This window comes from Streptomyces wuyuanensis (assembly GCF_900103455.1).
GTDB lineage: Bacteria > Actinomycetota > Actinomycetes > Streptomycetales > Streptomycetaceae > Streptomyces > Streptomyces wuyuanensis.
The window spans coordinates 512,456-555,841 of the sequence record NZ_FNHI01000002.1 but is presented as its reverse complement, the minus strand read 5'-3'; the positions used below and the strand labels follow the sequence as shown (position 1 = coordinate 555,841).

Annotated in this window: 38 protein-coding genes (1 of these 38 running past the window's edge); 21 read left to right on the top strand and 17 right to left on the bottom strand. The window is 73.2% G+C overall.

The window, feature by feature from the left end; translation table 11 throughout:
- The 3 genes from BLT82_RS05540 to sbnA all read left to right on the top strand — a co-directional run.
- The coding region (locus BLT82_RS05540; RefSeq protein WP_093652705.1) for a TauD/TfdA family dioxygenase at positions 1-657 on the top strand (657 nt) is incomplete at its 5' end.
- Positions 658-689: 32 nt separating this feature from the next.
- Positions 690-1,808: a 2,3-diaminopropionate biosynthesis protein SbnB gene (sbnB, locus tag BLT82_RS05535; protein WP_093652654.1), complete on the top strand. Its 1,119-nt coding sequence runs from the start codon at positions 690-692 to the stop codon at positions 1,806-1,808.
- A gap of 125 nt (positions 1,809-1,933) precedes the next feature.
- A complete protein-coding gene (gene sbnA, locus BLT82_RS05530) occupies positions 1,934-3,028 on the top strand; it encodes a 2,3-diaminopropionate biosynthesis protein SbnA (protein ID WP_093652653.1) in 1,095 nt (364 codons plus the stop codon).
- 143 nt (positions 3,029-3,171) lie between these two features.
- On the opposite strand, the gene BLT82_RS05525 is transcribed toward sbnA, so the two are convergent.
- Both BLT82_RS05525 and BLT82_RS05520 read right to left on the bottom strand, forming a co-directional pair.
- On the bottom strand, positions 3,172-4,257 hold the full coding sequence (locus BLT82_RS05525) for a mandelate racemase/muconate lactonizing enzyme family protein (RefSeq protein ID WP_093652652.1): 1,086 nt from the start codon (positions 4,255-4,257) through the stop codon (positions 3,172-3,174).
- Positions 4,258-4,435: 178 nt separating this feature from the next.
- Positions 4,436-5,668 carry a response regulator gene (locus BLT82_RS05520; protein ID WP_093652651.1) on the bottom strand — a complete coding sequence of 411 codons (1,233 nt, stop codon included), beginning with the start codon at positions 5,666-5,668 and terminating at the stop codon, positions 4,436-4,438.
- 182 nt (positions 5,669-5,850) lie between these two features.
- Here BLT82_RS05520 and BLT82_RS05515 point away from each other — a divergent pair, with 182 nt between their 5' ends.
- From BLT82_RS05515 to BLT82_RS05505, 3 genes are read left to right on the top strand one after another with little or no spacing between them, the layout of a single operon-like run.
- Positions 5,851-6,984, top strand: a complete 1,134-nt coding sequence (locus BLT82_RS05515) for a DegT/DnrJ/EryC1/StrS family aminotransferase (RefSeq protein WP_244291839.1) — start codon at positions 5,851-5,853, stop codon at positions 6,982-6,984.
- On the top strand, positions 6,981-7,757 hold the full coding sequence (locus BLT82_RS05510; RefSeq protein ID WP_093652649.1) for a hypothetical protein: 777 nt from the start codon (positions 6,981-6,983) through the stop codon (positions 7,755-7,757). The genes BLT82_RS05515 and BLT82_RS05510 overlap by 4 nt, the downstream gene beginning before the upstream one ends.
- Entirely contained in the window at positions 7,757-8,497 is a 741-nt protein-coding gene (locus BLT82_RS05505) for an amidohydrolase family protein (RefSeq protein ID WP_093652648.1), read from the top strand. The genes BLT82_RS05510 and BLT82_RS05505 overlap by 1 nt, the downstream gene beginning before the upstream one ends.
- A 40-nt stretch (positions 8,498-8,537) precedes the next feature.
- Here the strand turns inward: BLT82_RS05505 and BLT82_RS05500 are convergent, their stop codons facing one another.
- Entirely contained in the window at positions 8,538-9,506 is a 969-nt protein-coding gene (locus BLT82_RS05500) for a dihydrodipicolinate synthase family protein (RefSeq protein ID WP_093652647.1), read from the bottom strand.
- An 83-nt stretch (positions 9,507-9,589) separates the two neighbouring features.
- Between BLT82_RS05500 and BLT82_RS05495 the strand changes: the two genes are divergently transcribed.
- Positions 9,590-10,558 carry an LLM class flavin-dependent oxidoreductase gene (locus tag BLT82_RS05495; RefSeq protein WP_093652646.1) on the top strand — a complete coding sequence of 323 codons (969 nt, stop codon included), beginning with the start codon at positions 9,590-9,592 and terminating at the stop codon, positions 10,556-10,558.
- A gap of 116 nt (positions 10,559-10,674) precedes the next feature.
- Here BLT82_RS05495 and BLT82_RS05490 read toward each other — a convergent pair whose 3' ends face one another.
- The 6 genes from BLT82_RS05490 to ku form a co-directional block, all read right to left on the bottom strand.
- Positions 10,675-11,502 (bottom strand): amidohydrolase family protein, encoded by an 828-nt coding sequence (locus BLT82_RS05490; protein ID WP_093652645.1) that lies wholly within the window; start codon positions 11,500-11,502, stop codon positions 10,675-10,677.
- A complete protein-coding gene (locus tag BLT82_RS05485; protein WP_093652644.1) occupies positions 11,499-12,221 on the bottom strand; it encodes an amidohydrolase family protein in 723 nt (240 codons plus the stop codon). The genes BLT82_RS05490 and BLT82_RS05485 overlap by 4 nt, the downstream gene beginning before the upstream one ends.
- Positions 12,218-13,120 (bottom strand): carbohydrate ABC transporter permease, encoded by a 903-nt coding sequence (locus BLT82_RS05480; protein ID WP_093652643.1) that lies wholly within the window; start codon positions 13,118-13,120, stop codon positions 12,218-12,220. Before BLT82_RS05480 ends, BLT82_RS05485 begins: the two co-directional genes overlap by 4 nt.
- Entirely contained in the window at positions 13,120-14,139 is a 1,020-nt protein-coding gene (locus BLT82_RS05475) for a carbohydrate ABC transporter permease (protein ID WP_093652642.1), read from the bottom strand. The genes BLT82_RS05480 and BLT82_RS05475 overlap by 1 nt, the downstream gene beginning before the upstream one ends.
- Entirely contained in the window at positions 14,136-15,398 is a 1,263-nt protein-coding gene (locus tag BLT82_RS05470; protein ID WP_093652641.1) for an ABC transporter substrate-binding protein, read from the bottom strand. The genes BLT82_RS05475 and BLT82_RS05470 overlap by 4 nt, the downstream gene beginning before the upstream one ends.
- 506 nt (positions 15,399-15,904) lie before the next feature.
- Complete coding sequence (ku, locus tag BLT82_RS05465) at positions 15,905-16,912, bottom strand: non-homologous end joining protein Ku (RefSeq protein WP_093652640.1); 1,008 nt, start codon at positions 16,910-16,912, stop codon at positions 15,905-15,907.
- A gap of 50 nt (positions 16,913-16,962) precedes the next feature.
- On the opposite strand from ku, the gene ligD reads away from it, so the two are divergent.
- The 8 genes from ligD (at position 16,963) to BLT82_RS05425 (ending at position 27,188) form a co-directional block, all read left to right on the top strand.
- Complete coding sequence (gene ligD, locus BLT82_RS05460; protein WP_093652639.1) at positions 16,963-17,847, top strand: non-homologous end-joining DNA ligase; 885 nt, start codon at positions 16,963-16,965, stop codon at positions 17,845-17,847.
- A gap of 32 nt (positions 17,848-17,879) precedes the next feature.
- Complete coding sequence (locus BLT82_RS05455) at positions 17,880-18,779, top strand: ATP-dependent DNA ligase (RefSeq protein WP_093652638.1); 900 nt, start codon at positions 17,880-17,882, stop codon at positions 18,777-18,779.
- A 67-nt stretch (positions 18,780-18,846) separates the two neighbouring features.
- Positions 18,847-19,278 carry a nuclear transport factor 2 family protein gene (locus BLT82_RS05450; protein ID WP_093652637.1) on the top strand — a complete coding sequence of 144 codons (432 nt, stop codon included), beginning with the start codon at positions 18,847-18,849 and terminating at the stop codon, positions 19,276-19,278.
- Positions 19,279-19,690: 412 nt separating this feature from the next.
- On the top strand, positions 19,691-21,736 hold the full coding sequence (locus tag BLT82_RS05445) for a HEAT repeat domain-containing protein (RefSeq protein ID WP_093652636.1): 2,046 nt from the start codon (positions 19,691-19,693) through the stop codon (positions 21,734-21,736).
- Positions 21,737-22,106: 370 nt separating this feature from the next.
- Positions 22,107-22,814 (top strand): hypothetical protein, encoded by a 708-nt coding sequence (locus BLT82_RS05440; protein ID WP_093652635.1) that lies wholly within the window; start codon positions 22,107-22,109, stop codon positions 22,812-22,814.
- On the top strand, positions 22,811-24,211 hold the full coding sequence (locus BLT82_RS05435; protein WP_093652634.1) for a sensor histidine kinase: 1,401 nt from the start codon (positions 22,811-22,813) through the stop codon (positions 24,209-24,211). The genes BLT82_RS05440 and BLT82_RS05435 overlap by 4 nt, the downstream gene beginning before the upstream one ends.
- Positions 24,212-24,237: 26 nt before the next feature.
- Entirely contained in the window at positions 24,238-25,725 is a 1,488-nt protein-coding gene (locus BLT82_RS05430; RefSeq protein WP_244291838.1) for an FtsW/RodA/SpoVE family cell cycle protein, read from the top strand.
- Positions 25,722-27,188 carry a penicillin-binding transpeptidase domain-containing protein gene (locus BLT82_RS05425; RefSeq protein WP_093652633.1) on the top strand — a complete coding sequence of 489 codons (1,467 nt, stop codon included), beginning with the start codon at positions 25,722-25,724 and terminating at the stop codon, positions 27,186-27,188. Before BLT82_RS05430 ends, BLT82_RS05425 begins: the two co-directional genes overlap by 4 nt.
- 41 nt (positions 27,189-27,229) lie before the next feature.
- On the opposite strand, the gene BLT82_RS05420 is transcribed toward BLT82_RS05425, so the two are convergent.
- Positions 27,230-27,718 carry a Uma2 family endonuclease gene (locus BLT82_RS05420; RefSeq protein WP_404203021.1) on the bottom strand — a complete coding sequence of 163 codons (489 nt, stop codon included), beginning with the start codon at positions 27,716-27,718 and terminating at the stop codon, positions 27,230-27,232.
- 227 nt (positions 27,719-27,945) lie between these two features.
- The gene (locus tag BLT82_RS05415) at positions 27,946-29,049 is read right to left on the bottom strand and encodes a ferritin-like domain-containing protein (RefSeq protein ID WP_093652632.1); all 1,104 of its coding nucleotides are present in this window, start codon (positions 29,047-29,049) and stop codon (positions 27,946-27,948) included.
- A 129-nt stretch (positions 29,050-29,178) separates the two neighbouring features.
- Here BLT82_RS05415 and BLT82_RS05410 point away from each other — a divergent pair, with 129 nt between their 5' ends.
- From BLT82_RS05410 to BLT82_RS05390, 5 genes are all read left to right on the top strand, one after another.
- Entirely contained in the window at positions 29,179-30,111 is a 933-nt protein-coding gene (locus BLT82_RS05410) for an AurF N-oxygenase family protein (RefSeq protein ID WP_093652631.1), read from the top strand.
- A gap of 201 nt (positions 30,112-30,312) precedes the next feature.
- On the top strand, positions 30,313-31,041 hold the full coding sequence (locus BLT82_RS05405) for a TetR/AcrR family transcriptional regulator (RefSeq protein ID WP_093652630.1): 729 nt from the start codon (positions 30,313-30,315) through the stop codon (positions 31,039-31,041).
- 121 nt (positions 31,042-31,162) lie between these two features.
- Positions 31,163-31,438 (top strand): hypothetical protein, encoded by a 276-nt coding sequence (locus BLT82_RS05400; protein ID WP_093652629.1) that lies wholly within the window; start codon positions 31,163-31,165, stop codon positions 31,436-31,438.
- 39 nt (positions 31,439-31,477) lie between these two features.
- Positions 31,478-34,246: an outer membrane protein assembly factor BamB family protein gene (locus BLT82_RS05395; protein WP_093652628.1), complete on the top strand. Its 2,769-nt coding sequence runs from the start codon at positions 31,478-31,480 to the stop codon at positions 34,244-34,246.
- Between the two features lie 168 nt (positions 34,247-34,414).
- Entirely contained in the window at positions 34,415-35,239 is an 825-nt protein-coding gene (locus BLT82_RS05390) for a coiled-coil domain-containing protein (protein WP_143041470.1), read from the top strand.
- Between the two features lie 261 nt (positions 35,240-35,500).
- Here the strand turns inward: BLT82_RS05390 and BLT82_RS05385 are convergent, their stop codons facing one another.
- The 5 genes from BLT82_RS05385 to BLT82_RS05365 form a co-directional block, all read right to left on the bottom strand.
- Positions 35,501-36,742: a styrene monooxygenase/indole monooxygenase family protein gene (locus BLT82_RS05385; RefSeq protein ID WP_093652626.1), complete on the bottom strand. Its 1,242-nt coding sequence runs from the start codon at positions 36,740-36,742 to the stop codon at positions 35,501-35,503.
- A gap of 62 nt (positions 36,743-36,804) precedes the next feature.
- A complete protein-coding gene (locus BLT82_RS05380; protein WP_093652625.1) occupies positions 36,805-37,428 on the bottom strand; it encodes a GTP-binding protein in 624 nt (207 codons plus the stop codon).
- Complete coding sequence (locus tag BLT82_RS05375; RefSeq protein WP_093652624.1) at positions 37,409-37,849, bottom strand: DUF742 domain-containing protein; 441 nt, start codon at positions 37,847-37,849, stop codon at positions 37,409-37,411. The genes BLT82_RS05380 and BLT82_RS05375 overlap by 20 nt, the downstream gene beginning before the upstream one ends.
- On the bottom strand, positions 37,846-38,328 hold the full coding sequence (locus BLT82_RS05370; RefSeq protein WP_093652623.1) for a roadblock/LC7 domain-containing protein: 483 nt from the start codon (positions 38,326-38,328) through the stop codon (positions 37,846-37,848). The genes BLT82_RS05375 and BLT82_RS05370 overlap by 4 nt, the downstream gene beginning before the upstream one ends.
- Entirely contained in the window at positions 38,325-41,621 is a 3,297-nt protein-coding gene (locus BLT82_RS05365) for a nitrate- and nitrite sensing domain-containing protein (protein WP_404203018.1), read from the bottom strand. Before BLT82_RS05365 ends, BLT82_RS05370 begins: the two co-directional genes overlap by 4 nt.
- Before the next feature lie 372 nt (positions 41,622-41,993).
- Here BLT82_RS05365 and BLT82_RS05360 point away from each other — a divergent pair, with 372 nt between their 5' ends.
- Positions 41,994-42,809 carry a protein phosphatase 2C domain-containing protein gene (locus BLT82_RS05360; RefSeq protein WP_093652622.1) on the top strand — a complete coding sequence of 272 codons (816 nt, stop codon included), beginning with the start codon at positions 41,994-41,996 and terminating at the stop codon, positions 42,807-42,809.
- 111 nt (positions 42,810-42,920) lie between these two features.
- On the opposite strand, the gene BLT82_RS05355 is transcribed toward BLT82_RS05360, so the two are convergent.
- Positions 42,921-43,386, bottom strand: partial view of a MarR family winged helix-turn-helix transcriptional regulator gene (locus BLT82_RS05355; protein WP_093652621.1) — the 3' portion only. Its footprint extends 29 nt past the window's final position; only the last 466 of its 495 coding nucleotides appear in the window; its start codon lies beyond the right edge, outside the window — the gene reads right to left on this strand; the stop codon is at positions 42,921-42,923.

Here is a 43,386-nt window from a genome sequence, read left to right as displayed (position 1 = left end):
CCCGGCACGATGATGTTCGCGTGTCTGACCGCGCCGGCGTCCGGCGGGGTCACGGGCGTTGCGGACGCGTCCACCGTGCTGGAGGCGCTGCCGGCGGCGCTGGTGGAACGGTTCGAGCGGGAGGGCTGGCTGCTCACCCGCAGCTACAACGACGAGATCGGCGCCTCCTGGGCCGAGGCCTTCGGCACCGAGGACCGCACCGCCGTCGAGGAGTACTGCCGCGCCAACGCCATCGAACTCGACTGGCAGAGCGACGGCGGACTGCGCACCCGCCAGCACCGCAGCGCGGTCGTGCGCCACCCGGTCACCGGAGCGCGCTGCTGGTTCAACCAGATCGCGTTCCTCAACGAATGGACCCTCGCCCCCGAGGTCCGCGAATACCTGATCGACGTCTACGGCGAGGACGGCCTGCCCTTCAACACCCGCTACGGCAACGGCGACCCCGTCGGCGAGGACGTCGTCCAGACCCTCAACGAGGTCTACGAGGCCCACACGGCACGCGAACCCTGGCAGCCCGGCGACCTGATGCTCGTCGACAACATCCGCACCGCCCACAGCCGCGAGCCCTACGACGGCCCCCGCGAGATCCTCGTCGGGATGGCCGAACCGGTGCCCCTGGCCGACTGCTCTCCGACCGTCGAGGTGAGGGCGCTGTGACAGCCATCCGATCCAGCGGGACGGAGCCCGCCATGGAATCCGCGAATCCGCGGTCGAACAACCCGCGCGGCCCTGACGGCCCCGAGGCCGCCGCGCCGTCGTTCGCGGTGATCCCGGGCGAGCAGGTCCAGCGAGCGCTGCGGGGCCACGAGAAGCGGATCGTCGAACTCGTCGAGGCCACGTACCGGCTGCACGGCGAGGGGCGTACGGTCAATCCGCCCTCGTACTTCCTGCGCTTCCCCGACCGCCCCGCGTCGCGGATCATCGCGCTGCCGGCTTCGCTCGGCGGGCGGGCCGGCGTGGACGGCATCAAATGGATCTCCAGCTTCCCCGCGAACGTGGAGGCCGGTTTTCCCCGCGCGTCGGCGGTCCTGATCCTCAACGACCACGACACCGGCTATCCGTTCGCCTGCCTGGAGAGCTCGATCATCAGCGCGACCAGGACGGCCGCCTCCGCGGCGCTGGCGGCGGACCGGCTCAGCCGCGGACGGTCGGCCGGGCGCCCGGCGCGGGTCGGGTTCTTCGGTACGGGCCTGATCGCCCGCTACATCCACACCTTCCTCGCCGGCACCGGCTGGTCGTTCGACGAGATCGGGGTGCACGACGTGGCGCCGGAGAGCGCGGCCGGGTTCCGCTGCTACCTCGAGCAGTCGCGCACGGCGGGACGGATCAGTGTGCACGAGGACCCGGAGGAGCTGATCCGCTTCAGCGACCTGGTGGTCTTCGCGACGATCGCCGCGAAGCCGCACGTCACCGATCCGTCGTGGTTCGCGCACAACCCGCTGGTGCTGCACGTCTCCCTGCGCGATCTCGCCCCGGAGGTCCTGCTCGCCTCGGCCAATGTCGTGGACGACGTCGAGCACTGCCTCAAGGCCGAAACCTCCCCGCACCTGGCGGAGCGGCTGACGGGCGGCCGGTCCTTCCTGGACGGCACGCTCGACGACGTGATCACGGGCCGTCTGTCGCTCCCGGCGGACCGGCCGGTGGTCTTCTCGCCGTTCGGCCTCGGAGTGCTGGACCTCGCGGTCGGCAAATGGGTCTACGACGAGGTGGCGCGCTCCGGTGGGCTGCACGTCGTCGACGGCTTCTTCCACGAACTGCACCGGTACGGGAACCGCCCCGGTGCGGCCGAGCCGCCCGGAAGCCAGTGAGGAGGCGCCCGTTGCAGAACCGGTCCCAGGAGAGATCAAGTGTCAAGTCTCCGTAGCACCTACGGACGCCACCACGGCCGCTGACGCAGGGGCCCCGCGGGTCCGCTGCAGATGAGGAGGCCATCGTGCCTGTCATATCCGTTCCCCAAGACTTCAACGAAGACGATCTCTACATCGACCTCGAGTCGATCTTCGGGCGCTCGCTCTTCCTGAAGTGCGAGGGCTTCAACTTCGCCGGCTCGATCAAGCTGAAGGCCGCGATCGAGATGGTGGAGGGCGCCGAGCGGGACGGAGTCCTGACGCCGGATTCGATCCTCGTAGAGTCCTCCTCGGGCAACCTGGGCGTGGCGCTGAGCATGATCGCGGCGAGCAAGGGCTACAAGTTCCTGTGCGTCACCGACTCCCGCTGCAATCTGACGACCCGGCTGATGATGGAGGCCCTGGGCAGCCAGGTGCACATCATCGCCAGCCAGGAGGCCAACGGCAGCTTCCTGGGAGCGCGGATCGACTACCTCCGTGCGCTGTGCGCCTCCGACAGCCGGTACGTGTGGCTCAGCCAGTACACGAACCCGGGCAACTGGAAGGCGCACTACCGCAGGACGGCGCCGGAGATCGCACGTCAGTTCCCCGAGCTGGACACGCTGTTCGTCGGCGCCGGGACCACCGGCACGCTGATGGGCTGCGCCCGCTTCTTCCGCGAGTGGCACCGGCCGGTGCGGATCATCGCGGTGGACAGCGTGGGCTCCGTGTCCTTCGGCGGCGAGGCGGGGCGCAGGATGATCCCCGGGCTGGGGATGAGCATCCGCCCTCCGCTGCTCGACGAGTCCTACGTGGACGAGGTCATCCGCGTCGAGGAACGGGACACCATCCGGGCCTGCCACCGGCTGGCCCGCAGGGGGTTCCTGTTCGGCGGCTCCACCGGCACGGTCGTCAGCGGAGCGATGGGCTGGCTCGCCGAGCACGGCGGCGACGGGCGCACGGCGGTGGCCATCGCGCCGGACCTGGGCGAGCGCTACCTCGACACCGTCTACCAGACCAACTGGCTGCACGGTCTCTACGGCGACGACGTGCTCGAGCCCGAATCGGCCAACGCCGAGTCCTGGGTCCTGCCCACCGCTCCCCCGCCGGCACCGTCACCGGGCGGACGCCGTCCGCACCTCCGGTCGGGCGACCGCGCCGGCCGCCGGCGCCACCGCCGCCGCAGCGGCGGGGAGCCGTGAGGACGGGGGAACGTCCGAGGACGGGAACGGAGTGACGGCCGGGCGGCCGGGCCGGTACACGGGCCCGGCCGGCCGGCCGGACGCGTGTACCTGCGGGACCCGGGACGCCTGCCTCCCCGCGGTGCGCCGGCCGCCCGGCGCGGTCAGAGGGGCGCCAGCCGGTGTCCCAGCCCGGGCAGGTCCGGGAGCTGGACATGGCCCGTGCCGGCAGTCGCCGCGAAGGTCTCCGGGGCGAGCGGCTCCTGCTCGACGAGCAGGGGGCCGACGAGGTCGGGCGGGACCGTGGCGTGCGGGAGGGCCGCGGAGAGGTGGGCCGCCGCGAGCGTCGCGACGCCGAGCTCCGGCATCGTGCCGATCTTCACGGCGAGCCCCGCGGCCTCGGCGACGGCGGCGATCTGGCGGGCCCGGTGGAGTCCGCCGACCTTGAGGATCTTGATGTTGAGCACGTCGGCGGCGCCGCGGCGCACGATCTCCAGCGCGTCGTGGAGGGACTGGAGCGACTCGTCGGCCATCACCCGTGCGCCGCCCTGCGCGCGCAGGGCGGCGAGCCCGGCCAGGTCCCAGCGGGGCAGTGGCTGTTCGATGAGGTCGAGCCCGGCGTCGGCGAGGCGCGCGACGGTGCGGAGCGCGCTGCCGGGTGCGTATCCCTCGTTGGCGTCGAGGGAGAGGGAAACGGAGTCGGGGACGGACTTCCTTACGGCGGCCACGAGTTCGACGTCCCGCTCGGGGTCCTCGCCGCCCTTGAGCTTGATGTGGGGGAAGCCGTACCCGGCGTACTGCGCGGCCTCCTCGACGCTCTCCGCGATGCTGCCGAGTCCGACGACCCAGGTGGTGGGCACGCGATGGGTGACGGCGCCGCCGAGGAGGAAATGCGCGGGCCAGCCGGCGGCGCGGGCCGCCAGGTCGTGGAGGGCGAGGTCGAGTGCGGCCTTGGCCAGGTGCTGGCCGCGGATCGCGGCGTCCATGGCCGCGTGCGCCCCGGCGAGATCGCGCGGGTCACGGCCGATGAGGGCGGGCGCGGCGTGCTCGGTGAGCGCGGCCCGCAGCCCGGCCAGGGTCTCCCCCGTGTACGCGGTCATCGGTGAGGCCTCGCCGAAACCCGACGCCCCGTCGGTGGTGCGCACCTCGACGAGCAGGCTGACGAGTTCGGGGCTGGTCCCGCTGCTGATCGCGAACGGGCGTCGGTAGGGGGCGCGGACCACTCGGGTGTGGAACGAGGCGATCTTCAAGCCGGCTCAGCTCCTTCGCAGGACGTCGTTTCGGTCCGGACCGTAACTTCCCTCGCGGCGGCCGTACGCAAACGAACGGCAGCCGGGGCCGCGGGCGGCGGCGGCGGCGGAAGGAGAGTGGCGTAGGCATGCGGAGGGGACGCCCGCCCCGCGGCCCCGACCGGAGCCGCCCACCCGGTTACAGCCGCACCCGGTACACGATCGGCGGCCGGCCCGTCTGACCCTCCTGGCGGATTCCGGTGGGGACGGCCACACCCGCGCGCTCCAGTCGCTTGAGTATCCGGCGCGCCGTGCGCTGCTGCACGGACAGGTGCTCGGCGACCGCGTGTGCCGTGAGCCCCTCCCCACGGTCCTCCGAGGCCAGTTCGCGCAGCCGGTCGAGGGTCTGCGGGCTGATGCCGGTCCGCCGCGCCAGCAGAGCCGCTCCCCCGGGCGGGGCCGGCTCGCCGTCGGCGTCCCCGGCGGTGCCGTCGATGACGATGTCGACGTCGTCGGTCATCGATACGACGCCCGCGGCCGCACCGACGGACCGGGCGCGGTTCACCGCGCGGCGGGCGAGGGCCTCGGCCTCCGCGGCGGTACGGCCGAGTCCGAAGCCCACGTGGGCGGTGCCGTGCCGGGCGGCGAGGCCGTCGAGGAAGGGGATGCGGGTGAACTGGTCGGTCGCCTTCTCGAGCACGCCCCGGGTGGTGACGACGAGCCGCCGGCCGTCGGGCAGGGCGGCGAGGCTTCCGCCGAGGATGCGTACGTCGTCGGCCAGCCGGTCGTCCGCCCCGGGCAGGTCGATGACGCCGAGGGCCACCTGGGCGTCGCCGCTGTGCCGTTCCGCGGTGGCGAGGGCGAGGGCCTGGAGGGTCGCGAGGATCGAGTGCCGCGAGGGGGCGAGCCGTACCGCGTGGGTCCGGTGCTCCAGGACGTGGAACGCCGAGCCGAGGCAGGTGATCGCGACTCTCGACTTCCTGGTGTCGCGCGCGCCGAGGTGGAAGTCGACGAGGTCCTGGGAGGTGAGGCCGGGCCGGTAGGGCAGGACCTGTATGTGCTCGGTGGGCAGCTTCGCCTCCGTGAGCGTCTCCAGGACCTCGTCGCGGCGGAGGGTGTCGATGGACACGCGGGAGACGTCGTGGCCGAGGCGGAGCAGCTCGACGAGGGCGCGCAGCAGGGTGGCGCCGCTGTAGGGCACGTACATCGCGGGGCGGTCGAGGACCCCGGCCGCCGCCGCGAGGCTGTGCGGGACGACCCCCGTGAACAGCAGGGCGTCAGCGGCGGCGCCGGCACCGGTGACGACGTCCGTCGTCTCGTCCTCGTGGCGGTACGGGAGCGGCAGCAGCCGGCCCGGGCCCGCCTGGCCGCCGACGGCGACGACCTTGCGGACCAGGTCCTCGGGGCCTATCACGCCGACCGTGAGCGGCATGGCCCGGTCTCCGTTCTGCTGAGGTCGCGGCGCGGCGGCCTGCGAGGGGGGTGGTGACGCACGTACCGACGGGGCCGGGGACGCGTTCCGCGGGGCGGCTCGCGCGTGATTGACGGCCGACCACGGGAGTTCTAGTTTCGGCCCAGGCCATAATCGTGTGCTGCCGAGAGGATAATCCCCCGATGCCGCAACGGGAAATGCCACTGCCCACAGTTCTCGAACCGCGCGGCAGGACCTTCGGCGAGGAGGAGCGCGCCGCGGTGCTGCGGGTCCTCGACTCGGCGGTCCTGTGCGGGGCGTTCGGCCGGGAGACCCGGGCGCTGGAGGCGGAGATGGCGGAGCTGTACGGGCGCGCCGAGGCCGTCTCGTCCAGTTCCGGCACGGCCGCGGTCCATCTCGCGGTCGCCGCCGCCGGCGTGGGCCCCGGCGACGAGGTCGTCACCACCCCGATCTCGGACTTCGGCACGGTGGCCCCGGTCCTCGCCCAGGGCGGCAGGGTGGTGTTCGCGGACGTACGGGCGGACGACGGCAACCTGGACCCGGACGCGGTGGAGGCGGCGATCACCCCCCGCACCCGGGCGGTCGTCGCGGTCCATCTCTTCGGCGGCGCCGCGGACGTGGTCCGGCTGCGGGAGATCTGCGACCGGCACGGGCTGCTGCTGATCGAGGACTGCGCGCAGGCGTGGCTGGGCGAGGACGAGGACGGCCGGCTGCTCGGCACCGTCGGCGACATCGCCTGCTTCAGCCTCCAGCAGTACAAGCACATCACGGCGGGCGACGGCGGTCTGAGCATCACGGACGATCCGGAACTGGCCCGCAGGATGCGCTTGTTCATGGACAAGGGCTGGGACCGCGCGGAGGGCCGCATCCACCGCACGATGGGCCTGAACTACCGGATGACGGAGCTCGTCGCGGCGGTCGCCCGCACCCAGCTGACCCGGGTCGCCGAGGTCGTACGGGTACGGCGGGAGCGGGCCGCCCGGTTCGCGGCCGCCGTCGAGGGCTCCGCCGCGTCCGCCGAGGTCCGGCTCCCCTCGCGGCGGGCCGGACACGCCTGGTGGGTGATGCCGCTGCTGGTGGACGACAACTCCCGCTGGGCGAAGGGCCTTCAGGCGGCGGGGGTGCCGGCGCTGCCGGGCTATCTGGAGCGGCCGCTGTACGCCAATCCGGCACTGTCCGGCCATCCGCCGGGCCCGTGTCCCCGGGCGGAGACGCTGATCGACCGTACGCTGCTGGTGCTTCAGTGGAACGAGGCGTACACCGAGGACGACGTCGACCGTATCGCCCGGGCACTGGGCGAGGTGGGAGCGCGATGAGCACGAGCACGACGACGGCGCACGACCGGCCCCCCGCGTACGAATGGCTGACACCGTCCCCGCGGGAGCAGATCGGCTGGGACGTGGACGTGCTGTACGGGCCGTGGCCCCGGCACCACCGGGACATCCCGCTCGCGGAGGTGCGCCGGCGCCTCGACCGCTCCCCCGTGTGCGGGGCGCTGGCCCTGTCCACGCGCGGACCGCTGTTCGACGACCGGGCGGGCAACGAGGAGACGCTGCGCGACCTCGCGGACTGCCCGGAGCTGCTGCCGGTGGGCACCGTGGACGTCCGGGACGCGCTGACCGCCGAGAACCGGCTGGACGAGCTGGCGGCGGCCGGGGTGCGCTTCCTGCGGCTGTTCACCGTCGAGCAGGCCGCCGATCCCGGCTTCCCCGGCTACCGGCGGGTCGTCGATCTGGCCCTGGCCCGCGGGATGGTGCTGCTCCACGACGGCGACCCGCGACGCTACGGTCCTCCCCTGATGGACCGGGACGCCGATGTGGTCTTCCTGGACCTGCACGCGTATCTGCTGGCGGACTTCCTGCTGATGGCGCGTGAGGAGCCGGGGTTCCGGGTGACGACGCGGATGCTGTCGGGCCCCGACTCCGTCGAGCGGGTCGTGCACTCGGTGGGGGCGCGCCATCTCGTCTTCGGCTCGCGCACCCCGTTCATGGACATCTCTCCGCTGACCCTGCGACTGCGCTACGCGGCCATCTCCGACGAGGAGCGCGACGCCGTCGCCACGAGGAACATCGAGGAGCTGCTGAGCTGATGCCGATCATCGACGTGCACGCCCATGTGGGGCACTGGCAGTTCCACCTCACCTGCGGCGACGCGGACGACAACCTGCGTCTGATGGACCGCTACGGCATCGACCTCCAGCTGGTGTCGGCGTCCGAGGCCGTGGTGTACGACGCGGTCGCCGGGAACGCGGCGCTGATGAAGGAGCTGGCGTCCCGGCCGCGCCTGTACGGCTACGCCGTGGTGAACCCGAACCGGATCGAGGAGAGCGCCGCGGACCTGCGCCGCTGCCTGGACTCCGGGCGGTTCGTCGGAGCGAAGATCCACACGCACTATCCGGGGCGGCTGCCCGGTTCGCGGGAGATGGCCGAGGCTTTCGACGTGGTCGCCGAGGCGGGCGTCCCGCTGCTGCTCCACACCTGGGGGCGCGAGGTCACCCAGCTGCCCGACATGGTGGCCTCGCGACCGGGACTCCGGGTGATCATGGGTCACGCGGGCGGGGACGCGTGGCGTGAGGCTGCGCACGCGGCCGCCTCGTGCGAGGGCCTGTACCTGGAGCACTGCCGTACCGCCGCCGACGCGGGCCGGGTCGCGTACGCGCGCGAGGCCGGGGTGCCGGTGGAGCGGATGCTGTTCGGCACGGACGCGACGCTCATCGACCCCTGCTGGTCTCTGGGTGTGCTGCGGGACGCCGGCTTCACCCCCGCGGAGCTGGACCGGGTGCTGTGGCGGAACGCGGCCGCGCTGTTCGGCCTCGAAGTCCCCGCCTGAAGCTCCAGGGCACCGGGGAACCGCCGGGGCCTCCCGCCCGTCAGCGGGGTGTGTCCGGCTCTTTCGCGAGCCTCTCCAGGCAGTCGACCACGGCCCGGCGCTCCGCGTCCGGCAGGTCCGGACCGTACGGATCGTGCGCCGCGGCCTCCGGGACGGCGCCCTCCCAGACCGCGGCCCACAGCATGCGCTGCACATAGCCCTCGATCGGGTCGAGGAACGTGACCTCGGCGAAGGCGTCGAGCCGCGCCGAGGCCCGGACGAACGCCGTGTGGTCACCCGCGCTCCAGGCGTCCAGCACCGCGGTCGTCAGCGGTACGCGGGCCGCGGCGATGCCGACGAGCGCCGAGTCGGCGCCCCACATCAGCGAGGGCCCGAACATCCGGTCCTCGCCGGTGACGACGAGCTTCCCGGTGGGCTGCGCCGCCCGGATGGCGTCCTGGCAGGCCATCGCCCGGTCCAGGGTGGCGAGTTTGAGGCCGGCCGCCGACGGCAGGCCGAGGAGCCTTCCGACGAGCCTCGGCGGGTAGGGGTATCCGCCCGCCTCGCCGTGCAGGAAGAAGCCGAGCACGGGCAGCCCGCTCGCGGCGGCCGCCTCCTCGTGCAGGGCGACCGCGGCGTCCTCGTCGCCGGCCAGCAGGGCCGACGGATAGACCATGACGGCGTCCGCGCCGCCCTCGGCCGCCCGCACCGCCATCGCGACCGTGGCGTCCACCGCGTCGCGCGGCCGCCCGGCCCGTACGGACCGCGGCACGCCGACGCCGGCCACGATCGGCCCGTCCACCGCCGACCGCCACACCGCGAGGACCCGGCCGCGGTCCTCCTCGGACAGGTACAGCCCGCGGCCGGTGTGCGCCCAGACGGCGACGCCGCCGACCGGTTGGCCGGCGATGTGGGCGGCGTAGCCGCGGAGCGCCGCGAAGTCGACGACTCCCCGCCCGTCCATGGGGGTTGCGACCGCGGGCAGCACGGTGCCTCGGAGCCGGCGCACCAGCAGGTCCGTCGCAGACATGGGCGTTCTCTCCCGTCTGTTGCGGTCGTCGCCGCTACGCTAGCCTTTACGGTCCGGACCGTAAAGGAAGGGATTCCGCTCCGATGCGCCTCGGCCTCTACGTCAACCTCTTCGCGGACAAGGCCGACCGGCCCCGGCTCGCCGACGCGGTGGAGCAGGTGCGGCTCGCCGAACAGGCCGGGTTCTCCTGGGTCGTGCTGGGCGAGCGCCATCTGCACCGGCCGGGCTATCACGAGGCGCTCACCTCCCTGGCCTATCTCGCCGCGCACACCGAGCGGATCGGGCTGGCGACGGCCGGGCTCATCGCGCCGGTCTACCAGCCGGTGTGGCTCGCCGAGACGCTGGCGCACATCGACGTCCTCTCGGGCGGCCGGCTCACCGCCGGGTTCGTCCTCGGCTACCGGCCGGAGGAGTTCACGCTGTTCGGCACCCGGCCCGAGGAGCGCGTGCCGCGCTTCGAGGAGTGCCTGGAGCTGCTCACCCGGCTGTGGACCGAGGACGAGGTGGCCTTCGAGGGCCGTTGGACCCGGGTCGAGGGGGCGTACCTGTCGCCGCGGCCCGTGCAGGACCCGCGGCCCCGGATCTGGAACGGCGGCCGGGTCCCCGCCGCGCTGGAGCGCACCGCCCGGATGTGCGACGGCTGGACCACGTCCTTCAACGAGACGGATGAGGAACTGCCGGAGAAGATCCGCGCCTACCGGTCGTACCCGCAGGGTCCGGCCTCGCTGGGCGCCGAGGTCATCGTCTGCCGCGAGGGGTACGCGGCCGCCACCACCCAGCGGGCGCGGGCGGCGCTGGAGCGGCCGCTGCGGGGGCTGTACGACGCGTACGGCGACTGGAAGCGCACGTCGGCGGACGCGGCTCGCTATGCCCAGCAGTGGGACGACATCGCGGCACGTTCCGTGATCGGCTCGCCCGACGAGTGCCGGGAACGGATCGGCCGGTACGCGGAGATGGGCGCGGACGGACTGGTCCTGCGCGTACAGCCGCCCGGGATGCCGCAGGCGGACGCGCTGCGGGCCATCGAGGCGTTCGGGGAGCTCGGCGCCTGACCGGCGGGGCCGGGTCACGCACCCGGAAGCAGAGCCGTGCGGGGGGCGGCGGGCGCTGCTCGTCCGGCCGGGCGGCGGCGGCCGGGACGGCCGGACGACGGGTCTTCCCGGCGTGCTCACGGGCGGGAGCGGGCCAGCAGGGCGTCCATGGTGCCGTGCAGGATCTGCTCGCGGTCCGGTTCGTCGAGGTCGGCCAGCAGCACGCGGCCCAGCCCCGTGCGCAGATCGAGGAAGACGGCGTCCGAACCGAAGGCGATGCGGTGCGCCCCCGTCTCGGCGACGAGACGCACGAGATGACGTGCGGTCATCCGGGAGCCGCAGGTCTCCAGTACGAGGCTGGGGCAGCGGGCGGCGGCTTCGGCGGCCGGGGCGTAGCCCGCCGGGACCAGCCCCGAGTGCCCCATGAGCAGCGGCACCTCCGGGTGGCGCGGTGCCACGGAAGTGAAGTGACGGACGCCGGAGTAGGGGCAGCCGTGCCGGCTGTGCGCCAGGACGACGCGGCCGTGGTCGGCGGCGGCCTCGAAGGCCGGCGTGTAGGCGGGGTGGTCCAGGGCGAGTTCGTGGACCTCGGGGTGGAGCTTGACCCCCACGACGCCGGGCACTTCGAGCAGGTCCCGCAGCCGGGGCGCGGCCTCGGGGTCGTGCGGGTTGTAGACCGCGTAGCCGAGGAGCCGTCCGGGGTGCGCGGCGAGTTCGTCCAGCAGGAGGGCGTTGCCCGCGCGGGCGTCGGGGCCGACGGCGAGCAGGTGGGAGACGCAGGCGGTGGCGACGCCGCACCGGTCCATCATGGCGATCAGCCCGGCGGCGGAGCCGTCGGGTATGGCGAAGGCGTGCCAGCGCCCGAGGTGGCCGTGTGCGTCGACGATGCGCGGCCGGTGGCCCCCGGCGGGTCCGGCGGGCGTGGGTCCGGCGGCGTGGCCGGGTCCCGCGTCGCCCGCGGTCATGCCGTGCCGCCGAGGAGCCGCAGGGCGTTGCCGCCGGCGATGAGGGCGGTGTCCTCGTCGGGCAGGTCCAGGGTGTCCAGGAGATGGCGCGGGCCCGCGTCGTCCGTGACGGGCGCGCCGGTGCCGAACAGCACGCGGTGGGCCCCGTGGCGCTCGGCGAACCACTCCACCTGGCGGTGTCCGGCGAGCGTGGAGGTGTCCACGTGCAGCTGCTCGTGGGTGTCGAGGAGTTCGGTGAGCTCGTGCAGGCTGCGGTAGCCCGTTCCGGTGAGGACGATCCTCAGGCGGGGCCTGCTGCCGGCGAGCAGGTCGACGTCGGTGGCGGAGACGGCGTCCCAGTCGAGCAGCACCGTGACGCCGGCCCGGGACAGTGCCGCGGTCAGGCCGAGGGCGCCCGGCCCGGTGACGGCCCAGCCGTGGACGTCGGGGCAGAGCCGTACGAGCGGGGCGCCGCCGCCCGTCCAGTCGCCGGTTCCCAGCGGGCCGGGGACGAGGACGGGTACGGGCCGCAGCCGCTCGTCGGCCGTGCGGGCCAGCCGGGCGTTGCCGTCGCGCGGGTCTCCGTACACGGCGTGGGAGTGCACGACGCAGGCCGAGTCGATCCGCAGCCGCTCAAGCTCCTTGACCAGTCCGCTCTCGTCGCGGCTGGGCACGTCGTCGTGGGGCAGCGGGCCGAGGACCCGGTTGACGTCGATCACGGCCGGTGCGGCGAGGGTCACGACTTGAGCCCCGAGGTGGCGATCGAGTCGGTGAGGTAGCGCTGGAGCAGCCCGAAGACGAGCAGGCAGGGGATGACGGTGATGGTCGCTCCGGCCATGATCTGGTTGATCGCCACGTTCTCCCCCTCCAGGGTCGCGAGCCCGACGGTGAGCGTGCGCATCTCCTCCGACTGGCCGATGACCAGCGGCCAGAGGAAGTCGTTCCAGTGCCACAGGAAGACGAACACGCCCAGCGTGGCGAGCACGGGCCGGATCAGAGGCAGCACGACCGTCGTGTAGATGCGCCATTCCGAGGCGCCGTCGATCTTGGCCGCCTCGAACAGCTCGTCGGGCAGCTGCACGATGAACTGGCGCATCAGGAACACGGCCTGCGAGTTCGCGAGCGTCGGCACGATGAGGCCCCAGTACGTGTCCACGCCGCCCAGTTCCGAGACGAGGATGTAGTACGGGATGAGGGTGGCCTGGAACGGCACCATCAGCGTCGCCAGGAACGACCAGAACAGGATCTCCCTGCCGGGAAAGCGCTTCTTGGCGAAGGCGTAGCCGGCCATGGACGAGAACAGCAGGATGAGCAGTACCGACACCAGCGAGTAGATGAGCGAGTTGACGGCCCAGCGGGTGATGTCGGCGTTCTCGAGGACGTCCGTGAAGTTCGCGAGCGTGGCACGGGTGACGTCCAGGGCGCCCGGGAGGGTCTGGCCGCCGGCGGGCGCGAACGCCACCAGCACCATGACGGCGAAGGGCGTGACGGTCACCACGGCGACCAGGACGAGCAGCACGGGCAGGCCCAGCCGGGCGGCCGCCCGCCGCGGGTGCCGGGCGGTCCCGGCCGGAGGCGCGGACGAGGACCCTGGGGCGGCGGACACGGGCCGCTCGGCGGACGTGGAGGAGGTCGCCATCAGTCCGCGTCCCTTCCGATGAGCCTGCGCTGGATCAGCGAGAAGACGAGGACGACGAGGAACAGGACCAGGCCGACCGCGCTGGCGTAGCCGAAGTCGAAGAACTTGAAGCCGGAGTCGTACAGGAAGTACACGAGCGAGTAGCTGGCGCGGACGGGGCCGCCGGCCGTCATCACGTACATCGCGTCGAAGACCTGGAAGCCGAGGATGGCCTCGATCACGAGGACGAAGAACAGCACCGGCCGCAGAAGGGGCAGGGTCACCCAGCGGAAGCGCTGCCAGCCGCTCGCGCCGTCGATGGTGGCGGCCTCGGTCACCTCGCGGGGGATGGACTGCAGTCCGGCCAGCAGGATGAGCATGGAGTAGCCGAAGCCCTTCCACGCGGAGGCGGCGGCGATGGACGGCAGGACGAGGGACTCGCTGCCGAGGAAGTCGACGGGTCCGATGCCGAGGACGCCGAGGGAGGCGTTGAGCAGCCCGTCCTGGACCTCGTAGATCCACTTCCAGATGACGGCGGCCAGCACGATGCTGGTGACGTACGGGAGGAAGAACAGCCCGCGGAAGAAGCCGCGCATCCACAGCGTGCGGTGGAGCAGGACGGCGGTGCCGAGGGCGAGGGCGACGGTCATCGGCACGTACAGAACCGTGTAGACGGCGGTGACGCCGAGGCTCTCCCAGAACAGGTCGTCGCCGAGGAGCCGGGTGTAGTTCCCGGCGCCGATGAACGTCCACTCCCCGCTGAGGCGGTAGTCGGTGACGGAGAGGAACGCCGCGCCGAGCGTGGGCCCGAAGCGGAACACGATGAACAGCAGCAGCATCGGCGCGACGAACGCGAGACCGGCGAGTGCCTCGCGCCGCCGCATGATCCGGCTCCGCGTCCCGGCCGCCCCGGTGACGGGGCGGCCCCGGCCGTCCCTGCCTCCGGGCCCCGTGTCCTTCGCGCCGGGCGGCGGGCCGCTCGCTCCGGGCAGCCCGCCGCCCTCGTCCGGGGCGACCTCGTCGGTGGCGGCCTTCCTCAACGCTGACGCGCCAGCAGCTCGTCGGCCTCGGCGGCGGCCGCGTCCAGGGCCGCCTTGGGGCTCTTCTTCCCGGTCAGCGCGGCCTGGATCTCCGGGCTGATCAGTGCCATCAGCTGACGGGCCGCCGGATTCGGCTCACCGGGGTAGGTGTGGTTCAGGGCCTCCTGGTACTCCTTGGCGTAGGTGCTGTCGTTCGGAACGGTCACGTCGGTCCGCGGGGAGAAGAAGCCGCCCGCCTTGCCCATGGACTCGATCTGCGCGGGCTGGACCATGTAGGCGATGAACTTCTCGGCGCCCGCCACGTTCTTGGACCTGGCATTGATACCGAGCCCGCCGGGCATGCCGAAGCAGACCTGCTTGCCGGGTCCGGTGAGGGCGGGGCCCACGATCACGTTGCCCTTGCCCCAGGCCTTCTCGGCCAGCACGGCGTCGGCGGGGGTGTTGGTGTACCCCATGGCGACCTGCTGCTTGCCGAGCGCCTGGTCGGTGAAGAGGTTGGCGTTGTTCATGGCGGACTTCGGCACTGCCCCGCTCTTGTAGAGGTCGACGAGGAAGGTGAGCGCCTCGACGCCCTCCGGGCCGTTGAAGGCCGCCTTCCGCCCGCCGTCGTCGAACACCTTTCCGCCCGCCTGCCACAGCAGCGGATAGAAGCTCATGTTGAGCGAGGCCTCGTTGCTGGCGGAGTAGTCGAGCGTGGACGCGCCGGCCTGCTTCAGCTTCGGGGCGGCGGCCCTGATGGCGTCCCAGGTCGAGGGCGGCTCGGTGATCCCCGCCTTCTCCAGCAGCTTCTTGTTGTAGAGGGTGCTGGTGACGGTGTGGTAGATCGGGGCGGCGTAGACCTTGCCGTCCTGGCTCATGGCCTCCAGCGCGTTCGGCCGGAAGGCGTCGCGGGCCTCCCCGATGGCCCGGTCGACCGGCTGGATCGCCCCGTTGGCCTGGTACTGCGGGATCTGGTCGGGTCCCAGCAGGACCACGTCCGGGCCCTTGCCGCTGCCGAAGGCGGTCGCGAGCTTCTGGTCCCGGTTCTCCCAGGGCAGCTGCTCGATGCTGAGGTCGACGCCCTTCTCCTTCGCTTCGAACCCTTTCTCGATCCCGTCCCAGTACGCGGCGTTGGCCTTCGGGTCCATGATCACCGGGTACATCCACACGGTGACCTTCTTGGACTCGGCGCCGCTGTCGCCGCCGCAGCCGGCGGCCGTGAGCGTGGTGAGCGTGAGCAGTGCGAGAGGAACGGTGGCGCGCTTGAACCCTGTCTTCATGGGGGCCTCCGGAAGCCCTGGGGACCTGGGGAAACGAGCGAAGAGCCCGGCACTTTCGGCCTGGGCCGAAAGTAGCCGGGCAGTTTTGGGCTGTCAATGCTCCCTCAACACCTGCTCCTTGTCGGGGTGTTACGGCATCGGCCGAAAGGCGTAGTACGGCTCCGGGGCGAACGGCGCGGCGGGCCCGCCCCGGCCGGTACGCCCGTGGTCTCGTTGTACGCCATGCTCTGCCGGCACGCATCGCGGCAGGGGCGGCGGCGGGCGTGGCGCGGCGGCTCAGGGCGCACGGCCCGGTGGCCGCGGCCGGATCGCCCGGCACCCGGACGGAGGGCATCCGGACGGAGGGCATCGGGCGAAGGGCATCCGGACGAAGTGACCCTGCCGGGAAATCCGGAGGAAGGGGTAGGTCCAGGGCACCCGGACGGAGGGCGTCGGGCGAAGGGACCGGGCCTGGGCACCCGCAGGAGGAACCCGGGTGTCCGGATTCCTCCTCCGGTACGGGGCTCTCAGGACGCTCGTTTGCGGGCGGGGGCCTTCTTCGCGGTCGTCTTCTTGGCCGCGGACTTCGAGGACGCCGCCTTCGACGACTTGGCTGCGGCGGTCTTCTTCGCCGCGGCCTTCTTCGCCGCCGGCTTGGCGGCCGTCTTCGCCGTCCCCTTCGACGCGGTCTTCTTCGCCGCCGCCTTCTTGCGCGGCTTCAGCTCCGTGACCGGCGCCGACACTTCCGCCACCTCGTCACCGCGGGCCTCCTTCGCCGCCCGCACACTGCTCTCCAGAGCGGCCATCAGGTCGATGACCTTGCCGCCGCCCGCCGGTGCGGGCTGGGGCTCCAGCTCGACACCCTCCGCCTTCGCGGCGATCAGCTCCTCCACCGCCTGCCGGTAGTCGTCGTGCAGCGAGTCGAGGTCGACGTCGCCGAGCGTGTCCATCAGCGCGTCCGCCAGATCGAGTTCCGCGTCGCGGATCGTGACGTCCGCGTCCGGCGCGACCCCCTCCGGCCGGCGCACCTCGTCCGGCCAGAGCAGCCCGTGCATGGCGATGACGTCGTCGACGACGCGGAGCATGCCCAGCCGCTCGCGCCCCCGCAGGGCGAACTTGGCCACCCCGACCTTTTTGCTCCGTTTGAGGGCCTCCCGCAGCAGCGTGTACGGCTTGGCCGCGGGCACGCCGTTCGCCGCGAGGTAGTAGGCGCCTTCGATCTGGAGCGGATCGATCTCCGAGGCCGGCACGAAGGCGACGATGTCGATCGTCTTCGTGGTCGGCAGCGGCAGCGAGGCGAGGTCCTCGTCGGTGATCGGGATCATCGTCCCGTCCGCGTCCTCGTACGCCTTGCCGATCTCCGCCTGCGACACTTCCTGGTCGTCGAGCTCACACACCTTGCGGTACCGGATGCGCCCGCCGTCCTGGGTGTGGATCTGGCGGAAGGAGACCGAGCGGCTCTCCGTGGCGTTCACGAGCTTGATCGGGATACTGACCAGCCCGAAGGAGATCGCACCGTTCCAGATGGATCGCAACGTTTCATCCCTTTCATCCGATTCGTAGGGATTCATGGGATTCTCATCGTATGACGCCCATCACCGAGGTGGAGGGGCGGCGTCTGGCCCTCAGCAATCTGGAGAAGGTCCTCCATCCGGCCACCGGGACCACCAAGGGCGAGGTGCTGCACTACTACGCCACCGTCGCGGACGCGATCCTCACGCATCTGCGGGACCGGCCGCTGTCCTTCCTCCGCTATCCCGACGGCCCTGACGGCCAGCTGTTCTTCACCAAGAACCCGCCCCCCGGCACGCCCGACTGGGTGGAGGTCGCCGAAGTGCCGCGCTCCTCCCGCGAGACCGGCGAGCAGGTCGTCGTCCAGGACCTGGCGTCCCTGATGTGGGCGGCGAACCTGGTCGTGGAGTTCCACACCCCCCAGTGGAAGACCATCCGGCCGGCCTGGGCCGACCGGATGGTCTTCGACCTCGACCCCGGAGCACCCGCCACCGTCGTGGAGTGCTGCGACGTGGCGCTGTGGCTGCGGGAGCGGCTGGCTGCCGACGGCCTGGACGCCTACGCGAAGACCTCCGGCTCGAAGGGCCTCCACCTGCTGGTGCCGTTGGAGCCGACCCCGTCGGAGGACGTGTCGGCCTACGCGAAGGGGCTGGCCGTGGAGGCCGAGGCGGAGCTCGGAGAGCTGGTGGTGCACCGGATGGCGCGCGCCCTGCGACCGGGGAAGGTCTTCGTCGACCACAGCCAGAACGCCGCGGCCAAGACCACCGCCACCCCCTACACCCTGCGCGCCCGCGCCGAGCCGACCGTGTCCGCGCCCGTCACCTGGGACGAGGTGGAGGGCTGCGAGTCGCCGGACGACCTGGTCCTCCGTCTGGGCGACATCGCGGGGAGGATCGAACTGTACGGGGATCTGCTCGCGCCACTGGCCGACCCCTCGGCGGCGGGCACACTGCCGTGAGTCCTCGCGCCACGGGCGCGCTGCGGCCCCCGGTGAAGCCGGCGCTCGCCGAGCCGGTGGCGACGCTGCCGCGCGGGGAGGGGCTGGCGTACGAGCCGAAGTTCGACGGCCACCGCATGCTGATCTTCAAGATCGACGGTGGGGCCGTGCTGCAGGCCCGCTCGGGACGCATCGTGACCTCCGCTTTCCCCGAGCTCGCGCAGGCCGCGCTCGCCCTGCCGGACGACACCGTCGTGGACGGCGAGGTGGTCGTCTGGAGCGGGGGCCGGGTGGACTTCGCCGCCGTGCAGCGCCGGGCGGCCGCCACCGCGGCGCGGGCCGGGACACTCGCACGCCGGATGCCCGCCTCCTACGCCGCCTTCGACCTGCTCGGGGAGGGCGGTGAGGATCTGCGGTCCGCACCCTACGAACGGCGCAGGCAACGGCTGACCGCACTCCTCGAACCCCTCGGGCCGCCCCTCCAGCCGGTACCGATGACCACGGACCCCGAACTCGCCGCCACCTGGTTCGAGACGCTGCCCGCGGCGGGGATCGAGGGGCTGGTGGTGAAGCACCTGGGCCGGCCGTACCGGCCCGGCGCGCGCGACTGGCGCAAGCTCCGCCACACGGATGTGCACGACGCGGCGGTGACCGGCTTCACCGGGCCGCCGGCCCGCCCGGTCGCACTGGTCCTGGTGCTCCCCGACGACGACTCCCCGGTGGTCTCCAGCCCGCTGCCGCCCGCCCTGCGCCCCAGGGCGGGACAGCTGCTCGCGGGCCGCACGGCGGAGCACCCGGAAGGGGTGCCCAGGACGGCCATGGCGATCGGCATCGGCGAGGTGCCGTACCGCGCGGTGGAGCCCGGACTGGTGGCGGAGGTCGAGCGGGGCACCACCCGCCACTCCGTCGTGACGGTCCACCGGATCCGCGACGATCTCATTAATCAAGTTTGACTAGTCTGAGGATCGGGGATACGGTCCTCACCGATCACGTTTGACGACCCCTTACGAAGGAGCGTGTGTGCCCCTGCTTCCCGACACCGGATACGTCCCGACCGCAGACGAACTCGCCTCGATCGAGGCGTGGTTCACCGACTACGACGCGGCCGCCGCGCGCCGCGACATCGAGCGGATGGCGGATCTGGCCGTCTTCCCGCTCAATCTGGTCAGCGACGACTCAGCCGGCAGCGGCGCTTCCGCCCAGTGGGACCGCGAGCAGTTCGTCAGGACCATGACCCAGGTCATGGGGGACGGTTCGGAGGACATGTCCTTCGAGTCGGTGCGCACGCCCGTCTTCCTCGGCCCGGCGATGGCGGTCGTCTTCACGGACTCCACCATGACGGCGGACGGCACCACCCAGCAGCTGCGGTACGCCGACGTCCTGATCAAGCGGGACGGGCAATGGGCGTTCCAGACCATGCTGCAGAGCGGCTGGGGCGACAACCTGCGCTGAGCCGGCGAGCCCCGTGTCGTACGGCCTCGCCCGCGGTTGCCCAGGCGGCAGCGGGCGAGGCCGTACGGCACTCGCGGCCGCGGGCGGAGCCCTGGCCCTGCGCCGCGCAGCGGCAGCGGCAGCGGCAGCGGCAGCGGCAGCGGCAGCGGCAGCGGCGCGTTCTCCCGGCGGTCGGTTCGGCGCCGGTGAACTCCCTTGTGCACCACGCAATGTGACGCCCCGTCCGGCATCCCACCGGCGCCCCGCCGGCCGTCCCGGCAGTCGCCGGATCTCTCGTGCAGGCCCCGTAACGGGCGCGCCCCGCCGCAGTTCACCCGAGGGCCTCCGTTCATCCGGCTCACTTGCGCGGGGTGGGTTGCCGCCGTCCTGGTGCACACTCTCCCCAGGCATCCGGCTCACGGAAGGGAACGGCGTGTTCACGGGGATGGACGAGGTCGACTGGGCCTCGATGGGACATGCGTACGGTCCGGCTGACGACGTACCGGGGCTGTTGAGGGGGCTCGCCTCAGCGGATCCGGCCGAGCGGGAGGCCGCGCTCGACGGCATGTACACCGCGGTGCACCACCAGGGCGACGTGTACGACTCCACGCTGGCCTGCATCCCCTTCCTCCTGGAACTCGTCGCCAGCCCCGACGTGCAGGACCGTGGCGCCATCGTGGAGTTGCTGACCAGCATCGGCGGCATCGACCTCGACGACGACGAACTCGACCCGGAGGACGAGGAGTTCGAGGACGCCGCGAACTATGCGATGGCCGCCGCCGCGGTGGCCGCCGGGGCCGATGTCTTCGTCGGGCTGCTGGACGACCCCGACGCGGGGGTCCGGCTCGCGGCACCGTGCGCCCTGGCGATGCTCCACGGCGACCCGGCGCGGGTGCTGGCCCTCCTCAGGGGCCGGCTGGGGGGAGAACAGGACACGGAGGTGCGGCTCGCGCTCGTCGAGGCGGTGGGGCGGATCGCGCTGCGGCACGAGGCGCTGCGCGCCGAGTCGGTGACCTGGCTGACCACACTGCTCGCCCCGGACCGGCCGCCCGGGCTGCGGCTGTCCGCCCTGACCCAGTTGGCTCGCTGCGCGCCCGGCCTCCTGCCCGACGACGTGGCGTCGACGGCGACCGCGCTCCTGCGGGCCACGGACGGGGCCGGGCCGGGGACGGGCGGCTCCGGGAACGCGGCCGGACCCGCCGGGCCGGGTTCCGGGTCCGAAGCGGCGGGAGGCGACGGCGGAGGGCCGGGCGCGCCGTGGGCGGACGACCTGCTGCGTACGCTCCACTCCGCGCTCGGCGACCGCGTCGACGACCGGATCGCGCTGCTCACCGGCCAGCTGACCAGCGCCGATCCGGCGCAGCGCACGGACGCCGTCTGGATGTGCCACGGGCTGATCCGGGCCTGGCGGGGGCCGTACGACGAGGTCGTACGGCTCGTCGGGGCACAGCTCGACGACCCCGATCCGCTGCTGCACGGCGCGGCGGTCAGCCTCCTGGAGAGCCTCTTCGGGCTGGCGCTGCCCGCGGCCGACGCGCTCGCGGAGCGAGTCGGGGCCGCCGGCGGGGACCGGCCGGCCGACCGCCGCGCGCTCGTCGCGCTCGCCCGGCTCGGCGACCCGCGCGCCGTCCCGGCGCTCGCCCGCGCGCTGGAGCAGCCGGATCTGCCGCGCGACGTGGCGTTCGCCGTGCCGTACCTCGGCGACCGGGCCGCGCCCCTCGTGCCGGTGCTGCGGCGTCGGCTCGGGGAGGTGGCCCTGGACGAGCAGCTCTACGACCGCGCGGCCCCGCTGCTGACCGGGCTCGCCGGCGTACGCGCGGCCGAGGCGCTGCCCGAGGTGCTGCGGGTGCTGCGCGGCGCGCCGGCGCGGGGCGGCGAATGGGTGACCGAGGCTGCCCTGCGCGCCCTGACCTCCTTCGGGGCCGGTGCCCTGCCGGCCGCTCCGGAGCTCCGTGCGCTGCTCGGTGGTGCGACCTCGCGCCCCTCCTCGTCGGTCGTAGCGGCAGCGGCGCGGGCGCTGTGGGCGGCGACGGGGGATGTCGCCGGGGTGCTGCCGGTACTCCGCGAGCTGCTCACGGCGGACGGTCCCGACGAACGCCGCGCTGCCGCGGCCGCGCTCGGCGCGGTCGGCAGCGCGGCGGCCGACGCGGCGCCGACGCTGCGTGAACTGCTCACGTCGCCGGAACGCTGGCTCCGGATGGACGCGGCCGTGGCGCTGTGGCGGGTCACCGGCGAGGCCCGGGAGTCCCTGCCGGTGCTGCGGACCGCGTGGGAGGAGAACCGCTACGGGCGGGTCGAGATCGCCGAGTGCCTCGCCGAGATGGGCCCCTCGGCGGGTCCGGCGGCGCCGCTGCTGCGCGCGGAGCTCGCGCGGCCGCGGCGGCACAACGTGCTGGACGGAGGGTCCGGGAGCCACGACATCGAACAGGACGAACGCCTGCTCACCCTCTGCCGCACGGCACTCCGCGGCCATGTGTGACACCGCACCTGCGGCGTGACGCCACGGCCCGGTGCGCGGCGGTGCGGGCGCTGCGCGGCGCGCGGCTTCGGCTTCGGCTTCGGCTTCGGCTTCGGCTTCGGCTTCGGCTTCGGCTTCGCAGGAGAGTGCGGGCGCCGCACTCGGGCGACGGCGAGGGGGTACGCCGGGTCGAGGGAGGCGCGACGCGGCGCCGCCGCCGGGCCGGGGCCGGGATCTGCGCCGAGAAGAGGACTCCGGCCGCCCGGCCCCGCATGCCGACGCCGGCCCCATGTCTTCGCAAACCACCCAGAGGCCCCCCGCAGGGTGCAAAAAGGACTTCCGTACCCTGGGGGACGGCCCTCATTCGAATCGACGCCTCCCAGGAAGCCTCTTGCCCCGCCACCACGCCCCTCGTCCCGCGCTCGCCGCCGTCGCCGTCACCGCCGCCGCGCTGCTGCTCGCCGGCTGCAACGACGCGGGCGGGCTGGAGAGCGCCGGCGCGACGCCGACCGCCGTCGGGCCGGTGGAGCTGTGGCCGGAGCTGCCGGAGATATCCGCACCCCCGGTCGACTACGGCGAGAGCGACACGGAACGCGTACGCGGCATCGAGGTCCCCGGCGGCGACGTCCGCACCGTGGACCCGGTGGCCGTCGTCCAGGCGGAGGTGGCGGCCCACCCCGGCCAGGTCACCGGCCCGGACGGGCTCTACGAGCAGACGGCGCGGCAGATCCGCGAGTGCCGCACGAAGCCGGCGAAGTGCCCGGTGCTCAAGCCGTACTACCGGGATCTCACCGGTGACGGGAAGGACGAGCTGATCGTCGGCATCACGATGCCCGAGCAGCAGACGGCGATCCGGGTGTACATGCCGGAGAAGGGCGGACTGACGCGCATCATGTCCGACGCCGAGGCCATCGTCAGCGTCGAGCTCGCCGGCCGGGACCTGATCCTGCGTGCCGTGTCGGCCGGCATTCCGGGCTACGAGTACCGCACGGCCTGGTCCTGGGACGAGCAGCAGCGGGCGATGCTCCCCGCGCGCGACGAGATCGTCCGGGTCAAGCCGTCCCGGCCCGCGCCCGAGTCGTCGGCGGACGCACGATGACCCGTGCCACGCCGGAGCGCCGCGGACGGCGGTCACGCCGTGGGCGGCGGCTGCGCAGGCCCGCCTGGACCGCCACGCTCACCTGGAAGGCCGCGCTCTTCATCACCGTGATGTGCTGCGCGCTCGCGGCGCTGCTCGGCGCGCTGGTCCATGTGTCGGTGACCCGCCAGACCGTGGACCAGGCGCGCGAGAAGGCCCTGTCGAAGCTGGAGGACGTGACCGAGGCGTACGAGGCGGGCGAGCCGACGGGCCGGTTCGGTGCCGTGGACCCGCAGGGGCTGCCGTCCGAACTGCGGGCCCTGGCGCTCCGCGGGCAGCGCGGCACGGTGGTCTCGGACGTCGACGGCCGGCCGACCATGTGGGCCGCCGGCCCGGCGGACGGCCGTGCGCTGGCGGTGCGGATCGACTACACGCTGAGCGCGCAGACCATCATGGGCCTCGACCGGGCCATCGTCGGCTCCTCCGCGCTGGCGATCGGCGCGACGCTGCTCGCGGGGGCCTTCTCGGTGACCCGGGTGACGCGCAGGCTGCATCTGACCGCGCAGGTGGCGCGGCGGATCAGCGCGGGCGATCTGGACGCGCGCGTCAACGACCCCCGCACGAAGGACCCTTCGCGCTGCGAGGACGAGGTGGCCACGGTCTCGGGAGCGCTGGACACCATGGCCTCCACCCTCCAGGGCAAGCTGCTGAGCGAGCAGCGATTCACCGCCGATGTGGCGCACGAGCTGCGCACCCCGCTGACCGGACTGTCCGCGGCGGCCGAGCTGCTGCCGCCGGGGCGCCCGTCGGAGCTGGTGCAGGACCGGGTGCGCAGGATGCGGGCGCTGACGGAGGACCTGCTGGAGATATCGCGGCTGGACGCCGGCCGGGAGACGGTCGACCTCGACATCCACGAACTCGCGCCGCTGACCGAGCGGGTGGTGCGGATGGCGCGTTCCACCGGTTCGGAGACGGATCTGCTGGTCGTCCGCGGCACGAGTGTGGAGACGGACAAGCGGCGGCTGGAGCGGGTGCTCGGCAATCTGATCACCAACGCGCACAAGCACGGCGCTCGGCCGGTGGTGGTCTCCGTGGACGGCCCGGTGGTGACGGTCCGGGACCACGGGGCCGGATATCCGGAGTATCTGCTGGAGCACGGCCCGCAGCGGTTCCGCACCGAGTCGGGCGGCAAGGGCCACGGCCTGGGCCTGACGATCGCGGTGGGCCAGGCGGCGGTCATCGGGGCGGACCTCGAGTTCGCCAACGTCCCCGGCGGCGGGGCACTCGCCCGGCTGACGCTGCCCGAGTACGTCCACCTCGCCGACCGCCCGGACGCCGGCCCTCCTGCGGAGCCGGGCACGGCCGTCGCCCCGGGCACCGACATGCAGCACACAGAGTCCACAGATAAGCGGACATAAGACCCCTGCTTGCTACGTTGCGACGCATGACCGCAACGACGGCGGAGGCTCCCCCGCCCGCACGGCCGCGTCCGGCGCGACGGCGGGGCGTCGAACTCTCGCTCCTCGTGTGCGCCGTCCTCATCTCCGTCTACGGCTACGCCGACGTGGGTCTGGCCAGGAGCGGGGCCGTTCCGCCGGACGCGCTCGCGTACGGCGCGGGACTCGGTCTGCTCGCCCTGCTGGCCCATCTCGCCGTGCGGCTGAGGGCGCCGTACGCGGACCCGCTGCTGCTGCCGATCGCGGTCCTCCTCAACGGCGTGGGCCTCGTCCTCATCTACCGGCTCGACCTGGAGACCCCGGCCGACCGTGCCGCCCCGGCCCAGCTCATCTGGTCGACCCTCGGGGTCGCGCTGTTCACCGCGGTGGTCGTGCTGCTGCGGGACCACCGCGTACTGCAGCGCTACGCGTACCTCTCGGTCGTCACGGCGCTCGTCCTGATGCTCGTGCCAAGCCTCTTCCCGGCCGTGAACGGCGCCCGGATCTGGATCCGGATCGGCGGTCTCTCGTTCCAGCCGGGCGAGTTCGCCAAGATCCTGCTCGCGGTGTTCTTCGCCGCGTACCTGGCCGCGAACCGACATGCCCTCGCCCACACCGGCCGCCGGATCGGTCCCCTGCGACTGCCCGCGGGGCGGGTGCTCGGACCGGTCGTGGCCATCTGGCTGATCAGTGTGGTCGTCCTGGTGCTGGAGCGGGACCTCGGCACCTCACTGCTGTTCTTCGGGCTGTTCGTGGTCATGCTCTACGTCGCCACGGGCAGGACCGGCTGGATCGTGGTGGGTCTGCTGCTCGCGGGTGTGGGGGCGTTCGCCGTCGGCACCCTGGAGCCGCACGTGCACAGCCGGGTCGAGTCCTGGATCGATCCCTACGCGTCCATCGCGGCGGGCGACGGGCCGAGCCAACTCGCCCAGTCGATGTTCTCCTTCGCCTCGGGAGGGGTTCTCGGCACCGGGCTCGGCGCGGGCCACTCGATTCTGATCGGGTTCGCCGCCAAGTCCGACTTCATCCTGGCGACCGCCGGCGAGGAGTTGGGGCTGGCGGGACTGACGGCGCTGTTCCTGCTGTACTCCCTGCTCGTGGCTCGGGGCTACCGCGCGGGACTCGATCTGCGCGACCCCTTCGGCCGGCTGCTCGCCGTGGGCCTCGCCGCGATCCTCGCCGTCCAGGTCTTCGTCATCGCGGGCGGGGTGACCGGCCTCATCCCGCTGACCGGCATGGCCATGCCCTTCCTGGCCCAGGGCGGTTCGTCGGTCGTCACCAACTGGATCATCGTGGCGCTGCTGATCCGGCTCAGCGACTCGGCCCGTGAGCCGCACCCGGAACCGGTCGAGGCGGGGGTGATCGCGCCCGCCACGGCCCCGGCGGGACGGGCCACCGCGACAGGGGGAGGGGGACGGCCGGAGACGACGGGACGGGCGGAGACGGAAGGGCGGACGGACCCGGCGGGCCGGGCCGCGCAGGAGGGGGCGCGATGACCCGGTACATCCGGCGCGCCGCGGCGCTGAGCCTGTTCCTGCTCGCCGCGCTGTTCGTGAACGCCGTGCGCGTCCAGGTCCTGCAGGCCGACGGCCTCAACGGCAGCCCGGCGAACCGGCGTCCGGCCATCGCGCGCTACGACGAGCCGCGCGGCGACATCCTCGTCGGCGGCCGGCCGGTCACGGGTTCGAAGGACACCGGCGAGCAACTGCGGTACGAGCGCACCTATCTGGACGGTCCCCTGTACGCGCCGGTCACCGGCTACTCCTCGCAGACGTACGGCACGACCCTGCTCGAGCACGCGGCGGACGGGGTGCTGTCCGGAACCGACCCGATGCTCGCCCCGCTGCCCTTCTGGAACGAGTTCACCCGCTCCGACCGGCCCGGCGGCAAGGTCCTGACCACGATCAGGCCGTCCATGCAGCAGGCCGCCTACCGGGGGCTGGACGGCAGGCGCGGGGCGGTCGCGGCGATCGAACCGTACTCGGGCCGGATCCTGGCACTGGTCAGCAGCCCCTCGTACGATCCCGGGCTGCTGTCGGGCAACAGCGCGGAGGTCACCGCGGCATGGCGGCGGCTCAACGGCGCGGACACCCATCCGATGCTGAACCGGGCGATCCGGCAGACGTATCCGCCCGGCTCCGCGTTCAAGATCGTGACGGCCGCGGCCGCGCTGGAGGCGCGGGTCGTCAGGGACGCGGACGCCCCCACGGACACCCCGGATCCGTTCGTCATCCCCGGCACCAGGACGACGCTGCCCAACCCCGTGCCGGGCTGCCGCAAGGCGTCGCTGGTGTACGCGATCAAGTGGTCCTGCAACACGGTGATGGCGAACCTGGGCGCGAAGGTGGGCCTGAAGGCGATGCTGGAGACGGCGGGCCGCTTCGGGTTCAACGACGACGCGCTGCGGATCCCGTCCGGTGTGGCGGTATCGAACTTCGACCGGCACATGAGCGTGGACCAGTTGGCGCTCTCGTCCATCGGCCAGTTCGACACCACGGCCACGCCGCTCCAGATGGCGATGGTGGCCGCGGCCGTCGCCAACGGCGGCGAACTGGCCCACCCGTACCTGGTCGACCGCACGACCACCTGGGACGGGGACACGGTCCGGGAGACACCGCGCCGGTCCTACGGCCGCGCGATGTTCCCGGCGACCGCCCTGGAACTGCGGCGGATGATGATCGAGGCGGCGGAGAAGGGCACGGGGACGCGGGCGCTCATCGACGGGGTGACGGTGGGCGGCAAGACCGGCACGGCGCAGCACGGCGTCGGCAACGCCGGGACCCCGTACGCCTGGTTCATCGCCTGGGCGCAGCACCGCGACGCGCCCCGGCCCGCCGTGGCGGTCGCGGTGGTCGTCGAGGACCCGGAGGCGGCGGGCGGCGAGATCAGCGGCGGCGGCGACGCGGCCCCGATCGCCCGGGAGGTGATGGTCGAGGCGCTGAAGGCGGCGAGGCCCTGAAGGACGGCCCGCCGCGTGCCTTCGAACGGTTCCGGGTGGCGTCAGGACCGGGGTGGCCTGCGGCCGATGGCCGTCAGATCGACGTCGACCGGGAAAGGATGCTCGACCTTGAGTTGCTTGTGGTGGATGCCGGTCAGGCCGTACGACGCGGTCGCGGGGTCGATCTCGTAGACGTACACGACCGGCAGGCCGTCGTTCTCCTCGACCCGCCAGAAGGGCGGTACTCCGGCCTGGGCGTACTTTCGCGGCTTGACCTCCCGGTCGCGTTCCAGCGAATCGGCCGTGACGACCTCGACCGCGAGGACGACGTCCTCGGGCTCGAACCACGTCTGGCCGGGACCGGTGTCCGCCTCGACCGGAACCACCAGGACATCGGGCTCCGGCCGGTTCCGCCGGTCGAGTTTGATCGTCATCTCCCGGATGGCCTCCAGATGTTCCGGCGCCTGGTCCATGAGCGCGTTCTCCAGCAGCCGCATGGCACGCGTATGGAATCGGGTCTGCGGACTCATGAAGACGAGGCTCCCGTCGATCAGCTCCGTGTGCGGAGGGAGATTCGGAAGCCTGTCCAGGTCGTCCGCCGTCCAGCCGTCCGCCGGCGGGCGGGGCCACTCGTACGGTCGTCCAGCCCGTACTCGCGTGCGGCGCTCATGATCGCTCCCATGCGACGGAGTCTGCCTGGTACGACCAGAGTACCCAGGCAGCTTCCCGGAGCATCGTCCGATCGGGTGAGCGGTGGCCGCGGCCCGAGCGGACCCGCTCAGTTCGCCCCGTCCGCGATCGCCTCCTCCACCTCGGCCACCCGCTCCGCCTCCTCCGCCGCGAAGCGCTCCCGGTCCAGCCGTTCCGCGACCTCCTCGTCCTGGGTCATCAGCAGGTCGAGGTTGGAGTCGCCGAGTTCGAAGACGCCCATGTCGACGTACGCCCTCTGGAGCCGTTCGCCCCAGAGCCCGATGTCCTTGACGCAGGGGACGATCCGGCTGAAGAGCAGCTTGCGGAAGAGGTGCAGGAACTCGGACTGCTCGGTGTACTCCTCGGCCTCCCGGCGCGGGATGCCGAAGTCCTCCAGCACCTCCAGCCCGCGGAGGCGGTCCCGCATGAGGTAGCAGCCCTCGATGACGAACTCCTCGCGCTCGCGCCGCTCCGCGTCCGTGAGCTGCCTGTAGTAGTCGCGGAGCGCCATGCGGCCGAAGGCGACGTGCCGGGCCTCGTCCTGCATGACGTAGGCGAGGATCTGCTTCGGCAGCGGCTTGTCGGTGGTGTCGCGGATCATGCCGAACGCGGCGAGTGCCAGGCCCTCGATGAGCACCTGCATGCCGAGGTACGGCATGTCCCAACGGGGGTCGCGGAGGGTGTCGCGGAGCAGGCCCTGGAGGTTGTCGTTGATCGGGTACAGCATCCCGATCTTCTCGTGCAGGAAGCGGCCGTAGATCTCGGCGTGCCGGGCCTCGTCCATGGTCTGGGTGGCGGAGTAGAACTTCGCGTCGAGGTCGGGGACGGACTCGACGATCCGCGCCGCGCACACCATCGCGCCCTGTTCGCCGTGCAGGAACTGGCTGAACTGCCAGGAGGAGTAGTGCCGGCGCAGGTCGCCCTTGTCCTTCTCGGTCATCTTCGCCCAGTGGCGGGTTCCGTAGAGACTGAGGGCCTCGTCGGGGGTGCCGAGGGGGTCGTACGGGTCGACCTCGAGGTCCCAGTCGATGCGCTTGGCGCCGTCCCACTGCTTGTCCTTGCCTTTCTGGTAGAGGGCGAGCAGCCGGTCGCGGCCGTTGTCGTAGTCCCAGCTGAAGCGGGCGGCGCCGGCGGCCGGGACGGACCAGACGGGTTCCCGGGGCGGGTTGGTGTAGTGGTCATACGTCGACACGAAAGGCTCCCTCGCCTCGCACTGACGAACTGACGGTCTGTCGGCAGGCTCACATGTTGGTAGACGCACAGTCAACAAGTGCCGCACAGGGGATTGACGCTCTTGCTGACGAGCAGTCTCATAAGTGGCATGACTGTGACCGAACGCGATCTCACCCTCCTCCGCGACGCCCTCGGGCCCCTGCGGGACCGCGAACAGGTCGCCGCGCGCCTGCTCGAGTCCTCGGCCAAGCACTCCTTCGACCCCGACAAGGAGCTCGACTGGGACGCCCCGATCGAGGAGGGCAAGTGGTTCTGGCCCCCGGAGCTGGTGTCCCTCTACGACACCCCGCTGTGGCAGCGGATGTCCGAGGAGCAGCGGATGGACCTGGCCCGGCACGAGGCGGCGTCCCTCGCCTCGCTCGGCATCTGGTTCGAGATCATCCTGATGCAGCTGCTCGTCCGGCACATCTACGACAAGTCCGTGACCAGCAATCACGTCCGCTACGCCCTCACCGAGATCGCCGACGAGTGCCGCCACTCGATGATGTTCGCGAAGATGATCCAGAAGGGCGGTGCCCCCGCGTACCCGGTGCCGCGGGTCTACCACAACCTCGCCCGCGTCCTGAAGACCGTGTCCACCACCCCGGGCTCCTTCGCGGCCACGCTGCTCGGCGAGGAGATCCTCGACTGGATGCAGCGCCTGACCTTCCCCGACGAGCGTGTCCAGACCCTGGTCCGGGGAGTGACGCGGATCCACGTGGTGGAGGAGGCGCGCCACGTCCGGTACGCGCGTGAGGAACTGCGCCGCCAGATGGTGACCGCGCCCCGCTGGGAACAGGAGTTCACCCGGCTCAGCTGCGGCGAGGCCGCGCGGGTCTTCTCCGTGTGCTTCATCAACCCCAAGGTCTACGAGAACGTCGGCCTCGACCGGCGTGAGGCCGTGGCCCAGGTGAAGGCGAGCGGACACCGCCGCGAGGTGATGCAGTCGGGCGCCAGGCGCCTCACGGACTTCCTCGACGACATCGGCGTCCTCCGGGGCCCGGGCCGCCGGCTGTGGAAGAGCTCGGGACTCCTCGCCTGAGGGCGGCCCGGGCGCTCGGCACCCGCCGGGCTGCGGACACGCCGCGGGCGCGGGAGCGCCCGCGGTCCGGCACCCGCTCCCTCGCCCGGACCGGCACGCCCGCCCCGCGCAAGCGGCTCTCTCCGGCCACACCGCGGCCGGACTTCGCCCTCCGGCACGGAGGGCCCTCCGGCTCCGCGGACCGGCGGTTAGGCTGCCCGTATGACCTCCAGTGCTCCCGCGACGCGCGCGTACCGGCGCCTGAGTGTGGAGGAGCGGCGAGGCCAGCTCCTCCGCTCCGCCCTCACGCTGTTCGCGCACCGGGCGCCGGAGGACGTCTCGCTCGACGACGTGGCCGAGGCCGCCGGGGTGTCCCGGCCGCTCGTGTACCGGTACTTCCCCGGCGGCAAGCAGCAGTTGTACGAGGCCGCGCTGCGCAGCTCCGCCGACGCGCTCGTCGTGTGCTTCACGGAACCGCCCACCGGGCCGCCGACGGAACGGCTGGGCCGGGTCCTGGAGCGCTACCTCGACTTCGTCGACGAGCACGACGCCGGGTTCAGCGCGCTGATGCGCGGCGGCAGCGTCGCCGAGACGTCCCGCACCAGCGCGATCGTGGACGGGGTCCGGCGGGCGGCCGCCGAGCAGATCCTGGTCCACCTCGGTCTCCCGCAACCCGGCCCGCGCCTGCGCATGATGGTGCGCACGTGGATCGCCGCGGTGGAGGCGGCGTCGCTGATCTGGCTGGACGAGGACAAGCGCCCGTCCGCCGGGGAGCTGCGGGACTGGCTCGTCGACCATCTCGTCGCCCTGCTCGCGGCGACAGCGGCCACCGACGAGGAGACCGCGGGCGTCGTCCGGGAGCTGCTCGCCCTGGAGAACCCCTCCGGTCCGGTGGGCACGCTCGCCCGACGGGTGCTGCCCCTCTCGGGCGACGCCGGCCACCTGCTCTGACGCGGGCTCCGCGGTCCGCAGCCCACCGGGGACGCCGTGCCGTCCGGCCCCGGTTCCTCCGTCATCGGTCCCGTCCGGCCCCGGAAGGGACGGGACGGCGCCGCTGCGCGAGACTGGACGGGTGAGAAGCGAGAACACCCCCTTCGTCGGCGGGCCGCTCGACGGGCGGGTCCTGCCCGTGCTGGTCGGGCCGACCGGCAATCCTCCCCTCTGGTACGAGGTGCCGGTGCCGGACGAGGACGGCGGCCCGCACACCGTGTACGCCTACCGCCGGGTCGTCGCCGGGCACTCCAAGCGCCTCGGGCTGCCGCGCGGCTGGAGGTACGAGTACGCGCCGGAGGGGCGGGAGCGGCGCAGGCTCAACTGGCCCTGGTCGAAGCCGAAGCGGGCCGAATAGGATCAACGTCGTTCGACGACCACGGGGGGAGCTTCGCCGATGGAGGCACTGCAGGAGGCGCTGCAGGACGGGGATCCGCGCCGCATCGGCCCGTACACGATCCTGGCGCGGCTCCGGGCGACCGCGAGCGCCGTCCAGTACGTGGGGCGGGACGAGGCGGCCGGCGGTGAGCCGGTGGTCCTCTCCCTCGCCCGGGCGGAACTCGCGGCGCTGCCGGCGTTCCGCAGCCGTTTCGCGGCCGAGGCGCGCACGGCGGAACGGCTGGCGGGCGGCTGGGTGCTCGCCCCCGTGGACCTGGCCACGGGCGGGGACTTGCTGTGGACCGCGTACCCGTACGTGCCCGCCGTGACCCTCGGCGAGGCGATCGCGCTCGCCGGGCCGCTTCCGGAGCGGGCGGTACGGACGCTGGGCGCGGGGCTCGCCGAGACCCTGTCCCGCGTCCACGCGACGGGTGCGGTGCTGCACGGTCTCGCCCCGGAGACCGTCCTGCTGGCCGCCGACGGGCCCCGGCTCTCTGCCTTCGGCGCACTGGGCGCCGCCGCGCACGCCGAGCCGGCCCCCGGAGGCGGGCTGTCCGTACGGCTCGGCTACCTCACGCCCGAGCAGCTGGCCGGCGAGCAGCCCGGCGCGGCCTCCGACCTCTTCGTCCTCGGCCTCCTCCTCGCCTACGCGGCCACGGGCACCACGCCCTTCCCGGACGGCCGGGCCATCGCCGGGGCCGCCCCCGAACTGGGCGGCGTCCCCGACGGGTTGCGCGACGTGGTGGAGTCCTGCCTCGCCAAGTCCCCCGCGGACCGCCCGACCGCGGGCAGCGCCGCCGCGACGCTCGCCCTGGAAGGCGCGGCGGCACTGGCGAAGGACGGCTGGCTTCCCGAATCCGTGACGGCGGCCCTGGCCGGCCAGGCCGGCGCGCTGGCCCGGCTCGGGCAGGACGGCGGCCCGGTCGCCTCCCGGCCCGGAACCGCGTCCGTCCTGCCTGCCCTGCCGCCCGGAACGGCGTCCGGCGCGGGAACTCCCCCGCGGGACCCCGGCGGAAGCGAGCGGGCGCGGGCCGCCGGTGCGGGTGAGGTGAGCGACCGCGTACCCGCCGCCGCACCGGAGGACGCGCCCGGCACCGCTCTTCCGGTACCCGCCGCCGGCGCGAGCCTGACCCTGCACGACACCGCCGCGAGCCCCGCGCCTGCCACCACCCCGTCCGGCGGCGGAACCACCGCGGGCACGGCCGGCTCCGGGCCTCCCCCGCAGGACGCCCCGGGCGCGGGGCCCTCGGAGGACCGCGGCCGGGACACCCCGGCCCTGTCCCCCGCCGAAGTGCGCCGCGTCGACAGGGCGACCGCGGCGCTGGGCGTCCCCCGGGTCCGGAGCGCCCCGGAGGAGGCCGCGTCCGGCTGGACGGCAGCGGCCGTCCCGGCCGCCCTTCCGGACCGGAAGTCCGAGCCGGTCCCCGCCGCACACGCCGCCCTTCCGGCGCACGGGCCCGGCCCGGTGCCTCCCGTGCCGGGTGCGCACGACGGATGGGCGGGGCAGCCGACGGGCACGGCGCCGGACGGCGGCGATGCGCCCAAGTCCGCCCTCACCGCGTCCGTGCTCGCGGCCAAGGCGGGCGCGGAACGGCGGGCGCTGCTCCTCGGTGGCGTCGCGGGCGCCGTCGGCCTGCTGGTCGGGGGCGGCGTCGGGGTGGCACTCGCGGACGGGGACGAGAAGAGCCCCGCCGCGGCGCCCGGTCCGGCTCCGGCCGCGAAGCCGCTGCCCGGAGTGCCGCCGGCGCCGCTGTGGGCCTACCGCCACCAGGGCGGCGGATCGCCGCAGGTCGCCGCCTGGCGCGACCGCGTGCTGGTCGTGTCGGACGAGAAGGGCTGCACGGGCGTGGACCTGCGCTCGGGCCGCCGGCTGTGGACTCAGTCCGCCGCCGCGGGTGCGGGACACCGCCCCGTGGTCGCGGGCGACGGTCTCCTCGTCATCGGCGCCGCTCACTTCCTGTGGCTGTCGCCGCAGGACGGCACGGTCCGCCACCGGACCGCGGCACCCGTCCACGTCAGCGCGGTGACCGCCGCCGAGGGACCGGTCGTCTGGCTCACCGGGACCTCCGGTCCCGGGACCTTCCTCGTCGCCTACGACGCCGTGGCCCGCAGGGAGCTGTGGCGCACCCAGGTCCCCAACGGCCGCGGGCGGAACGCCGTGCCCCGGTACCAGGGTGTCGCGGTCCGCCCCGACGGAGTCCTCGTACGGCAGGACGGCGGCTCGCTGACCCCGCAGCAGCAAAAGGCGAACAAGGGACGCGGGCTGTTCGCCCTGTACGACACGGCGGGCGGCAAGCGCCTGTGGGGCAAGTACTTCGGCTCCGTCCACCAGAGCGCACCCGTCTTCGGCGACCCGGCGGGACGGCTGTACGCGGCCGCGGGTTCGGATCTGCACGGCTACGACACCCGCAGCGGCAGGCAGCTGTGGCGGGCCGCGGGCGCGGCGGGTGAGGGGAGCGTCCACGGCGGAACGCTCTTCGTACCGACGGACGGGCACCGGCTGTACGCGCTCGACGCGGCGTCCGGCGCGGCTCGCTGGACGCAGTCGACGGAGGCCGCCGGCGGGGGCGGACGACCGCGGGTGCTGCTGTCGGCCGGCGGGCGCACCGCACTGGTACTGGAGTCCACGCAGGTCACGGCGTTCGCCGCAGCCGACGGCACGCGTCTGTGGAAGTTCCAGGACGCGGGCGGCCGTGATCCGGTGGGCGGTTACCGGGGCGTGGTGGCCGGGCACACCGCCGTGGTGTGGCGCGACCGGGCCTTCTACGCGCTGCCCGTCGGCCGCTGACGGGCCCGGCGGGACGGCCAGCCGCCACGCCGCGCGGCGGACAGGTCCACCCGCGGCGGGTGACGGCGTTGGTCCGGTCCGGCCACTCGGGCGGCCGTCTCACGGACCGCACCGCATCATCTCCGACGGAGGCCGTGGGCAAGCGGAGGTGATGGTGTGTCGGACAGGATGCTGCGAGCTCTCCGCGCGACGGCACTGGTCGCGGCGGCGACGCTCGGGACCTCGACGCTCGGGGCCGGGGCGTACGAGGCGACGGCGGCCGGGAGGACGCTCGCCGACGGCTCGGCCGCTGTGCCGGCCGCCGAACCGGTACCGTCCGCGGGGCCCGGCCCGGGACGAGGCGGCGACGGAACGGAATCCGGCGCCGTACCCCTGCCCGGGGCACCCGGGAGGCCGGCCGGGGCGCCGGGGAGACCGGCGATCGGGCCGGTGGTCGGTGCGGTGCCGGCAAGGGTCTCCCAGGCCCTCACCCGGCTGCAGGGTCTGTTCCGGCAGGCGGCGGAGGCGAGCGAGGCGTACAGCGTCTCCCGGGACCTGCTCGTCGACCGGGCCGCCGAGACCAAACGCCTCAGCACCGCTCTCGCCGATGCCCGCAGTGCCCTCGCCCGCAGCCGTGACGAGGCGGGGCGGCTGGCGCGTCGGCAGTACCAGGGCAGGACCGAACTGTCCCCGTACCTCCGGCTGCTGCTCGCCCGCGACCCCCGGAGCGCGCTGGAGCAGGGCCGGCTCCTGTCGCGCGCGGCGGACAGCAGCCGCGCGACGATCACACGGCTGGAGAGGCGGGCGCGCCGGGCCGACGCGCTGGCGGCGGCCTCCCGCAGGGCCTTCGACGAGCAGCGCGCCCTCGCCGAGCGACAGCGCGAACAGCGGGACACGCTCCGGGACCGCCTCGACGAGGTGGAGGAGGTACTCGCCTCGCTCTCCCCGGAGGAGCTCACCACGCTCGCCCGCACGGCCGCGGCGCCCGTCCCGGCCGTGCCGCTGTCGCCGTGACGCCACGCCGATCGCGCCCCGGCCGGCGGACGGGACGTCCTCGCCGGCGCAGACGGCGCCCTGGGCCGGCCCGTCCCCGCCGGCCCCGGCCCCGTCCCATGGGAGCGGCTGGCCCACGGGCAAGGCCGCACCGACCCGGCGCGTCGTCCGGGCGGCCTCGGGTGCGCCGTCACGGCGCCGCAGGCCGCTCGGACGACCGGGCAAACGGCTCCGCCCCGGCCCCCGGAGAGTCGGGCGGGCCGGGGCGGAGCCGTTGCGGGATCAGGCCGTGGTGCCGCTGACCGAGGCCAGGTACGCCGACGTCTTGTCCGGGTCGAAGAAGAAGTTCTCGAAGTCCGCCGGGTCGTTGAAGCCGTTGGCGAAGCGGTCGGCGACCGGCTGGAGCTGGCCCGCCGCGCCGATCAGGTTGAGGACGTGCTCCGGCGGGACGCCCAGCATCGCGTTGGTCCACTTGGTGACGTGCTGCGCCGTCTCCCAGTAGCCGTCGAACGTCGCCTGCATCCACTCCTCGTCGAACGGCCTGTCGCCGTGCTCCACGATCGACGCGAGGTAGGAGGCGGCGCACTTAGAGGCCGAGTTGGAGCCCTGCCCGGTGATCGGGTCGTTCGCGACGACGACGTCCGCGACTCCGAGCACCCGGCCGCCGCCGGGCAGCCGGCCGATCGGGTTGCGCACGGTCGGGGCGTAGCGGCCGGCCAGCGTGCCGTTGGCGTCCGTCAGTTCGACCTTCGTCGCGCGGGCGTACTCCCACGGCGTGTACTTCTCCATCAGCTCCAGCGTGAGGGAGAGGTGCTCGGCGGGGTCCTTCACGCCCTGGAAGACATCGAGCGGGCCACCGGGGATGCCTTCCCAGAACAGGATGTCCGCCCGGCCCGAGAGGGTCAGCGTGGGCATGATGAACAACTCGCCGACGCCGGGGACGAGGTTGCACCGGACCGCGTCGAACTCCGGGTGCTCGGGCCGCGGGCCGAGGCCGTGGACGTAGGAGACGGCGAGCGCGCGCTGGGGCTCGCTGTACGGGGAGCGGGAGGCGTCGCGGCCGAACATGGACACGAGTTCGCCCTTGCCCGCCGAGACCAGCACAAGGTCGTACGTGCGGGCGAAGTAGTCGAGGTCGGAGACCGCCGCACCGTGGATGACGAGCTGACCGCCGCGCTGGGCGAAGGTCTCCATCCAGCCGGCCATCTTCAGCCGCTGGTCGACCGACTGCGCGTAGCCGTCGAGCTTGCCGACCCAGTCGATGACCCGCTGGGACTCGGGACCGGACACCGAGACGCCGAGGCCCTCGATCTTCGGGGCCTGCGACTCCCAGAAGTTGATCTGCAGATCGCGCTCGTGCTCGAGCGCCGTGTGGAACATGCACTGGGTGGACATGACCCGGCCGGACCGGATCTCGTCCGCCGTGCGGTTGGACATCAGGGTGACTTCGTAGCCCTGGGCCTGAAGGCCGAGGGCGAGCTGGAGTCCGGACTGACCGGCGCCGACAATGAGGATCTTCCGCATGGCGCGTCTCTTTCTGGACGTACGGGGGTGGAGACGTACGGGATTCGGGGGGCGACGGGAGGCTATTCGGGAGTGGCGTCGAGCGCGTGGCCCACGAGTGCGAGCAGTGACTCGATCACGGTGATCCGCCTGCGCGCGTCCATGATCACAACCGGAACGTGCGGGGGTACGGTCAGGGCCTCCCGTACGTCCTCGGCTTCGTAGGCCGGGGTCCCCTCGAAGTGGTTGACGGCGACGACATACGGAATCCCGCAGCTCTCGAAGTAGTCGAGTGCCGGGAAGCAGTCCTTCAGCCGCCGGGTGTCGGCCATCACGATCGCGCCGATCGCGCCGCGCACCAGGTCGTCCCACATGAACCAGAACCGCTGCTGGCCCGGGGTGCCGAAGAGGTACAGCACGAGGTCGTCGTCGAGGGTGATCCGTCCGAAGTCCATCGCGACGGTCGTCGTGAGCTTCTCGGGCGTGGCGGTGAGATCGTCGGTCTCCTCGCTCGCCTGCGTCATCAACGCCTCGGTCTGCAGGGGCGTGATCTCGGAGACCGCCCCGACGAAGGTCGTCTTGCCCACGCCGAAACCGCCCGCGACAACGATCTTCGTGGCGATCGGCGCGCGGGTGTGGTCGTTCTGCCAGGCCTGTACGTTCTCGTCCTCCGCGGCGGTGGGGAGGTCAGAGACGACGGAGTCCACTCAGCACCCTTTCGAGCAGCGCGCGGTCGGGACGGCCGTCGCCGTGCCCGGTTCCGTACACGCGTATCCTTCCTTGGTCCGCGAGGTCGCTGAGCAGTACCCGGACCACGCCCAGGGGCATCCTCAGCAGCGCGGAGATCTCGGCGACCGTCCGCATCCGGCGGCACAGTTCGACGATGGCCCGCATCTCCGGCATGACACGGGACGTGAGGTTGCCGTTCGTCAGCTCCTTCCTTCCCGTGCCTCCGGCGGGGAGACCCCATTCGTCGCCCGCCTCCAGGGCTGCGACGAACGTCTCGACCAGGAGCACGTGACCGAAGCGGGTACGGCCTCCGGTGAGCGAGTACGGGCGGACGCGGGCGGGGCGTTTGCCCTCACCCCGCACGGGAAGCCGCGGGGCGGGCTGGGCGGCGGACGTCACTTGGCGCTCTCCAACGATTTGCGCAGCTCACTGCGGACTTCGGGGGTGAGTACGTGTCCGGCGCGGCCTACGAAGAGCGCCATGTGGTAGGCGACGACGCTCATGTCGCAGTCCGCGGTGGCGTGCACGCCGAGCAGCGAGCCGTCGCTGATCGACATCACGAAGAGACTGCCCTCCTCCATCGCGACCATGGTCTGCTTGACACCGCCGCCGTCCATCAGCTTGGCCGCGCCGATCGTGAGACTGCCGATGCCCGAGACGATGGTCGCGAGGTCGGCGCTGGAGCCGCGGGGGCCGTCCTGGCGGGGCGTCGTCGCGGGAGCGGCGTTGTGCGCCGGGTCGGAGGAGAGCAGGAGCAGTCCGTCGGACGAGACGACGGCGACGGAGCGTACTCCCGGTACCTCCTCGACGAGGTTGCCCAACAGCCAGTGGAGGTTGCGGGCTTCGCTGCTCAGCCCGAAGGTTCCTGTCGCGGTCAACTGTGTGCCTCCTCGACGGTGTCCCCCGATTCCTCGCTCTGCGACTTCTGTTCCGTGCCCTGTGTCCGGGTGGTGTCGGCGAGCTCCGCCTCCACGTCGCGGCGGCCGTCCTTGGCGCCCTGGTGGAAGCCGCCGAGCCGCCGGCGGAGTTCGTCGGCGTCGACGGACCTGCGGCGCTCCTTGGACGCACCGAGCGGTGCGACGACCTTGGGCGTCCGCTTGGGCAGGCCCTTGTCGGTGACGGGCTCCGCGGGCTCGGCGGAGTGCGCCTGCGCCTCGGCCTCCGGGGTCCCGTGCCCGGCCGCGTCCGCCGCGTCGGCGGCGTGCCTGCGGCCGGGGGCCTCCCCGGTCTCGCCGCGCTCGTGGGCGTCGGGCTCCGGGGCGGGGTGGGGCAGACGGACCTGGAGGGTCGTCTCCGGGGTGGAGGCGAGGAGCGCGTCGGCGTCCTCGTCGGCCGCTTCGTCCACGTCGTCGTGCGCGTACCCGTCGCCGGCGCCGGGACCCGGCCGGAAGCCGGTCGGGGCGTCCGAGGGGCCGGGCGCGAAGGGCGAGCGCTCGGGGCGGGGCTCCGAGACGCCGGGACCGCGCGAACCGGTGCCGGCCTCGGGCGCGAAGGGCGAGCGCGCCGCCGCGGCCCCGGGTTCGTGGGCATCGGGCACGAAGGCTTCGGGCACGGAGGCGTAGGACGGTGCCACGAGGCCCTCGGGACCGGACGCAACCTCGGCCTCGGGAGCGGCCTCGGGCGCGAAGGGGGAGCGCTCGGGAGCGGCCCCGGCGTCGCCGGGCACCGGCTCGAAGGCACCGGTTCCGGAGCTCGTCGCCCCGCCTCCCGTACCCGTCCCGGTCTCCGTCTCCGCTTCCGGCGACCGCCGGGGGCCCGGTACGCCGGGCGCGGTCTCCGGCCCGTCGGCACCCGCGTCGTGGACGGCCTTCTCCGCCGCGGCGACCAGCGGGTCGGCGACGGCGCCACGGCGGCCGGGCAGGGCGTTGGAGTTGGCCTCGGCGACCGAGCCGGGGAGGTTCACCGCCGGACCGGCACCCGGTACGGGAGCCGTCTGCCGCGTGGCGGTCGCCGCGCCCTCGGGCAGCAGCCCCTGCGGCAGCACCACGACCGCGGCGACGCCGCCGCCCTTCTGCTCCCGCAGCTGGACGCGGACGCCGTGGCGGCGGGCGAGCAGCCCGGCGACTCTCAGGCCCAGTCCCTCACCGCCCTGACCGGGGTCGAGGTCGTCGGCCCGCTCCGTGGACGCCAGCTGCGCGTTGAGCTCCTCGAGGCGGTCGGGGGCCATCCCTATGCCCTCGTCCTGGACGGAGAGCATGATCTCGCCGCTCTCCAGCAGCCAGCCGGAGAGCTGGACCTGGGCGTCCGGTGGCGAGAAGGACGTGGCGTTCTCCAGCAGTTCCGCCACGAGGTGGCTCAGGTCGTCCGCGGCGAACCCGGCGACGTGGGCGTGCGGAGGCAGCGACTGGATGGTGACGCGCTCGTACCGTTCGATCTCGCTGACCGCGGCGCGCATGACGTCGACCAGCGGGACCGGGCCGGGGTGGCTGTGGCCGTGCTCGGCTCCGGCGAGCACCAGCAGGTTCTCGCTGTGGCGGCGCATGACCGTGGCCATGTGGTCGAGCTTGAAGAGGGTGGCGAGCCGTTCCGGGTCCTGCTCCCGCTCCTCCAGACTCTCGATGACGCCCAGCTGGCGCTCGACGAGGCCGAGGGTGCGCAGGGCGAGGTTGACGAAGGTGTGGCCCACGGTGCGGCGCAGCTTGTCCAGCTGCTCCGTGACCTCGGCGGCGCGCTCCTGCAGTTCGGCCCGCTGGGCGGCGAACTCCTCGCGCGCGGCGGTCAGTTCACCGCGCTCGGCGTCCAGGTGCCGGCTGCGGGCGCCGAGGTCCACCAGCTTGCCGTGCAGCGTGTTGAGGGACCGTACGACCTGGGCGAACTCGTCGTTGCGGCCGGTGAAGCGGATCGGTTCTTCGCCCTCGGGCGCGCCGGCGAGGCGGGCGGCGCCGATACGGAGGACGGCGAGCGGGCGCGTGAGGGTGCGGGCGACGGCGGCGGAGATGCCGATGACGACGACGAGGCAGCCGCCGAGCAGGGCGATGCGCAGTTCCAGGGCGGTGACGTCGTCGTCGCGGAGCTGCTCCAGACGCTCGACCTGGGCGGAGGTGAGCGCGGACTCGACGCCGCGCATCTGCTCGATCCTCGCGGAGAGGGAGGATTCGAGCTTCGCGCGGTTGGACTTGCGGTCCTTCTCGGAGAGCTCGGGCTGGTCGGTCAGGCGGGCCAGGTACGCCTCGGCGGTCTTGACGTCGGGTCCCGTGACGGTGCCGGTGAGCCGTCCGCGGGCCGCGGTGCTCGCGGCCTGGTCGAAGTCGGCGAGCGCGGCGAGCTCGCGGACGCGGGCCTGCTGCGCGGCGGCGCTGAGGATGTTGCGGGCGGCCTCGGTCTTGGCGTCGTCCTCATCCTCGACGGGCAGTCCCGTGATCGGGTCGAAGGAGGGGCCGTCGTTCGCGGGGCCGGGCACCGACAGCGCTGCGAGCAGCAGGCCGCGGGTGGCGGACGCCTGCTCGACGGCGAGGCCGAGGGCCGCCGGGGCGCGGGTGGCCTCGGCGGCGCGGGCGGGGGTCTTCTCGGCCAGCTCGTCGGCGAGTGCGTGCAGCCCTTCGACGATGTCGGTGTAGGCCTTGTACGCCTCCAGCGCGGTGCCCTTGCCGGTGAGCGCGGTACGCCGGACGGAGTTCACGGTGCCGAGGTCGCGGCGCAGGTCGGCGTGGTCGGCCGGGACGTTGCCGCGGATCTCGTCTATCTGCCGGTCGACGCGGGCGCTGCGGTTGCCGGAGATCTCCCGGCGGTCCTTCTTGTCGCCCTGCTGGTCCTCGCGGCCGGCCGCGATGTAGGCGGTGACCTCGTCGCGTTCGTCGGCGAGGGAGTGGGCCAGGGTGACGGCCTGCCGGTTGAGCTCGGCGAGGGTGACGAGCCGCTGGGACTCGGTCAGGTCGTTGGAGGCGAGGAGGATCGCCGGGGCACCGGCGGCCGCGACCGTGAGGGTGACGGCGGCGACGCCCGCGACCAGCCGGCGGCGTACGCGCACGGGGCGCCCGCCGGGGAGGAGCGTGGGGTCGGAGGCCGCCCGGGCCTCGGCCGAGGGCTCCGTGAACGCCGGGGGCACGGGATCCGTAGGACCGTCCGACTTCGCCGAGGGGATCGCGGGCGACGGAGGCACCTGAGGTGCCACGGGCCCCGAAGAGGCCGTACCGCCCATGCTGCCCTTGCCCCGAGGCCGCTTCTTCTGCACCGGTGCTCGCATTCCTGACTCGTCCGCCCATGAAGCAGAGGTGACGGCCGGTCATCACGAGAGTCCCCCACCCCTGGCACGGTCCACGACCATTCCAGCGGCTTCAAGAGGGGGACGAGCAACGGCCGCTCCGCCACACGAACGAGTGAACATCACTCCGGAGTTGGCAAACAACTCGTTCGCGATTGCACTTTCCATACTTGTGGAGGGCCGGTTGGACCTTCGGCCCAGGCTTTGGCAGGATGCCCGCCCGCAGCTCGAAGGAGCAGACGATTCCGACAAGAGGCCCAGGTCGAGCCGGTGGTGGAGACCAATTGGACACCCTGGCAGGCTTCGTGAAGGAATCGTGGCGGCTCGTACAGACTGGGGATCATGCGTTTCGAACTCGTCACCGTGCCCGGCACCGCCGAACGCCCGAACGAGGACTGGGCGTCGCTCGCCCTCCCCGCCTCGGGCCAGGGCGGATCGCTGGCCGTTCTGGACGGAGTGACGCCGCCCCGCGGCGACGACGGCTGTGTGCACGGAGTCCCCTGGTTCACCTCGCGCCTGGGTGGAGCCCTGCTCGAACTGTCCGGTTCGCGGAGGGATATGCCACTGGCCGACGTGCTGGCCGCGTCCATCCGGCGCACCGCGGACGCCCACCGAAAGAGCTGTGACCTTTCTCACGTCCGTACGCCCCAGGCAACCGTGGTCGTCGTGCGCTGGGACGGGGAGACGGTCGAACACCTGGTCCTCTCGGACTCGACACTGCTGCTGGAGGCTCCGGACGGAATCGTGCACGCCGTGCTGGACGACCGGCTGGACCGCATCCCGCCGGAGATCCTCCGCTCGCTCAGCGCGACGGACGCCCTGCGCAATCGGGACGGCGGCTTCTTCACCGCGGCCGCGGACCCGGAGGTGGCGGCGCACGCGGTCACGGGCACGACCCCGCGTGCGGAGGTGCGGGCGGTGGCGGCGCTCACCGACGGCGCGTCCCGCTGGACCGACCTCTTCGAGGAGGGGAGTTGGGCGGACCTCATGACGCTGCTGCGCAAGGAGGGGCCCCACGGGCTGGTCGAGCGCGTGCGGGCGCTGGAGACCGCCGACGCACGGCGGGGCGGGGCGACGCGCTGGAAGACGCACGACGACGCGACGGCGGTGTACGCGGAGCTCCGGGACCCGGCAGCCGCCGAAGGCCCGAAGGCCTGACCCGCCGGGCGGGCGGGGAACCCGAGGCGGACGGGCCGCACGGGCGGGGAACCCGAGGCGGACATGTCCCGCACGGGCGGGGAACCCGAGGCGGACGGGCCGGAGCCCCCGTCAGCCCTCCTCGGACCGGGCGTTGAGCTGGTGCAGCAGACGGGCCAGTTCGGCGACCTCTCCGCGGTCCCAGCCGGCCAGCTTCCGCACGTACCGGTCGCGCCTGGCCTTCCGTACGGCCCGGAACCTGGTGAGGCCCTCGTCGGTCGGCCGGACGAGCGAGGCGCGCCCGTCGGCCGGATCGGGCTCGCGGGTGACCAGACCCAGTTCCTCCAGCGCGCGGAGCTGGCGGCTCATCGTCGCCTTGCCGACGCCGAAGTAGCCGGCGAGGTCGGTTGCGCGCTGCGGGCCGGACTCCTCCAGCCGTACGAGAAGTCCGTACGCGGCGGGCTCCAGTTCGGGGTGGACCTCGCGGGCCATCTCGCCGGAACTGGCCCGGGCGCGGCGCAGGAAGACGGCCAACTCCCGCTCCAGGGCGAGATACTCGTGGAACTCCTGTTCCACACCGTTCCCTCCCTTCTGCTCG

Coding starts and splice junctions, on each gene's coding strand:
- BLT82_RS05505 (WP_093652648.1), top strand. CDS start 7,757: ATGCCGATCATCGACGTGCACGCCCATGTGGGGCACTGGCAGTTCCAC.
- sbnB (WP_093652654.1), top strand. CDS start 690: ATGGAATCCGCGAATCCGCGGTCGAACAACCCGCGCGGCCCTGACGGC.
- BLT82_RS05405 (WP_093652630.1), top strand. CDS start 30,313: ATGACCTCCAGTGCTCCCGCGACGCGCGCGTACCGGCGCCTGAGTGTG.
- BLT82_RS05490 (WP_093652645.1), bottom strand. CDS start 11,502: ATGACCGCGGGCGACGCGGGACCCGGCCACGCCGCCGGACCCACGCCC.
- BLT82_RS05510 (WP_093652649.1), top strand. CDS start 6,981: ATGAGCACGAGCACGACGACGGCGCACGACCGGCCCCCCGCGTACGAA.
- BLT82_RS05495 (WP_093652646.1), top strand. CDS start 9,590: ATGCGCCTCGGCCTCTACGTCAACCTCTTCGCGGACAAGGCCGACCGG.
- BLT82_RS05395 (WP_093652628.1), top strand. CDS start 31,478: ATGGAGGCACTGCAGGAGGCGCTGCAGGACGGGGATCCGCGCCGCATC.
- BLT82_RS05435 (WP_093652634.1), top strand. CDS start 22,811: ATGACCCGTGCCACGCCGGAGCGCCGCGGACGGCGGTCACGCCGTGGG.
- BLT82_RS05385 (WP_093652626.1), bottom strand. CDS start 36,742: ATGCGGAAGATCCTCATTGTCGGCGCCGGTCAGTCCGGACTCCAGCTC.
- BLT82_RS05515 (WP_244291839.1), top strand. CDS start 5,851: ATGCCGCAACGGGAAATGCCACTGCCCACAGTTCTCGAACCGCGCGGC.
- BLT82_RS05500 (WP_093652647.1), bottom strand. CDS start 9,506: ATGTCTGCGACGGACCTGCTGGTGCGCCGGCTCCGAGGCACCGTGCTG.
- BLT82_RS05520 (WP_093652651.1), bottom strand. CDS start 5,668: ATGCCGCTCACGGTCGGCGTGATAGGCCCCGAGGACCTGGTCCGCAAG.
- BLT82_RS05425 (WP_093652633.1), top strand. CDS start 25,722: ATGACCCGGTACATCCGGCGCGCCGCGGCGCTGAGCCTGTTCCTGCTC.
- BLT82_RS05470 (WP_093652641.1), bottom strand. CDS start 15,398: ATGAAGACAGGGTTCAAGCGCGCCACCGTTCCTCTCGCACTGCTCACG.
- ligD (WP_093652639.1), top strand. CDS start 16,963: ATGACGCCCATCACCGAGGTGGAGGGGCGGCGTCTGGCCCTCAGCAAT.
- BLT82_RS05410 (WP_093652631.1), top strand. CDS start 29,179: ATGACTGTGACCGAACGCGATCTCACCCTCCTCCGCGACGCCCTCGGG.
- BLT82_RS05480 (WP_093652643.1), bottom strand. CDS start 13,120: ATGGCGACCTCCTCCACGTCCGCCGAGCGGCCCGTGTCCGCCGCCCCA.
- BLT82_RS05390 (WP_143041470.1), top strand. CDS start 34,415: ATGCTGCGAGCTCTCCGCGCGACGGCACTGGTCGCGGCGGCGACGCTC.
- BLT82_RS05360 (WP_093652622.1), top strand. CDS start 41,994: ATGCGTTTCGAACTCGTCACCGTGCCCGGCACCGCCGAACGCCCGAAC.
- BLT82_RS05430 (WP_244291838.1), top strand. CDS start 24,238: ATGACCGCAACGACGGCGGAGGCTCCCCCGCCCGCACGGCCGCGTCCG.